The following is a 42,277-nucleotide window of genomic DNA, read 5'->3' on the forward strand; positions in this document are numbered from 1 at the left end:
CCGCCCCGACCGCCGACTGATCCCCTGAAAGCCCCCCGCACGCCGATGACCGACACGACATCCCCCCAATCCGCTCAACCTGCGCCGCCTCCGCCTGCGTCGCCGCCCGAGCCGGACAAACGCGTCCTCTGGGCCGTGATCGCCGCGGTGGTCGCGGTCTTCGCCGTGGGCCTGGTGCTGTACGCCTGGCAGTTGCCGCCCTTCACCGGCCATGTGCAGCGGACCGACAACGCCTATGTGCGCGGCCAGGTGACGATCATCAGCCCCCAGGTCAGCGGCTATGTGGTCCAGGTCCCGGTCCAGGACTTCCAGGCCGTTCAGCAGGGCCAACTGCTGGCCCAGGTCGATGACCGCACCTATCGCCAGAAGCTGGAGCAGGCCGAGGCGGCGCTACATTCCGCCCAGGCGGCCCTGTCCAACTCGACCCAGAGCCAGGCCTCGGCCCGCGGCGCGGTGGCGCAACAGCGCGCCGGCATCGCCGCAGCCCAGGCCGCCCTGACCCGCGCCCAGGCCGACGCCGACCGAGCCCGCACCCTGAAGGCCGGGGGCTGGGTGTCGCAATCCAATGTGGACATCGCCGTCGCCGCCCTGCGCAGCGCCCAGGCCCAGCTGGCCCAGGCCCAGGCCGGCGAAGGCGTGGCCCAGACCGGCGTCACTTCGGCCGTGGTCAACCGCGACAGTCTGGCCGCCGCCGTCGAGAACGCCCAGGCCGCCGTCCGCCTGGCCCAGATCGACCTGGCCAACACCCGGATCACCGCCCCCCGCCCCGGCCGCCTGGGCGAGGTCGGCGTGCGCCAGGGTCAGTATGTCACCGCCGGAACCCAGCTGATGGGCCTGGTGCCCGACGTCGTCTGGGTCACGGCCAATATGAAGGAGACCCAGATGCGCGACATCCGCATCGGCCAGCCGGTCGAGATCGCGGTCGATTCCCTGGGCGGCCGGACCCTGCGCGGGCGCGTCGAACGCATCGCCCCCGCCGCCGGCAGCGAGTTCAGCGTCATCCGCCCCGACAACGCCACCGGCAACTTCACCAAGGTCGCCCAACGCATCCCGGTCCGCATCCGCATCGAGCCGGGGCAGGCGGGCGTGGAGCGTCTCGCGCCGGGGATGTCGGTGGTGGCGAAGGTGGATACGGGCGGCTAATCTAGCGAAACAATGCCCTCAGCTTTAACACCAACGCCCGATCAGCGATAACATTCGTATTGTTGGCGAGAGTAGAAACAATAACGCCCTGCTTCAGCGCAGATCCCCCTACACTTGCGACTCTATCGTTAAGAATTTTTAGAGTAATATGCTTAGCCGAGACAAAATGGATGGCATCAAGCCCCTTAGTGGCTATTCGCTCCCTAACGAACTGCTTTGCCAATCTATAACGCCGCAAGCCGACGCTGCTAATTATCGACTTAATTGCTACCCTTAAAAAGGCACGCAGCTTAGATGGGTCAATTTCCACATACCGACCCTTTTCAGATCGACATACGTCGGTATGCATTATTCGAAATTCATTCCCCCTTAGCTTAAGTCTTCGAGCAACTGCCAAAATGGTAAAATATCCGGCACCATAGGTTCGTACATTTTTCAACACATCGTCCACACCGACTCGTGACGAAGCCTCAGCGCTCGTCAGATGGGGACACACAATATCAGCATACGACGACACTGATTCAGAAGATAATACAAGATTTTCTACCGCATATACGCTTAACCTATGAAGGTTCGGGACCTTCTCGTGACGACCTCGCGCAAGTAGATCTAGATCACCATCTACAATGTAGATCTTTCGTCGTCCATCCGAGCCATTATCGTTAGCGGCAGCTCGTTCAACGTCCGCCCTACAACCTATCGGTATAACAGAAGCGGCACCAGAATATTCAATCATACAAGTGAAACACAGTATTCTTGACGGCCCGAAATGATAGACGGGCTGTGTGTGGCCATTATTAGCTGGGCATGCGGGTTGGCATCCATCAACGACCCAACGAACGACTCTTGCCACTTAATATGAAGAGAAAGCTCCGGCTCATCAATTATAACTAGATCCGCCTGATCGGCGTCGTCGTTAAACATTAACGCAGTTATAAGGACAAATAGTTGCCGCTCACCAGACGATAAGAAATAGACATCGCCAGTTTTTCCAGAAGGCAGATCAAGTTCAATATCAAAATCTTCCGTCAGGCGTAACTTCTTTTTTGAGTCAAAGAAGAACGAATTGAGTATGTCTTCGTATTTTCTAATCGCCATAAATATTATTTTTTCCGATCTATTAAATTCGGAAACTAACTCATCTACCCCATTCACTAAATATAGCTGCTGCTGAAATGACTGCCATTCCATCCACCTATTTCGTAATGTTTGATCATCACTTTGAAATATTTGCTGCACTGACTTGCCACTAAGGACAGACGCAAGCCCAATCAGCTCAGAATAAAATGGATCTATTGCAGCGCTGATACGATCAGCCGGCAATCCCATAAAGCTAAATGCTTCTTTGAGTGACCGCCTAGCGCGATCATGACGCTTCGCTTCACCATGACGAGGCATTCCAGACGATGCTGCCTTAGGGTCTCGAAAGAGAGACAATAGGATATCCTCTCTAAGCTTTGACGCGAGTCTCGCTCGTTGCGATTGAGCTGATCTCTGAGCTTCAAGGGCCAAGGCTTCTGCCTGAGCCACGCTTTCATCTAAAAATGAGCGTATAGTCGGATGCATCCTTCGAGTGGATCTGATACGGCGAGGACGAGACGCATGCGTCCGATCCGGACCAAGTGTAGTTCGATCCAATCCTAAGAATATCGGCGTCGGTAAACGCTTAATCTGATCAAAAACTTCAATTCCATCTGGAATTCTAGAATATGATTCCGATATTGTTATCGGCTCAACATCATCATCGAACTCCCATTCCTCACGATCTCTCACAAGACGGGTGTACGTTTGTGAATTCAGATCAAAAGACGATACAGCCAATCCATTTCTTAAAAACGAAACCCTACAGCCATCACTAGATTTAGACGCATGAACTTCGATAATATCTTGACCTATTTCCACCTCGACGCTGACCTTCTCAAAGGCGGCCGTCATCAACCAATCAACGTCGGGAGTTATCAAAGCCATTATCGCCCTAATCAGGGACGTCTTTCCGCTTCCATTTATGCCAACGAGAAAGGTCAGTTGCGGATCGAAATGCAACTGTCGAAAATTGATGTACCCGTTCAAGTTAACGGCTGAAAATTTGCGAATCTTCATGAAATCCCCTTGCCGCTAAAAACGCTCACAACCAAGAAATGGTCAAGGGCTTCCTGCTAGTTGCCCGTACCAGATACGCATATCTATCTGTCCGTCTCCTCCCTGGCCTGAGGGAACCCTCCCCCTCCCCCCGCGCTCCTCTCCCAGCAAGGGAGATCCTGATGGACCGTGAACAGACCAAGGGCCGGGAGAAGAACGGCGCGGACCCGGCGGGCAAGCCCGACGGCCTGACCTCCGACGCCGATGTGAAGAAGGTCGGTCAGCAGGAGCGCCGCAGCGCGGGACCGGACGGTCCGGACGCGGCGGAGATTGGCGACACCTTCAAGCGCAAGCCCTGAACCGCCGCCGCGCGCGCCCTCACCCTCGGCGGGGCGACAACCGGGCCGCCAGCAGATGCACGTCGTGGGCCCGCATCCGCTCGAAATTGCCCAGGCCCAGGGCGAGAGCGCGCATCACCTCGGTCTGGCGCGTCTGTTCGGGATGTTCCGGCAGGGACGCCTCCGCCCGCGCCAGTTCCGCATCCAGTTCGGCCATCATATCGGCCAGGACTCCGTCGTTCATCTGTTCCTCCGTCACGCCGCCGACCGCCGCCATCGGTTAAAGCACGAATAGAACAAATCACGAACACACTGACGCATCACAGCTGTGGACGACCGCAGTCACGGCCGCCGGGCTCGGCGCCTCATGCTCAGACGAACGCCGGCGACCGTGAGGCCGCCGGCGCTTGTCATCGTCGAAACCGTCCCCCCCGCCCGAGCGGGGGGACGGGGTCGATCAGCTGTCGGCCTGCCAGCCGCCGGCGAGGGCGCGGAACAGGGCGATCTGGTAGGTGGTGACCAGGGCGTCCGACTGGGCCAGGGCGGCGTCGGCGGCGGCCTGGGTCCGTTCGGCGTCCAGCACCACGAGGAAGCTGTCGGCGCCGGCGTTGAAGCGCTGACGCGACAGGTTGGCGGCGCGGGCGGCCTGATCGCGCGCCTCGGTCAGGGCCGCGCGGCGGTCCAGCTCGTTGGCGTAGTTGCTGAGCGCCGTCTCGGTCTCTTGCAGGGCCGTCAGCACCGTCTGGTCGAAGGTGGCGAGGGCCGCGTCGGAGCGGGCGTCGGCGGCCTTGATCTGGGCGCGGGCGGCGAAGACGTTGGGGAAGGACCAGCTGATCAGCGGACCGAAGCTGAACCGGAAGTTCTGGTCGTCGCCCAGTTCGCCCGAGTCCTGGGCCGTCGAGCCGAGAGAACCGCCCAGGCTGATCTGCGGATACAGATTGGCGGTCGCCACGTTCACGCGGGCCGCGGCTGCGGCCAGGTTCGCCTCGGCCTGGCGCACGTCAGGACGTCGCGCCAGGAGGGCCGCGCCGTCGCCGACCGGGATCGGTTGGCTGAGCTGCGGCGGCCGGACGCAGGCCGCGGCGGCCTGGCTGGCCTCGGCCGGGGTGACGCCCGTCAGGGTCGCCAGACGGTACAGGGCTTCGTTGCGCGACGCGCGAAGCGTCGGCAGGGTCGCCGCCGTCTGGGCCAGGGCCGCGCGGGCGCTGGCCACGTCCAGGCCGGTGCCCGCCCCGCCGTCGAGCAGGGTCTGGGTCAGCTGAGCCGTATTGCGTTGCAGCCCCAGCGTCCGTTCGGCCACCGCGATCTGGGCGTTGGCCGAGCAGGCGTCGGCATAGGCGCGGGCGGTCTCGGCCGCGACCGAGACCTGGACCGTGGCCAGGGCGGCCTCGGCCGCGCGGGCGTCGGCGCGGGCGGCGCGGATGGTCGATTCCACCCGGCCGAACAGATCGACCTCGTAGCTGGCCGACAGACCGACGTCATAAGTGTCGATCTCGGGCGCCTTGCCGTCCGCCTCCAGAACCGAGGAGGTGGCCGCCGAGGCGCGGCTGCGCTGGGCCTGGGCGCTGGTGGTCGTGGTCGGGAACCGGCCCACGCGCGCCTCGGACAGCGACGCCCGAACCGCGCGCAGGTTGGCGAAGGCCGCCTCCAGCTCGTTGTTCTCGGCGAAGGCCTGACGGATCAGGCCGTCCAGGGTCGGATCGTCGTACAGCCGCCACCAGTCATCTCGCGCCTGGGCGGTCGAGACCGTGGTCGAGGCGGAGCCGACGAAGGCGCCCGTCCCGGCCACAGGCAGGTCGGCGGCAGGCGCCTGGGGCCCGACCGCGCAGGCGGCCAGCAGGGCGCCGGATGCTGCGACGGTCAGGAAGCTGAGGGTCTTGGTGCGGGTCATCAGAAGCCCCCTCCCCGCCCGGCGGCCGGAGCCGGCGCATCGGGATCGGTCAGGCTGGAAGTTTGATCGTAGCGGACGGCTTCGGTGACGTTCGACTTCGACGTCGGCTTCTTGCCTTGCGGCAGTTTGGACGACAGCCAGCGGGTCACGACATAGAAGACCGGCGTGAAGATCAGGCCGAAGAAGGTCACGCCCAACATGCCGGAGAAGACCGCCGTGCCGAGCGACTGGCGCATTTCGGCGCCCGGCCCGGTCGCCAGCATCAGCGGCACGACGCCGAGGATGAAGGCGAAGGAGGTCATCAGGATCGGACGCAGGCGGGTCCGGGCCGCAGCCACGGCTGCATCGAACCGGTTCATGCCCTCGTCCTCTTCCGCCTGTTTGGCGAACTCGACGATCAGGATGGCGTTCTTGGCCGCAAGGGCGATCAGAACGACCAGGCCGATCTGGACCAGGATGTTGTTGTCCAGGCCCCGCAGATTCACCCCGATCATGGCCGCCAGCAGGCACATGGGCACGATCAGGATGACCGCCAGCGGAAGCGTGAAGGCCTCATACTGGGCCGCCAGGACCAGGAAGACGAAGACCACGGCCATCAGGAAGATCATGGTCGTGCCGGAACCCGCCGCCTTCTGCTGGTAGGCCAGTTCGGTCCACTCGTAGCTGAAGCCTTGCGGCAGGGTGCTGGTCGCCATCTGCTCCATGACGCCCAGCGCCTGGCCGGAAGACACGCCCATGGCCGGGTTGCCCTGAAGCTCGGACGCCGGGAACAGGTTGTAGCGGACGATCCGGGACGGACCCGAGTCATTGACCAGGTTCGCCACCGAACCAATCGGCACCATGGCCCCGCTGGACGAGCGGGTCTTCAGGTTGGCGATGTCGGCGATGTCGTCGCGGTACTGGGGCTCGGCCTGCGCCGTCACCCGATAGGTGCGGCCCAGCATGTTGAAGTCGTTCACATAGGACGAGCCCAGATAGACCCCCAGGGTGTCGAACACCGCGCCGGGCTGGACGCCCATCATCAGCGCCTTGTCACGATCGACGTCGGCCGAGATGCGCGGCGAACCGGTGTTGTAGGTCGAGAAGACCTGGCTCACCTGATCCGGGGCCTGGGCGGCGGCGCCCATCATGGCGAAGGTCGCCCCCTCCAGCGCGCGGTAGCCGGCGCCCGAGGTGTCCTGGATCATCATCTTGAAGCCGTTGCCGTTGCCCAGACCCTGGACCGCCGGCGGAGCGATGACGAAGATCTGCGCGTCCTCGATCTGACCCGTGGCCTGGGTGATGGCCCCAGCCAGGGCGGCGGCGGCCTCTTCCTTGGTCCGGTCCTCGAACGGGCTCAGACGCACGAAGATGGTGGCGGCGTTGGAGCCGAACGAGAAGCTGGCGCCGTCGAGACCCGCGAAGGCCACGGTGCCGTCCACGCCACCCGTATCCTGGATGATCTTGCTGGCGCGCTGCATCACCGCCTCGGTGCGGTCCAGCGAGGCGCCGGCCGGAAGCTGGATGACGCCGATCAGGAAGCCCTGATCCTGCTCGGGGATGAAGCCCGAGGGCGTGTCGACCAGACGCCAGGCGGTCAGGCCCAGCAGACCGGCGTAGATGATCAGAACCAGACCCACGGTGCGCACCAGGCGCGCCGTCAGACGGCCATAGCGATCCGACAGCCAGTCGAAGCCCTCGTTGAACTTACGCCCGGCCCAGCCGCCGTAATAGACGACCGAACCCAGGACGCCCGGCTTGCGGTCGTTCTCGTGGTCCTTCCTGTGCGGCTTCAGCAGCAGGGCGGCCATGGCCGGCGACAGGGTCAGCGACACGAACAGCGAGATCACCGAGGCCGAGGCGATGACCACGGCGAACTGGCGATAGAAGATGCCGGGGATGCCGGGCACGAACATCGTCGGAATGAACACCGAGATCAGCACCAGGCCGATGGCGATAAGGGCGCCGGAGACCTCCTGCATCGAGCGGTAGGCGGCCTCCTTGGGAGTCAGCCCCTCGCCTATGGCCCGCTCCACATTCTCGACCACGACGATGGCGTCATCGACGACGATGCCGACGGCGAGGACGAGCGCGAACAGGGACAGGGAGTTGATCGAATAGCCCAGGGCCAGCTGCACCGCGAAGGTGCCGACCAGGGCGACCGGGATGGCCACGATCGGGATGATCGCCGCCCGCCAGGTCTGAAGGAAGATCATGACCACGATCACGACCAGGATGACGGCCTCGATCAGCGTATGCTGAACCGACTCCACCGAGGCGGCGACGAACTCGGTCGGATTATAGGGGACGGACAGGTCCATGCCGGCGGGCAGTTCGGCCTTGACGGCCTCGACCTCGGCCAGGACGCGTTCGGCGGTGCCCAGGGCGTTGGCCCCCGGTTGCTGGACGACGGCCAGGCCGACGCCGCGCTGGCCGTCGAAGAAGCCGCGGATGCCGTAATCCTGGGCGCCCAGTTCGATCCGAGCCACGTCGCGCAGATAGGTGACGCGGCCCTGGCTGTCGGTTTTCAGGACGACATTGGAGAACTGGTCGGGGTCGGTCAGACGACCTTCAACCTGAATCGGCAGTTGGAAGGCCGAGGCGCTGTTGGGGAACGGCGGCTGGCCGATCGAGCCGGCGGCGGCCTGGACGTTCTGGGCCCGCAGGGCGGCGACGATATCCGGGCCGGTCAGGCCGCGCTCGGCCGCCTTGGCCGGGTCGATCCAGATCCGCATCGAATAGTTGCCGCCGCCGAAGACCTGGACCGCACCCACGCCCTCGAGCCGCAGCAGGCGGTCCCGCAGCGTCGAATTGCCGTAGTTGCCGACATAGTCGTTGCTGAGCGAGCCGTCGGGCGAGGTCAGACCCAGCACCATCAGGAAGCCGCTCTCGGCCTTGTTGACCACGACGCCGGTCTGGCGGACCGCGTCGGGAAGACGGGGTTCAGCCAGGGAGACGCGGTTCTGGACCAGCACCTGCGCGGCGTCGAGATCGGTGCCGGGCTGGAAGGTGACGGTGATGGCCACCGAGCCGTCCGAGGTGGACGAGGAGGTGATGTAGAGCATGTCCTCGACGCCGTTCACCTCCTGCTCGATGGGGGCGGCGACGGTCTCGGCCAGAGTCTCGGCCGAGGCGCCGGGATAGGCGGCGTTGATGGTGATCGTCGGCGGCGCGATCTCCGGATACTGCGACAGGGGCAGCAGCGGATAGGCGAAGACGCCGATGATGGTGATCACCACCGCAATCACGGCCGCGAAGATCGGCCGGTCGATGAAGAAGCGGGATATGTTCATGGCTTAGTCGCCGGTGGAGAGGCTGTTGGCGAACGAGCCGGTCGAGGCCGGAGCCGCCTGGGTGACCGGGGCGTCCGACGCCTGTTCGGCGACGGGGGCGATGCGGCCGTTCTTGGGCGTGACCTTCGAACCCGGCTGGGCGGCGCGTTGGAGACCGGCGATGATCACGCGGTCGGTCGGGGCCAGACCCGACTTGATCACGCGCAGACCCTGGACGATCGGACCCAGCTGGACGGCCTTGGCCGTGACCGAGCCGTCGGCGTTGACGACCGAGACGACGCGGCGCGACTGATCGGTGCCGATGGCGGTGTCCGGCACCAGCAGGGCGTCGTAGGAGCCGGCGCCCGCGACCTGGGCGCGGCCGAACAGGCCGGGACGCAGGAAGCCGTCGCCGTTCGGCACGATGGCGCGCATGCGGATGACGCCTGACGAGGTGTCCAGCGCATTGTCCGAGAAGTCCAGGCGACCGGTGCGAGTGAAGCCGCTCTCGTCCTGCAGGCGGATGCGGACCGGGGCGCCGTTGGCGGCGCCGCCGTCACGCAGATATTTCAGCAGGACCGCTTCCGACCCGTCGAAGACGAAGTGGATCGGGCCGCCCGAAATGATGGTGGTCAGGATGTCGCCCGCCGAGGAGCCGCCGGCGATCAGGTTGCCGGGATCGACGCGGCGATCGGAAACGCGGCCCGAGGTCGGCGCGGTGACCCGCGTATATTCCAGATTCAGCCGCGCCGTACGCACGGCGGCGTTGGCGGCGGCGATATTGGCGGCGGCTGCATCAACGGCGGCCTTGTTGGAATCATATTCGGCCTTGGACACCGCCTGCGAGGCCAGCAGGGTCTCGCTGCGGGCCAGGTTGGCGCGGGCCAGGGTCAGTTGCGACTGCATCTGAGCGACCTGGGCCTGGGCCTGGGCCAGAGCGGCCTGGGCCGGACGCGGGTCCAGGGTAAACAGCAGTTGCCCCTTCTGGACCATCTGGCCGTCGCGGAAGTGGACGGCCTGGACATAGCCGCCGACCCGCGCCCGCACGTCGACGCTCTCGACCGCCTCGAAGCGGCCCGTAAACTCGTCCCAGTCCACCACCTTCTGCTGCAGCGGCGTGGCCACCGTCACCGGCGGGGCGCCGGGCGCCTGGCCTTCGGCCTTGGGGGAACATCCATATAGCGCGCCCGTCACCATGACGGACACGGCCGCAATCTTCAGCCCGCGCATCTGCGCAATCTCCCTGTCGGAGGTAAATCCCTGTCGTGCGGACAGAGGCCGATGGGGAGTCGGCCGTTGTCAACGCGTGGTGACTTAATGATGGGCGTCGTGACGCTTGTCAACACGCGTTGACAAAGCCATATGGTGTCTACGGTTATTGTTCTGTGGAGTGTCATCCCCTTGTTATGTCCCGGCCCACGCCCGAGGAACGCCGCTGCGACGCGCACGGCCATTCTCGACGCAGCACGCGAAAGATTCGCGGCCGAGAGCTATGACGACGTGGGCATGCGCGACATCGCCCGCGACGTCGGCGTCGATGCGGCCCTGATCAGCCGGTATTTCGGATCCAAGGACGATCTGTTCCTGGCGGCGCTGGACAGCTGCGGCGACGGCAGCGCCCTGATGTCGGGCGAGAAATCCGATTTCGGCCGGCGCGTGGCCCATGAGATCGTGTTCGAACCCAAGAAGGCCGAGAAGCTCAAGGGCATGTCGATCATGCTGCGCTCCATCGGCTCGGCCAAGGCGGCGGACATGGTGCAGACCACCTGCACGGCCCGTTTCTTTGGCCCTCTGGAAGACTGGCTCAGCGGCCCGGACGCCACGGTGCGGGCGCGGCTGCTGGCGGGATTCATCATGGGCATGTCGGTCAGCCGCGAACTGGGCGGCGGCAGTTTCAACATCGAGCCGGCCGAATGCGAGGCGATGCGCGACCGGCTGGCGCCGATCCTTCAGTCCCTGATCGACGGCTGATCACGCCCCCGAAATGAAGAAGGGCGCGGAGGTCGCCCTCCGCGCCCTTTGTCTTGTCCGACGACCGGCCCTTAGTGCGAGGCGACCGTGGTCACTTCCGCCTTGGCCTTGGTGCGGGCGCAGGCGATGGCGAAGACGGTCAGGCCGACATAGCCCGCCATCGGCACCAGGAAGGCCGGCTGAAGGGCGCCGGCGGCGTCGGCGATGCGCGCCGCCACCTGCGGCAGCAGGGCGCCGCCGATGATGCCGAAGATCAGCAGGCCCGAGGTCGCCGAGGTCGGCGCCGTGGACCGCTCCAGCGTCAGGGTGAAGATGGTCGGGAACATGATCGAGTTGAACAGGCCGATCGACAGGACCGCATAGGCCGCCGTCGGTCCGCCGATCTGGCTGACCAGCAGGCAGAGCGTGGCCGCAGCGACGGTGCAGCAGGCCAGGACCACGCCGGGCGACACGCGCGACAGCACCCACGAGCCGATGAACCGGCCGACCATGGCGCCGCCCCAGTAGAGGGCGACCATCTTGCCCGCCGTCTCGATCGGGGCGTTCAGGATATCGGGGCTTTCCAGGAAGTTGGTCAGCATGCCGCCGATGGCCACTTCCGAACCGACATAGAGGAAGATCGCCAGGGCGCCGAAGATCGCCCAGGGCGAGGACAGGGCCTTCAGCGGCGAGACCGCCTCGGTCGCGGCCGGGGCCGCCACATTGATCTTCTTGCGGGCCGTGAAGATGAAGAAGGCCACGACGGCGAAGAAGGCGCCCATGCCCAGGAAGGCCATGTCGATGCTGCGCAGCGACTGGGTGCGGGTCGCGGCCGTGACCACGGCGCCGGCGGCGAAGACGCCCCCCGTCAGCAGCACGTGCGACCCCAGCCACGGCCCGACCGTGGTGCCCAGGGAGTTGAAGGCCTGCGACAGGTTCAGACGGCTGGATGCGCCCTTGCGGCTGCCCAGTTCGGCGACCAGCGGATTGGCCGCGACCTGAAGCAGGGTGACGCCCGAGGCGATCACGAACAGGGCGATCAGAACGCCGGGGTACCAGTCGGCGGCCGTGGCGGCCGGCACGATCAGACAGCCCGCCACCATGACCACCAGGGCGCCGATGATCGAACGGCTGTAGCCCAGCCGGCCCAGCACCGCCGCCGCCGGCAGGGACATCAGCCCATAGGCGATGAACCAGGCGAAGGTGGTCAGAAAGGCCTCGGCGTTGTTCAGATCGAACACCCGCTTCACCGCCGCGATCAGCGGATCGATCAGCGAGGTGGCGAAGCCCCAGGCGAAGAAGAGCGTGGTGACATAGGCGAAGGCCAGGGTCGTACCCTGGCGCTTGGCGGCCTCTGGAGCGGACATGAATTCCCCCTGCGGATAGAACTAAGGACGGCCGCGCTTTCCCCGCGCGGTTCTGGTCGCCTTGGTTCGGGCATCGCGGACGCGCCGTCCAGCGGAAAAACACAGGCTGTAACCAAACTTGGGCGGCGCCGACCAGCGGCGGGGGCGATAGGCCAGGGCCAAAAAGAAAGGGCCGCCTCGTTTCCGGGGCGGCCCAAGTTTGCTCAGGGGAGAAATCAGAAGCGGTAGTTCATGCCCACCGCGAAGGTCCGGCCGTAGCTCTGATAATCGATGGTCCGGCGCTCATCGCCGTTCTCGAAGGTCTTGAACGGCTCGTCGGTCAGGTTGTTGACCTGGGCCAGGATGGACAGGCCTTCCAGCGGACCCGACTGGAACTCGTAGCCGACCTGGGCGTCCACGACGGTTTCCGCTGCGACCGAGCGCAGGGTGCGGCCGTTGCCGAAGCCGGCGACCTCGCCCAGATAATCGGACCGGTAGCGCGCCGAGACACGCCCCTGGAAGCCGTAGCGCTCATAATAGAGCGTGCCGTTCATGACGGTTTCCGACAGGCCCGGCATGGTGGTCGGGGCCTGGGTCGGATCCGGCTGAACCTCGCTGTCCGTCTGTGACGCGCTGAACAGGCCGCCGAAGCCTTCCAGGGCCGGATGGATGATGTCGAAGGGCGCGGAGATCGCAAACTCCAGACCCTGGATCCAGCCGCCTTCGCCGTTGTCCGGCGCACCAACCAGACCTTGACGCAGCGCAGGCTCGGGATTGGTCGGCGTGATCAGGCCGATCGGATAGCCGGTGAAGTCGAAGATCTGGTTCCGATTGTAAACATAGGTCTCGAGGTGCTTGTAGAAGGCGGCCAGCGAGACATAGCCCTTGCGGTTGGCGAAATATTTCTCGAACGAAACATCGACCACGTCGGCGATATAGGGCTTGAGCTCCGGATTGCCGCCACCGCCGCTCCACGGCGAACGATTGACGTCCGTCGACTGGTTCAGGCTCGTGTTGTAGCTGTAGTTTCGTGAAGCGCGCATGTCGTCCATGCGCGGGCGCGCCAGGGTGCGGGCGACCGCGAAACGGGCGAACACGTCGTCGCCGACTTCCAGGATGAAGTTCGAGCTGGGCAGGATTTCCAGATATTCGACGCCGCCACTGACGGCGACGGTTTCCGACACGCCGGGACCGACCTGACGCGCCGAGAAGCCGGTCGAGCTCTGATCGGTGTAGACGAACTGCATGCCGACGTTGCCGGTCAGCGGCAGGCCGAACAGATCGTGGTCGATGTTGGCGCGGACATAGGCGGTCGAGACCTTTTCCGTCACTTCCCAGTTGCCGGCGGCGACGTCGGCGTTGGGATTGCGCACCAGATCCAGCAGACCACTGTTGACTACGCCCAGGGCGTCGTAGCTGAGCACCTGCGAGATGCCGAGGTAGCCCAGGTCGGTCGGATCCAGCAGGTATTCCGACGGAACGAACAGGTCGCCGCCGCCGGGGACGCCGATGTAATACTGGTCGTTGACGAAGCTCTTGCTGCGTTCCGAGTAGTTCACGCCGAAGTCGATCGACTTGAACGGGCTCTGGTGCAGGGTGCGGTTTGCGGTGAGACGGGCGGCCTTGATCTCGTCCTCGATGGACGGGGTGTTCATATAGCCGACCTGGCCGCCGGGAATGACGTCCGAGCCCCAGCCCTGGGCCGAGGTAATGCGGATCAGGGTCGAATCGGCGTAGTCTAGCTGGCTGGTGAAGCGGGTGACGCCGTCATCGGTCAGTTCGAAGCCCAGAGTGTCCAGCGCCCCATTGATGTTGCGGCCCGTCCCGGCGTTGGTTTCCAGGATGATGTCGTTCCGCTCGACCTTCGAATAGTTGACGTCCAGACCCAGGGTCCAGTCGTCGTTGGCGACGAACTCGGTGTTCCAGCCCAGGGCCGTGATGTTGCTGTCGCGCTTGTTCAGGTCGTTGCGGACGACGCCCTTGATGTTGTCCCAGGTGCCGGCGACGATCATGCCGTCTTCGACTGTGTATCCGGGGCGCAGCGACGGCGCCGGGCGGCAGAGCGCCGACGGCACGTTCACGGTGCAGTCCCCGGCCGAACCGCCCCAAGCCAGCGGGAACTCGATGCCACGCAGAACCTGGGTGTTCTTGAACTCGGAATAGAAGGCGTCGATCGTCGAGTGGATGCGGTCGTTCGGACGCCATTCCAGCACGCCCATATAACCGTCGCGCTCCAGCTCCGACGACATGACATAGGGTTTGACGCCGCCGGTCAGCAGATTGCCGTCGCTATAGGTCGGATAGCCCCAGCTGTTGAACCGCTCGGACTGATAGGGCGAGCTCATGTGGGCGTAGCCCAGAGCGACGCCCAGGGTCCCGTCCATGAACTGGTCGATGTAGGAGAGGGTGTAGCGGTCGCCGCTGTCGGTCGTGCCCGAGTTCAGGGCGCCGATGTCGTTCCATTCGTGGCGATAGTTCACGGCGATGGCCTGACGGCCATAGGCCAGGGGCCGGACGGTGCGCAGGTCGACGGTGCCGGCCAGGCCCTGGCCGATCAGGGCCGAATCCGGGGTCTTGTAGACCACGACGCTGCCCAGCAGTTCCGAGGGGAACTGGTCGAACTCGACACCGCGGTTGTCGCCGGTCGTGACCAACTCGCGGCCGTTCAGCAGGGCGGTGGTGAAGTCGGGGCCGAGGCCGCGGATCGAGATGGCCTGGCTGCGGCCGTCGAGGCGCTGCGAGGTCACGCCCGGCAGGCGGGCCAGGGATTCGGCGATGGAGACGTCGGGAAGCTTGCCGATGTCCTCGGCCGAAATGACTTCCACGATAGAGGTATTGTTGGCCTTGGCCGAGATCGAGGCTTCGATGGCGCGACGAATGCCGGTGACGACGATTTCGCCGACTTCCGCAGGCTGTTCGTCGGCCTGGGTCGTCGCCGCGGCGGATTGCGCCTGGGCGCTGCTGACGGCCACGAGCGCGGCGGCGCCGAATGCGGCGCCCGACAGCAGGCGCACGCGCCGATTAAGACGTTGAGACATTGTCATCCTCCCTGGGGCTGCCGCGATTCTGAATGTCGCAGCCGAAGCCTTCGCAAAAATATGCAAACATCTGGCATTCTTGCAAGCAGTTAATGCGAGGGGCGTAATTTCGCCGCACCAGAACCACCGCAAACAGCCCGTAAACCTTAGCGTTGCGGGAGAGTCATGCCGACTACTTGCTGCAATGCAGCATTCTAATCCGCGTTGACAGGGGCCGCCTGGACTGCAAAATCTTGCAAATCGATCTGGAAGGCTTTGCACTTTCTGGACAGGGAGAACGACAGGATGACCCTCGCCCGACAATGGAAGACCCCGGCGCGCGCCATGATCGCGGCGGCGGCGCTGTTCGCCTCGACTTCCCCCCTGCCCGTCCAGGCCCAGTCGGCCACGCCGGACGTCCTGACCGCCCTGCGCCAGCGCCCGCCCCAGGATGAGGTCATCTACTTCCTGCTGCCCGACCGGTTCGCCAACGGCGATCCCTCGAACGACCACGGCGGCTATGCGCCCGAGCGGCTCAAGAGCGGCTTCGACCCGTCCGACACCGATTTCTACCACGGCGGCGATCTGGCCGGCGTGACCCAGAGGCTGGACTATATCCAGGGCCTGGGCGCCACCGCCGTGTGGCTGGCGCCCGTCTTCAAGAACAAGCCGGTCCAGACCCACGGGAACTACACGGGCGCGGCGCATCACGGTTACTGGATCACCGACTTCACGGCCGTCGATCCGCATTTCGGCGACGAGGCGGCGATGCGCGCCCTGGTCGATGCGGCCCATGCGCGGGGCATGAAGGTCTATCTGGACATCGTCGCCAACCACACGGCCGACGTGATCCGCTATCGCGAGTGTCCCGACCGGCCGTGCGAATACCGCAGCCGGGCCGACTATCCCTACACCCGTCGCGGCGGGCTGGACGGGGCGGCGATCAACGAGGGCTTCGACGGGCGGGACTTCTCGCGCCTGACCCGGCCCGACTACGCCTACAGCCCCTATGTCCCGACGGGCGAAGAGACAGCCAAGGTTCCGGCCTGGCTGAACGACCCGATCCACTATCATAACCGGGGCGACAGCACGTTTGCGGGCGAAAGCTCGCTGGACGGGGACTTCGCCGGTCTGGACGATCTGCTGACCGAGGATCCGGTGGTGATCCAGGGCATGATCGACATCTTCGGCGGCTGGATCGACAAGTACGGGATCGACGGCTACCGCATCGACACCGCCCGCCACGTGAACCCCGAGTTCTGGCAGGCCTTCATCCCCGCCATGCTGGAGCGGGCGCAAGCCAAGGGCATCCCGAACTTCCACATCTTCGGCGAGGTCTATGACCCTGACCCGGCGGTCACGGCGCGGTTCACGCGGGTGGACGCCTATCCGGCCGTGCTGGATTTCCCGTTCCAGAAGACGGCGGTGGACGTCGCCTCGGGCAAGGCGGGGACCGATGCCCTGGCCAAGTTGTTCGCCGCCGACGCCATCTACGCCAAGGGAGCGGAGACGGCCGCCATCCTGCCGACCTTCCTGGGCAACCACGACATGGGCCGGGTCGGCTTCTTCGTGAAACAGGCGAACCCGAACGCCAGCGAGGCGGAGATCCTGGCCCGGGTGAAACTGGCCCACGCCCTGATGATGTTCAGCCGGGGCGTGCCGACCCTCTATTACGGCGACGAACAGGGCTTCGCCGGCGCCGGCGGTTACGGAAACTCGCGCCAGGACATGTTCGCCAGCCAGACGGCTGTCTATGCGGCGGAGCAGCCCATCGGCGGTCGTCAGCCGGCCTATTCGACCGAAGCCCCTCTCTATACGGCCATCGCCGAGATGGCCCGGATCCGCGCCGCCGAACCGGCGCTGCGCCGCGGGCGTCAGGTCGTTCGCGCGGCCGGCGACGCGCCCCGCCTGTTCGCCATATCCCGCCTCGACGAGGCCGGCGGCGAAACCCTCGTCCTGTTCAACACCTCGACCGCCGAAGTCACGGTCCAGGTCGAGGTGGAGCCCGGCTCGCGGCGGTGGCAAGCTGTTCGCGGCGACTGCGCGGCCGAGGCTTCGGCCCCAGCCAGCTACGCCGTCCGCATCGCCCCTCTCGACTATCTGATCTGCAAGAGCACGCCCCAGTGAACGCCCACACCCTCGATCTCGCGACCGCCGCCCGACCGGCGACCGCCCACACTGAATGGTGGCGGGGTGCGGTGCTGTACCAGATCTATCCGCGCAGTTTCGCCGATGCGAACGACGACGGGGTGGGCGACCTGAAGGGGATCACCCAGCATCTGGACCATGTCGCCTCGCTGGGCGTGGACGGCATCTGGCTGTCGCCCTTCTTCACCTCGCCGATGAAGGACTTCGGCTATGACGTCGCCGACTATTGCGACGTGGATCCGATCTTCGGAACCCTGGCCGATTTCGACGCCCTGGTAGCCCGCGCTCATGCGCTGGGCCTGAAGGTGGTGATCGACCAGGTCTTCTCGCACACCTCCGACGAACACCCCTGGTTCCTGGACAGCCGCGCGTCGCGCAGCGGGCCGCACGCCGACTGGTACGTCTGGGCCGACGCCAAGCCGGACGGATCGCCGCCGTCGAACTGGCAGTCGGTGTTCGGGGGGCCGGCCTGGACCTGGAACGCACGGCGCGGCCAGTATTACATGCACAACTTCCTGGCCTCCCAGCCGCAGCTGAACGTGCGCAATCCGGCGGTTCAGGACGCCCTGATCGAGGCCGCGCGCTTCTGGCTGGACCGGGGGGTGGACGGCTTCCGGCTGGACGCCATCAACTTCTCCATCCACGATCTGAAGCTGACCGACAATCCGCCGATCAACGACGGCAAGAAACGCACCCGGCCGTTCGACTTCCAGGACAAGATCAACAACCAGAGCCAGCCGGAGATCATCGGCTTCCTGAACCGGATCCGCGCCCTGACCGACAGCTACGAGGGCCGGTTCACCGTCGCCGAGGTCGGCGGCGACCACGCCGACCGCGAGATGAAGGAATACACCGCCGGGACCGATCGCCTGCACTCGGCCTATGGCTTCCTGTATCTCTACGCCGACACGCTGAAGAGCGAACTGGTCGCCCAGGGCGAGACCATGTGGCCGGACCAGCAGGGCGAGGGCTGGCCGTCCTGGACCTTCTCGAACCATGACGCGCCGCGCGCCGTGTCGCGCTGGGCCCAGGGGCGGGACCGCAAGGCCTTCGCCGAGATGGCCCTGTTGCTGCTGGTCTGCCTGCGCGGGAACGTCTTCGTCTATCAGGGCGAGGAACTGGGCCTGCCCCAGGCCGAGGTGCCGTTCGAACGCCTGGTCGATCCCGAGGCCATCGCCAACTGGCCCGAGACCCTGGGCCGCGACGGCGCCCGCACCCCCATGCCCTGGCATGCGGATCAGGCCAACGCCGGCTTCTCCACCGTCGAGCCCTGGCTGCCGGTCGATGCGCGCCATCTGCCGCTGGCGGTGGATGCACAGGAGGCCGATCCGGCCTCGACCCTGCAGGTGGCGCGCCGGATGATCCGGCTGCGTCATCAGCATCCGGCCCTCCGCTACGGCGGCATGGCGCCGATCGAGACCTCGCACCTGTTGGTGTTCGAACGGCGGGAGCGCGGCGGGAGTGGGGAACAGCTTCTGTGCGTCTTCAACCTGGGCCACGATCCGGTCGAATGGCGTCCGCCCGTCGAGGCGACGCGGATCGAGGCGATCAACTGGACCGAGGCCGACGGCGCCACCCTGCCCCCGCTCGCCGGCCTGGTCTTCAGACTGGCATGAGCCGGTCAGCCGCCACAGGTCTCGCGCACGATCAGATCGGTAGGAACACGTTCCGACCGACCGGCGGTCGCGCCCCCATGGTCCAGCAGCTTGGACACCATCAGCCGGCCCGCCTTCATCGTGTCCTGGGCGATGGTGGACAGGGCCGGGCGCGAGTAGCGGCTGAAGGGCACATTGTCGAAACCGATCACCGAGACGTCGCCCGGCACGGTCAGTCCGGCATGCTCCAGCGCGCGCACGGCGCCCAGGGCGATCTGGTCGGACGCGGCCACCACGCCGTCAAACCGCACGCCCCGACGCACCAGGGCGTCCACGGCCGCCTCGGCGGATTCGACCTCGAAATGGGCGGGCACGATCAATTCGGCGTCAACCGACAGGCCCGCCGTCTCCAGCGCCTCCAGATAGCCCCGGTGCCGCTGCATGGCTTCGGGCGGATCAAGGTCGCCCAGAAACACGATCCGCGTGCGTCCCAGCCGCGCCAGATGCGCGGTCGCTCGACGACCGCCCGAGAAGTTGTCGGAACCGATGGAGCAATAGTCCTGTTCCGGCAGGTCGGCGCCCCAGACCACGAACCTATGGTCGCCCGCCGCCAGCCGGTTGAAGGCGCCATGCAGGCTGGACTGGCCCAGGAAGATCACGCCGTCGGCGCGACTGGTGTTCATCGCCGCCGCCAGCTCGTCATAGGTGGCGGGCGAGATATGGCTCATCAACAGGTCGCAGCCGCGTTCGCGCGCCGCCTCGCCCACTCCGGCCAGCAGTTCCAGGAAGAAGGGGTCAGAGATCCGGCCCTCCCGTCCCTGGGGTCGCGGCGTCACAAGGGCGATCGTGCCCTGGGCCCCGATCGGGCCCGCAGGCATGTAGCGGCGGAACGGATAGTCGTGCTCCTTCGCCAGCTTCCAGATCAGTTGCTTGGTGCGGTCATTGACGGCGGGGCTATCGTTCAGCGCCCGCGAGGTGGTGGCGACCGACACCCCGGCCAGGCGCGCAATGTCTTCAAGTCGAGTGGTCTTGCGGCTCAAGGTCGCGGGTCCCCAGCACAGCCTGTTCTGACTGCAAATTTTTCTGCAAACATTTCAGCCACCGTTCGCAGCGGTTGGCAAGAGGCGGCGTAACGGAGTTCACATGATGCAGCGCAGATCCTTCCTGGCCCTCGGCGGCGCCTCGATCCTGGCCTTCGGCGCGACGGGCGTTCGCGCGCAGACCACGCCGACCCACGCCCGCGCCAGCTCGCCCGGCGGCGTCCTGACGGTCGAGGCCTTCACCGACAACGACGGCCGGCCGATGTACGCCGTCCTGCGTCAGGGGCGGATGGTGGTCGCGCCGTCGAAGCTGGGCTTCCTGCTGACCGACGCCCCGGCGCTGGAGCGCGGCCTGGCGATCACCGCCGGCCAGCCCGTGACCATGGACGAGACCTGGGAGCAGCCGTGGGGCGAGCGCCGCTTCATCCGCAACCATTACAACGAATGGCGCGTCAGCTACGCCGAGACCGCCGGCCTGCAACGCCGCGTGGACGTGGTGTTCCGCCTGTATGACGACGGCCTGGGCTTCCGCTACGAATTCCCGGACCAGGCCGCGCTGAAGACGGTCCGCATCGGATCGGAGATCACCGAGTTCAACCTGGCCGAGGACGGCGAGGCCATCTGGTGCCCGGCCTGGGAATGGAACCGCGAGGAATACCTCTACAGCCGCACCCCGATCAGCGCGGTCGGCAGCGCCCAGACGCCGATGACCGTCAAGGGCCAGTCGGGGCTGCACGTCTCGATCCACGAGGCCGCCTGCATCGACTACGCCGGGATGAACCTGCGGCGGTCGGAGGAGACGAAGTTCCGGGCCCAGCTGACGCCCGGCCTGACCAACGCCGCCGTGGTGCGCCAGGCGCCCTTCAACACGCCTTGGCGGACGCTGCAGGTGTCAGACAGCGCGGCCGGTCTGATCGAGTCCAGCCTGATCCTGAACCTGAACGAACCCAACAGGCTGGGCGACGTGTCGTGGTTCAAGCCGATGAAGTACGTCGGCGTGTGGTGGGAGATGCACCTGGAGCTGAAGAGCTGGAACTCCGGCCCCAAACACGGCGCCACCACCGAGAACGCGATCAAACACATCGACTTCGCAGCCAAGCACGGCTTCGGCGGGGTTCTGGTCGAAGGCTGGAACAAGGGTTGGGATGGCCAGTGGTTCGCCAATGGTTCGGACTTCAGCTTCACCGAGGCCTATCCGGATTTCGACATCGAGGCGGTCTGCGCCCACGCCCGGTCCAAGGGCGTGCAACTGATTGGCCACCACGAGACGGGCGGCAACGCCTTCCACTATGAGCAGCAGCTCGAACCGGCGATGGCCCTGTATGAACGCCTCGGCGTCCATTCGGTGAAGACGGGCTATGTGGCGGACGCGCAAGGGGCGCGCGTCGCCGGGCCGGACGGCCGGATGGTCATGGCCTGGCACGAGAGCCAGGCGATGGCCCAGCACCATATGAAGGTCGTCGAGGCGGGCGCCCGGCACAAGGTGGCGATCAACGCCCACGAGCCGTTCAAGGACACCGGCCTGCGCCGCACCTATCCGAACATCATCAGCCGCGAGGGCCAGCGCGGCATGGAATATTCGGCCTGGGGCAATCCGGGCAATCCGCCCGAGCACGAGCCGAACCTGGTCTTCACCCGCCTGCTGGCCGGACCGATGGACTATACCCCCGGCATCTTCGGCATGGAGACACGCAGCCCCGGCGGCGTGCAGACGACATGGGCCAAGCAGCTGGCCCTCTATGTCGTCATCTACAGCCCGATCCAGATGGCGGCCGACCTGCTGGTCAATTACGAGGCCAATCCCGGCCCGTTCCAGTTCATCAAGGACGTGCCGGTCGACTGGTCCGAGACCCGGGTGCTGGCGGCCGAGATCGGCGATTACGTCGCCATCGCGAGGAAGGATCGGGCGTCGGACGTCTGGGCCCTGGGCGCCGTCACCGACGAGCATCCGCGCGTCCTGACCGCGCATCTCGACTTCCTGGACGACGGTCGGCGCTATCGCGCTGAGATCTACCGCGACGGGCCGGACGCCGACTATCGCGGCAAACGCGAGTCCATCATCATCGAGCAGCGCGAGGTCACTTCGGCCGACGTCCTGACCCTGGCCCTGGCGCCCGGTGGCGGCCAGGCGATCCGCTTCGTGCCGGTCGGGCGGAGGCGGCGATGATCTACCCCCATACTCCCCCGTCATCCTCGGGCTTGACCCGAGGACCGGATGATCAGCCGCTCATGCGAAGGGGCGACGCACAGCCCGACCGGCGCCCGGTCCTCGGGTCAAGCCCGAGGATGACGGGTTGGGGGAGCGTCGCATGAGCCTTCTTGCCCACCGCCCGCGCCTGTCCGGCCTGGCGATCTGGAACATGTGCGTCGGCTTCTTCGGCATCCAGATCGGCTTCGGCCTGCAGAACGCCAACACCAGTCGGATCTTCCAGACCTTGGGCGCCGAGGTCGACAGTCTGGCGATCCTCTGGATCGCCGCGCCGCTGACAGGTCTGCTGGTTCAGCCGATCATCGGCCATTTCAGCGACCGGACCTGGACCCGGTTCGGGCGTCGCCGCCCCTATTTCCTGGTCGGCGCCATCGCCACCACCCTGGCCCTGATCGCCATGCCCAACAGCCCCGGCCTGTGGTTCGCCGCAGCCATGCTTTGGATCATGGACGCCTCGATCAATATCACCATGGAGCCGTTCCGCGCCTTCGTCGGCGACAATCTGCCGGAGGAACAACGCACCGCCGGCTATGCGATGCAGAGCTTCTTCATCGGCGCCGGGGCCGTGTTCGCCTCGGTTCTGCCGTGGCTGCTGTCGAACGTGTTCGGCGTGGTCTCGACGGCCGAGGCGGGGGTCGTGCCCCTGTCGGTCAAGATCGCCTTCTATGTCGGGGCCGCCGGCCTGTTCTCGGCCGTGCTGTGGACCGTGCTGAGCACCCGAGAATACAGCCCCGAACAGATCGCCGCCTTCGAACGCGCCAAGCAGGACGCGCTGGGTACGCCCGCCGACGACGGACCCGAGGCGCCGGCGCGCAGCGTTCAGGGCTGGATGACGTCGGGCCTGGTCTGCGCCGTGCTGGGGGGTCTGGGCTTCGTGCTGATCGGCGCGCTGAACCTGGAGAAGGAACTACTGGTCCTGGCCGGCTTCTTCGCCGGTTTTGGGCTGCTGCAGATCGCGGTCGGCATGATGCAACGCCGCCAGATCGTCAACGCCGCGACCGAGATCCTGAACGACATCTTCCGCATGCCCGAGACCATGCGCGGCCTGGCGGTCGTCCAGTTCTTCAGCTGGTTCGCCCTGTTCTCCCTGTGGATCTACACCACCGCCGCCGTGACCCGTGTCCACTACGGCACGACCGACACGACCTCGGCCGCCTATGCCGCCGGGGCCGACTGGGTCGGGGTGCTGTTCGGAGTCTATAACGGCGTGGCGGCCCTGGCGGCCTTCACCCTGCCGGTGCTGGCCACGCGCATCGGCCGAAAGGCGACCCACGCCCTGATGCTGCTGCTGGGCGCGGCGGGTCTATTCGGGGTCTTCGTCATCCGCGATCCGGGCCTGCTGTGGCTGCCGATGATCGGCGTCGGCTTCGCCTGGGCCTCGATCGTCTCCATGCCCTACGCCATCCTGTCGGCGGCGGTGCCGGACCGGAAGATGGGCGTCTATATGGGCGTCTTCAACATCTTCATCGTCGTGCCCCAGCTGCTGGCCGCCACCGTCCTGGGCCTGATCCTGAAGACCCTGTTCGACGGCCAGGCCATCTGGGCCCTGGTGCTCGGCGCCGTTTCCTTCGTGCTGGCGGCGGCGAGCGCCCTGCTGGTGCGCGAACATTCCCCCTCCCCCACGCCCAACCCGTGAGGCTTCTCCATGCGTAAGTTCAAAACCCTTTGCCTCGCCGGCGCCGCCGGTCTGGCCGTCGCCTCGGCCGCGTCCGCACAGTCGGTCGCGCCCGGCGCACCCGGCGACCTGCCGACCTGGTCCAGCGCCGCCAAGACCGGCGCCGGCGCGTCCTACGAGGCCTATGTCGACGGCCAATATCGCGACGGCGGCCAGACCGGGGCGGTGTCCAAGGTCTGGTTCTCGATCGCCGACGGCGTTCTGACCGAGACCATGTACGGCCTGATCCACGAGGCCCAGATCAAGGCGCTTCGCTTCGCCGTCGTCACGCCGGATGGTCTGGCGCTGGAAGGCGACGACACCACGGCCAAGACCGAATACCTGCACGTGGACGCCGAGGGGCGCCCGCTGTCCCCCGCCTACAAGGTCACGACGCGCGACAAGGCCGGCCGGTTCGAGATCGAGAAGCGCATCTTCACCGACCCCGACCGCAACGCCCTGGTGCTGCGGGTTCAGATCACCGCCCTGAGCGGCGAGGCGACGCCCTATCTGCTGCTCGAGCCGCACATCGCCAATACCGGCGTCGATGATCGCGGCCAGGTCACACGCGAAGGCTTCCACGCCTGGGAGGGAGACACGCACCTGGTGCTGAAGCCCAGCGAGGCCTTCGCCGCCGCCAGCGTCGGCTTCGTCGGCGCCTCGGATGGCCTGACCGATCTGAAGGACGGCAAGCTGGACTGGACCTACGCCTCGACCGGCCAGACCGCCGGCAACACCATGATGACCGGCGCCCTGCCGACCCTGCGCATGGGCCAGAGCCTCAGCCGCGACTTCGTCATCGGCTTCGGCGACAGCGAGGCGGCGGCCCAGGCGGCGGCGGACGGCGCCTTCGCGACCGGACTGGACGAGGTGCTGGCCCGCTTCAACGGCGAGGGCGAGCGTGCGGGTTGGGAGGATTATGTCGCCTCCCTGACCGAACTGCCCCGCATCGCCGAACAGGCGACCGACGGGGGCAAGCTGGCCTATGCCTCGGCCCTGATGCTGAAGGTGCAGGAGGACCGCACCCACGCCGGCGCCCTGATCGCGTCGCTGTCGAATCCCTGGGGCGACACGGTGGACGCGTCGAAATCCTCGACCGGCTACAAGGCGGTCTGGCCGCGCGACTTCTATCAGGTGGCCATGGCCCTGGCGGCCCTGGGCGACAGGGAGACGCCGCTGGCGGCCTTCAACTATCTGCCCCAGGTCCAGGTCGGGCCGGACACGCCGGGCAACACCGGCGCCGGCGGCTGGTTCCTGCAGAAGACCCATGTCGATGGGGAGCTGGAATGGGTGGCGGTCCAGCTGGACCAGACGGCCATGCCGATCATGCTGGGCTATCGTCTGTGGAAGATGGGCTGGCTGTCAGACGCCGAGATGACCGAGCACTACACCGCCATGCTGAAGCCGGCCGCCGACTTCCTGGTCGATGGCGGCAAGGTCGGGCTGTTGTGGAACGAGGCCGAGATCAAGCCGCCCTTCACCCAGCAGGAACGCTGGGAAGAGCAGCAGGGCTATTCGCCGTCCAGCACCGCCGCCGTGGTCGCCGGCCTGACGGTCGCGGCCGAGATGGCCCGGGCCTCGGGCGACGCGGCGGGCGCGACCCGCTACCAGGCCGCCGCCGACAGCTATGCGTCCAAGATCGAAGACCGGATGTTCACCACCAACGGCGACTTCGGCGACGGTCGCTACTACATCCGCATCACCCAGAACGAGAACCCGAACGACAAGGCCCCGATCGGCGCCGCCAACGGTCAGATCGCCCCGGCCGAGGATCGGGTCGTGGACGGCGGCTTCCTGGAGCTGGTCCGCTACGGCGTGCGCAAGGCGAACGATGCCCACATCGTCTCCACCCTGCCGGTCTATGACGACCAGTCGCTGGAGCCCCTGTACCGTGTCCGCTACGATTTCGGCCCCGAGGGCGACAAGACGCCGGGCTGGCGCCGGTACGGCGTCGACGGTTATGGCGAAGACCATGTCACGGGCGCCAACTATGGCGTCGGCGGCGAGATGAGCCCCGGCCAGCGCGGCCGGGTCTGGCCCTTTTTCACGGGCGAGCGCGGCCATTATGAACTGGCCCGCGTCAGCCTGAACGGCGCGCCCTCGCCCGCCGACATCGACGCCATCCGCCAGACCTATGTGCGCGGCATGGAGCGGTTCGCCAACGACGGCCTGATGCTGGCCGAACAGGTGTGGGACGGGGTCGGCGCCCCCACGGCCCACGACTACACCCTGGGTCAGAATACGGATTCCGCCACCCCCCTGGCCTGGACCCACGCCGAATATCTGAAGCTGCTGCGGTCGCTGGCCGACGGCAAGGTCTGGGACCGGTACGATCCGGTCGAAAGCCGCTACGCCCGCTAAAGAAAAAGGCCCCGGAGATCGCTCTCCGGGGCCCTACTCGATGTGCTAGGATTCAGAAGACCAGCTTGACCGAGCCGACCACGCGGTCCTCGGCGTTAGGCACGCCGTCCACGTCGGTGTCGTAGTAGCGCACGTCGAGAGCCAGATTGTCGGTCAGGGCATAGGCGACGCCGGCGTTCCAAGTCACATAGTCGTCGCTGACGTCCAGCCATTGCTGGCCGACAGCGCCCGAGATCGTCCATTTGTCAGCCGGGCTGAAGGCGCCGTTGATTTCTGCATAGGTCGCCGCTTCGTCGACCCCGAAGAAGTCGGGCGAGTAATAGACGGCGGCGCCGACCGTGGCGGGTCCGACGGCGCGCGAGGCGGCCGCCTTGAACTCTGCGTAGTTGTAGTCGGCTCCGTCGGGCGTGCCAGCATACAGATAGCCGATCACGCCGAAGTCGAGGGCGAAGCCGGCCGCTTCGGTGCGATAGCCCCCGTAGATGTCGAACTCAGCATCGGTGTCGTCGCCGAAGTCCACGTTCGAGGCCCAGGCGCCGGCGTAGAAACTGCCGGCCGTCAGATCGACGCCGCCCTGGATGGCCGGATCTTCGCCCGTCTGGCTGAAGCCACGGAACACATAGTCAGTGACGATACCGGCGTTGAACGCGACGTCGATGTCGCTTTGCGCCGAGGCGGGCGCGGCCAGACCGATCAGGCCGGTGGCGAGAGCGGCCGCAGCGGCGGAACGGAAGAACCCAAACTTCATAGTCATATCCCCTTGATTATATTTGTTTCTATAGAGCCGGGACAGGCCCGGCGGACGGGACGCGGCCGGCGGAGCCGCGTCCCGATTTCGTCAGTGGTCCAGACTCTCGCCATGCAGCGAGGTGTCCAGACCGGCGGCTTCTTCCGCCTCGCTCACGCGCAGGCCCGTGGTGAACTTGCAGATGATGAGGATGACGAAGGTGCCGACCGCGCTGTAGGCGATGGTCCAGGCCAGGCCCAAGGCCTGGGCGCCGACAGTAGCGCCTTCCGACAGGCTGTTGATCGCGGTGGTCGCGAACACGCCGGTCAGCAGGGCGCCGATCAGACCGCCGGCGCCATGGATGCCGAAGGCGTCAAGCGAGTCGTCGTAGCGCAGCAGCTTCTTGATCCAGACCGACGAGATATAGCAGACCGGTCCGGCGATCAGGCCGATGATGACCGCGCCCTTGGGATCGACGAAACCGGCGGCCGGGGTGATGGCCACCAGACCGGCGACCACGCCCGACAGCATGCCGATCAGCGAGACCTTCTTCTTCTCGATCAGTTCGATGATCTTCCAGGTCAGGGCGGCGGCGGCGGCGGCCAGGACGGTGTTCAGCAGGGCCACGCCCATCAGTTCGTTCGCCGCGCCCGCCGAGCCGGCGTTGAAGCCGATCCAGCCGACCAGCAGCAGCGAGGCGCCGATCATGGTCAGCACCGGGTTGTGGGCGATGATCGGCTCGGCGCCATAGCCCTTGCGACGACCCAGGAAGATGGCGCAGACCAGCCCCGCGACGCCCGAGTTGACGTGAACGACCGCGCCGCCTGCGAAGTCCAGCACGCCGGCGGCGCCCAGGAAGCCGCCGCCCCAGACCCAGTGGCAGATGGGCGAATAGACCAGCAGCGACCACAGGGCCGTGAACAGCAGCAGACCCGAATATTTCATCCGTTCAGCGAAGGCGCCGGTGACCAGGGCCGGGGTGATGATGGCGAAGGTCATCTGGAAGGCGATGAACAGATATTCGGGAATGCCGGTCAGCAGGGTATTCGCCGTGCCCAGGGTCACGCCGTTCAGGAACAGCATGTCCAGGCCGCCCACATAGGGCTGAAGCGCGGCGTCAGGGTTGGCGCCGAAGGCGATGCTGTAGCCGGCGATGAACCAGACCAGCGAGACGACGGCGAAGACGCCGACCGACTGGGTGATGGTGGCGATGACGTTCTTGCGGCGCACCATGCCGCCGTAGAACAGGGCCAGACCCGGCAGGGTCATCAACAGGACCAGAGCGGTCGAGGTGCCCAGCCAGGCCGTGCCGGCGCCGTCCAGTTCCAGCACCGACTGGTGCGCCAGCAGGGCCGGCGCCGCCACGGGCGTCTGGGCGAAGGCCCCGCCCGCATAGAAGAGACCAATGGTCAGACACAGGAGCGCGACGGCTCCCGGAAGTCGATTCCAGACACGCGACATGAGCAAAAATCCCCCTTAGCAATCTCGCAGATGCGAAGGTTTTACTGCAATCGCGTCTTACGCAAGGGGCTTGACCGTAAACGGTGCAACTTTCTTGCAACGGTCATTGAACAAAAGTTAAGCCCCGCATGATCGATGCGTCATGCGGGGCTAAAATATCAAAATCGTGTTCTCGGTAACGATGTTCGCGGTACGAATTTCGCAGCCCGATCAGGTCAGGCCCAGTGCATCTGCACCCGATGCGCCGCCGCCCAGTGGATGGCGCGGATGGCGTCGATCACGGCCTCGGTCGCCGCGCGCGTGCCCAGGGCGCCGCCTAGGTCGGCGGTGACGGCGCCGGCCGCCAGAACCGCGGCGACGGCGGCCTCGATGGAATCGGCCTCGTCCTCCAGCTTCAGGCTGTGGCGCAGCAGAAGGGCCGCCGACAGGATCGTCCCCACCGGATTGGCCAGATCCTGTCCGGCGATGTCCGGCGCCGAGCCGTGGATCGGCTCGAACAGGCCCGGTCCTTCCGTACCCAGCGAGGCCGAGGGCAGCAGGCCGATCGAACCGCCCAGCACCGAGATCTCGTCCGACAGGATGTCGCCGAACATGTTCTCGGTCAGGATGACGTCATATTCGCGCGGTTTGCGGATCAGGTGCATGGCCATGGAATCGACCAGGGCGTGCTCCAGCGCGATCTCGGGGAATTCCTCGGCGTGGATGCGGGTCACGACCTCGCGCCACAGGCGGCTGGTCTCCATGACATTGGCCTTGTCGACCGAGGTCACCTTGCCGCGCCGCTGGCGAGCGGTCTGGAAGGCGGCGCGGGTGACGCGCTCGATCTCCGGCACCGTATATTCGCACAGGTCGGTGGCGCGGTCGGCGGTGCGGGTCTTCTCGCCGAAATAGACGCCGCCGGTCAGTTCGCGGAAGACGATCAGATCGACGCCTTCGACGATCTCCTTCTTCAGCGGCGAACGGTGCGCCATCACTGGCGAGACCTGCAGCGGCCGCAGATTGGCGAACAGGCCCATGGCCTTGCGGATCGCCAACAGGCCTTCCTCGGGCCGGCGCTTGCCGCCGTCCCATTTGGGACCGCCGACGGCGCCCAGCAGAACCGCGTCGGCGGCGACGCAGGCGGCGCGGGTCGCCTCTGGCAGGGGCTCGCCCGTCTCGTCGATGGCGGCGCCGCCGATCAGATGTTCGGAGAAGTTGAAGCTGTGGCCATAGAAGTCGCCGATCACCGCCAGGACGTCGCGCGCGGCGCGCGTCACCTCCGGTCCGACGCCGTCGCCGGGCAACAGGACGATATTATAGGTCTTGGGGGCGGTGTTGGGCATCAGACGGTCTCTCTCGAACGCTCGTAGGCTTCGATCTCAGGCAGGTTTGATTGCAGCCAGCCCAGGGTGTCCACCCCGTTCAGCAGGCATTCGCGCGCGAAGGATTCGACCGTAAACGACACGGGCTGAGCATTGCCGCGCCGGATCTGGCTGGCCTGGAGGTCGATCGTGACCGGCTGGTCCGGTTGCGACGCCAGATCGTCCCAGACGTCCTGGCTGACGACGATGGGCAGCAGGCCGTTTTTCAACGCGTTAGATGTAAAAATGTCAGCGATTTCGGTCGAGATCACCGCCCGGAACCCATAGTCGTACAGGGCCCAGGGGGCGTGTTCGCGCGAGGAGCCGCAGGCGAAATTCTTGCCCGCTAGCAGGATACGATGCTCGGCCGGATCGATGCGGTTAAGGATGGCCTCGGGCTTCTCCGATCCGTCCGTCTCATAGCGCCAGTCATAAAAGGCCGCCTTGCCCAGCCCCTCGCGCGACGTCGTCGTCAGGAAGCGCGCGGGGATGATCTGGTCGGTGTCGATATTGGCCTGACTCAAGGTCACGGTCTTGGAGGTCAAAACCTGAAAGGGCTCAGACATTTTGCGCTCCTACCGTCTCGCGCGCGGCGCTCGACTGCTTGAGGGCGGTCGCCTCCCGCAGATAGACGCGGGGATCGGTCAGCACCCCGGCCACAGCCGTCGCCGCCGCCGTCGCCGGACTGGCCAGGATGGTACGGGCGTCCTTGCCCTGGCGCCCTTCGAAATTCCTGTTCGAGGTCGAGACGGCCAACTGACCCGGCGCCACGAAATCCCCGTTCATGGCGATACACATGGAACAGCCCGGAATACGCCATTCGGCCCCGGCGGCGATGAAGACCTCGTGCAGGCCCTCCGCCTCGGCGTCGCGCCGCACGGCCTCGGAACCCGGCACCACCAGCATCCGCAGACCGGGCTTGACCTTGCGGCCGCGCAGCACCTCGGCGGCGGCGCGCAGATCGGGCAGACGGCCGTTGGTGCAGGAGCCGATGAAGACCACGTCCACCGGCTGGCTGGTCGTCGCCTCGCCGGGGGTGAAGCCCATATAGGCGATGGCCTTGCGGTCGCTGTCTGACTGGGGCTGGGGCACGGGCGCGCCTATGGGGGCTCCGGCGTCCGGCGTCGTGCCCCAGGTCGCCATGGGACGGATGGCGGCGCCGTCGATGACGACTTCCTTGTCGAAGCTCGAGCCCGGATCCGTGGCCAGCTTCAGCCATTCGGCCGTCGCAGCCTCGTAGTCGGCGGGGACATGCTTGCGGCCGCGCAGCCAGTCGATGGTGGTCTGGTCCGGGGCGATCATGCCCGCGCGGGCGCCGGCCTCAATGGACATGTTGCACAGGGTCATTCGCCCTTCCATGTCCAGCGCCCGCACCGCCTCGCCCGCGTATTCAATGACATAGCCGGTGCCCCCGCCGAAGCCGATGGCGGCGATGACGGCCAGGGCGACGTCCTTGCCCGAGACGCCGGGCTGCAGCCGGCCATCCACCGTCACCCGCATGGCCTTGGCCTTGCGCTGCAACAGGCACTGGGTCGCCAGCACATGACCGACTTCGGACGTGCCGATGCCGAAGGCCAAAGCCCCGAAGGCGCCGTGTGTGGCGGTATGGCTGTCACCGCAGACCACGGTCATGCCCGGCTGGGTCAGGCCCAGCTCCGGCCCCATGACATGGACCACGCCCCGGTCTTCGGAGCCCCAGCCCGCCAGCGGCACCCCATGAGCGGCGCAGTTCTTCTCCAGCCGATGCACCTGGGCCTCGGCCTGGGCGGTGACATAGGGTTTCAGCCCGTTCAGCCCCGCCGGCAGGGTCGGGGTCGAATGGTCCAGGGTCGCGTAGGTCCGGTCGGGGCGGCGCACCTTCAGGCCGCGCGCCTCGATCTCGCTGAAGGCCTGCGGGCTGGTGACCTCATGGACCAGGTGCAGGTCGATATACAGAACCCCGGGCGTGTCGACCGTCTCGTTCCGCACGACGTGGGCGTCCCAGACCTTGTCGAACAGGGTTTTTGGATCAGGCATACTGGGCCACCGTCTCCGACACGCCGTCCACGGCGTCGATGATGGCGATCAGCTCCGCGTCGTTGATCTCGCCGATCTGGTCGGCGCGCTGCTTGAAGCCGGCGACCACCGCGACCAGACGCTCGCCCTCAATGGGACGGCCGATGGTCTCGGCGCGTTTGGCGATGGCGTGACGGCCCGAATGCTTGCCCAGCACGAACCAGCTGCTCTCGAAGCCCACGTCCTGGGGCCGCATGATCTCATAGGTGCGGCTGTCGGCCAGCATGCCGTGCTGGTGGATGCCGGCCTCGTGGGCGAAAGCGTTGATGCCGACCACCGACTTGTTGCGGGCGATGACCGTCTCGGTGATCTCGCACAGGATCTTGGAGGCGCGCACCAGATGGCGGCTGTCGGAGCCGGTCGTGACGCCGTAACGGTCCTCGCGGACCTTCAGGGCCATGACGACCTCTTCGATCGAGGCGTTGCCGGCCCGTTCACCGATGCCGTTGATCGCGCCCTCGACCTGACGCGCACCGCCCTCGACGGCGGCCAGGGAGTTGGCGACCGCCATGCCCAGGTCGTCGTGGCAGTGGGCCGAGAAGATCACATGGGGATGGCGCTTGTGAATCCGCGCCGCCAGGGCGCGGAAGGTCTCGCGCACCTCTTCCGGGGTGGCGTAGCCGACGGTGTCGGGCACGTTCAGGGTCCGGGCGCCGGCGTCGGCGGCGGCCTCCAGCACATCGGCCAGGAATTCGGGCTCCGTACGGAAGGCGTCCTCGGCCGAGAACTCGACGTCATCGAACAGGCTGGCGGCGTATTCGACCGAGCGCACGGCCGTCGACAGCACCTCGTTGGTCGACATCTTCAGCTTGGCGGTGCGGTGGATCGGGCTGGTGCCGATGAAGGTGTGGCAGCGGCGATGCGACTTGGGCGCCGGCTGCAGAGCCCGGAAGCTGGCGTCGATGTCCTTTTCATTGGCGCGCGACAGGGAACAGAAGACCGGCCCCTCGACCTCGCTCGCCACGCGGCGGATGCAGTCTTCGTCGCCCGGCGAGGCGGCGGCGAAGCCGGCCTCGATAACGTCGACGCCCAGGTCCTTCAGGACCTGGGCCATCTTCACCTTGGCTTGGGCGCTCATGGAGAAGCCGGGCGCCTGTTCCCCGTCCCGCATCGTCGTGTCGAAGACGATGACCCGGTTGGGGTCGGCGGCGATCTCCTCAGTTCGGGATACGCCGGATACTCGTACTTTTTCGGCGGTCATTACGCGGCCTCGGATTGAATAATGTCGTTGCCGATGCGGCGCACGCCGAACAGGCGGTCGATCTGGCGGCCCAGATTCTCCATGCACCGGCCGGCGTCGCGGCCGCGCACGGTCAGGGAGATGCGGCGGAACGCCCCTTCGTCGGCCATGTTCATGCCGTCGATGTGGAAGCCGCGGCGCTCCACAAGGCCGATGAGACGCTGAAGCGAACCGTCCGCACGGTCGATCTGGATGTGGATCGTGTCGCTCATCTCAGGAGCCCTCCATCATTTCGGCGTTGCTCTTGCCCGGCGGAACCAGCGGCCAGACATTGTCTCGGGGATCAATGACCACATGGGCCAGGCAGGGGCCGTCGGCGGCCAGCAGGCGCTGGATGCCGTCCGACACCTGATCGCGGCGATCGATACGGAAGGCCTCGATGCCAAAGGCCTCGGCCACCTTCACGAAGTCCGGATTGTCGGACAGGTCGATCTCGGAATAGTTCTCGGCGAAGAACAGTTCCTGCCACTGGCGCACCAGGCCCAGCGAGGAATTGTCGATCAGCACGATCTTCAGCGGGATGCCGTAACGCTTCAGCGTCGCCAGCTCCTGGATGTTCATCATGAAGCCGCCGTCGCCGGCGATGGTGACGACGGTCGCGGACGGATCGGCCAGCTTGGCGCCGATGCCCGCAGGCAGGCCGAAACCCATGGCGCCCAGGCCGCCCGAGGTGATGTGGGCCTCGGGCTTGGAGAAGCGGCAGTGCATGGCCGCCCACATCTGGTGCTGGCCCACGTCGCAAGCGGCGACGAAGGCGTCGCCCGCCGCTTCGGACACTTCTTTCAGCAGGGCCGGGGCGTAGACCCCCTCGCCCGGCGCGTCATAGCGATAGGCGCTGGTCCGGGCGGCGTCGACGCACTCGTCGACCCAGGGCTGGATGTCCAGGGCCGGGCCGCCGGCCATGCGCGCCGTCAGGGCTTCGATCCCGTCCTTCAGCTCGCCGACGACCGCGACATTGGCCGCCCGCAGCTTGCCGACTTCGGAGGCGTCGATGTCGAAATGGACGATCCGGGCGTTAGGCGCGAACTCGGCCAGCTTGCCGGTGGCGCGGTCGTCGAACCGGGCGCCGACGACGATCAGCAGGTCGCTGTCCTGCACCGCATGATTGGCGGCGCGCGTCCCGTGCATGCCCAGCATGCCCAGCATGCCAGGCGCATCGGTCGGGATGGTGCCCAGGGCGTTCAGGGTCGAGACCTGGGGGATGCCGGTCGCGGCGACGAAGGCGCGCAGGGCCTCGGTCGCGCGGCCGATCTTCACGCCGCCGCCGATATAGACCAACGGCTTCTTCGCGGCCCGGATCGCAGCCTCGGCGGCGGCCACGGCGTCGTGGTCGATGCGCGGCGTGTCGTTCGGAATGTGGAAGCCATAGTCGTCGCTGGTCGTGGCGAACTGCACGTCCTTGGGCAGATCGACCAGGACCGGACCGGGACGGCCCGAGGCGGCGATATGGAAGGCTTCTTCGATGGCGGCCGGAACATCGGCGGCGGACCGGACCAGGATCGAATGTTTCACGATCGGCAGGGTGACGCCCAGGATGTCGATCTCCTGGAAGGCGTCGGTCCCCATCAAGCCCTGGGCGACATTGCCGGTGATGCAGACCATCGGCACGGAATCCATCAGCGCATTGGCGATGCCGGTGATCAGATTGGTGGCGCCGGGGCCGGAGGTGGCCATGCACACCCCGACCTTGCCGCTCTTCCTCGCATAGGCGTCGGCGGCGAAGGCCGCGCCCTGCTCGTGGCGGACCAGGATGTGTTTCAGCTTCGATCCGGCCAGGGCGTCATAGACCGGCATGATGGCGCCGCCCGGATAACCGAACACCACCTCCACGCCCAGCCGCTCCAGGGTGGAGACCAGCAGGCGCGCCCCCGATTGGGGGACGGCCTCGGCTGAGGATTTGAAGGCGGCGGCGGTCATCAGGGTCATCCGGTCTATCGCTTACGGCTCAGGCCGCTTCGGACTTGGGGGTGTTCAGCCAGGCCATGCGCTCGCGCAGACGGGCGCCGACCTGTTCGATCTGGCTTTCGCGGTCCGCCTTCAGCCAGGCTTCGTACTGCGGCTTGCCGGCCTCGTTCTCGGCGATCCAGTTGCGCGCAAAGGTGCCGTCCTGGATCTCGTCCAGGATGGTCTTCATGCGGGCCTTGGTCTCTTCATTGACGACGCGCGGGCCGCTGGCGACGGCGCCGTATTTGGCGGTTTCCGAGATGAAGTGGTGCATCTTGGAGATGCCGCCTTCGTAGAACAGGTCCACGATCAGCTTCAGCTCGTGCAGGCATTCGAAATAGGCGATCTCGGGCTGGTAGCCGGCCTCGACCAGGGTGTTGAAGCCCTGCATCACCAGCTCCTTGGCGCCGCCGCACAGGACGGCCTGTTCGCCGAACAGATCGGTTTCGGTCTCTTCGCGGAAGGTGGTTTCCAGCAGGCCGCCGGTCGCGCCGCCGTTGCCCTTGGCGTAGCCCATGGCCCGGTCGCGGGCCTTGCCGGTGACGTCCTTCTCAATGGCGAACAGCGAAGGCACGCCGCGACCGCGCTGGAACTCGCGACGGACCAGATCGCCCGGTCCCTTGGGCGCGACCAGGATCACGTCCATGTCGGGACGCGGGGTGATGCGCTCGTAGATGATCGAGAAGCCGTGGGCGAACAGCAGGGCCGAGCCTTCCTTGGCGTTCGGCTCGATGATGTCGCGATAGACGTCGCCCTGGACCATGTCCGGGGTCAGGATGGCGATGATGTCGGCGCCCTTGACGGCCTCGGCCGGTTCGGCGGTCGGCACGCCGTCGGCGGTGGCGTGTTTCCAGCCCGTGCCGCCGTGACGGACGCCGGCGACGACGTCATGGCCGCTGTCCTTCAGGTTCTGCGCATGGGCGCGGCCTTGCGAGCCATAGCCGATTATGGCGATGCGCTGGCCGGCGATGGCGCCCGGCTTGATGTCTTCGTTGGTGTAGATGGTGATGGCCATGAGAATTCAGGCGTCCTGAGCAGCAGCGGATTTGTGAGACGCCGGAACTTGAGCCGGCGGCGGGTTGGGAATGGTGACTGCGCCCTGGGCCGCCGAGGCGACCGAGGCGCGGTATTTGGCGAAGACACCTCGCGCCGGGCGGACCACGTGGGGCGTAAAGCCCGCCCGGCGCGTCGCCAGATCGACGTTGACGTCGATGCGGCGGTTGGTGACGTCGATGGTGATGCGGTCACCATCGCGAATGAGAGCGATCGGGCCGCCCACGGCGGCTTCCGGTGAGATGTGGCCGGCGACGAAGCCGTAGCTGGCGCCCGAGAAGCGGCCGTCGGTCAGCAGGGCGACATTGTCGATCTTGCGGCCCTTCAGAGCGGCGGTGACCTGCAGCATCTCGCGCATGCCCGGACCGCCCTTGGGCCCTTCGTAGCGGATGATGATGACGTCGCCCTCGCCGACCGAGCCGTCCTGAACGGCGTGGAAGGCGTCTTCCTCGCTGTCGAAGACGCAGGCCGGACCTTCGAATCTGTCGACCTTGTGGCCCGTCAGCTTGATGACCGCGCCTTCCGGGGCGACGTCGCCATAGATGACGGCGAAGCTGCCGCGCTCCATGACCGGCGCGTCGAAGGTCGTCACCACCACCTGGCCGGGGGTCTCCTCGGCCTCTGCGGCTTCGGCGAACAGGCTGCGGCCGCTGACGGTGGGGGTGTTCACGATCTTGCCGGCCTCGGCCATGCGCTGCGTGACCAGACGGGTGCCGCCGGCGGCGAACAGGTGCGAGGCCAGGAAGCGGCCGCCCGGCTTCAGGTCGCAGATGACCGGCGCCTCGACACAGGCCTGGTGGCAGTCCTCGACGCCGAAATCGACCCCGGCCTCCGCCGCGATGGCCGTCAGGTGCATGACGGCGTTGGTCGAACCGCCCGAGGCGGAAACGGCGACGGCGGCGTTCTTCAGACTGGCGCGGGTGATGTATTTGCGGGCGGTGTCGCCGGCGAACACCCGCTCGACGATCAGGCGACCGCAGCGCTCGCCCTGGGCCGCCTTGCCCGGATCGACCGCCGGCACGTCATTGGCGCCCATGGGCGAGATGCCCATGACCGACAGGGCCATGGCCATGGTGTTGGCCGTGAACTGGCCGCCGCAGGCGCCGGCGCCGGGGCAGACTGCGCTCTCGACCGCCTTCAGCCCCGCGTCGTCCAGCGTCCCGGCCGAATGGGCGCCGATGGCCTCGAACACCTCCTGGACCGAGACCTCCCTGGACCCGATCACGCCGGGCATGATGGTGCCGCCGTAATAGACCAGGCCGGGGATATCCATCCGGGCCAGGGCCATGGCCGCCGCGGGAATGGTCTTGTCGCAGCCGACGATGCAGACCACGCCGTCCAGTTGATGGCCCTCGATGGCCAGTTCGATGGAGTCGGCGACGACCTCGCGGCTGATCAGCGAGGCCTTCATGCCCGCCGTGCCCATCGAGATGCCGTCGGTGACGACGATGGTGTTGAAATCGACCGGATAGCCGCCCGCTGCGACGATGCCGGCGCGCACATCCTTGGCCAGGCGGTCCAGGTGCATGTTGCACGGCGTGACCGTCGACCAGGTGTTGACGATGCCGATCATCGGCTTGTCGAAGTCGGCGTCCTGCATGCCGGCGGCGCGCAGATACGAGCGGGCGGCGGCCCGGTTCGGGCCATGCGTCACCGCCGCGCTGCGCGCATTGGGCTTGTTGGGTTCTGAGGTAGAATCTTGCGTCATCGGTCCGGTTCTTTTTGAACCGCCAAGCACGAAAAACCCCGCTTCCTTTCGGGAGCGGGGTGGTGCGAGGCGATCCTGAGTGTGTCTAGGTCAGGTCGCGTGCATCCACGCCGCTTGCGTAAGCAGGCCGAGAAGTACGAGGAGAATGAGGAATACAGGGCTTTCCAGACCGATCGGCGCGCGAACGGTCGCTGCCGCCTGAGCGGTGCATCCCTTCATCATGTCGCGCGTCATCGTGGCCACGGGGGCTCCCTGTTCTGACGCCAAGAAACCATACCGGCCGGAGTCGCACAACCCCTGTCGCAAAAATTTTGCTCAACAAGGACGAAACCGCCCCGACAGGGGTGTTTCTTGCCCGAGACGGTCCCGCCAACCCAAACCGTAACGCTTGCTCACGCCATGTTAGGGCTAAGGCGCGGCGGCGGGGTTGAAACCGGGGCGCGACAGTTCCATTGAGACGCCAACAACATAATCGTTCAGAGGAGCCTCCCCATGACCGTTCGCGTCGCCATCAATGGTTTCGGCCGCATCGGCCGTCTCGTCCTTCGCTCGATCATTGAGCACGGCCGCACGGACATCGAAGTGGTGGCGATCAACGATCTGGGTCCGGTCGAGACCAACGCCCACCTGTTCCGCTATGACTCGGTGCACGGTCGCTTCCCCGGCACGGTGACTTCGGGCGAAGACTGGCTCGACGTCGGCACGGGCAAGATCAAGGTCACGGCCGAGCGCGATCCGGCCAACCTGCCGCATGCCGAGCTGAAGGTGGACATCGCCTTCGAATGCACCGGCATCTTCACCTCCAAGGACAAGGCCAGCGCCCACCTGAAGGCCGGCGCCAAGCGCGTCCTGGTCTCGGCCCCCGCCGAGGGCGCCGACAAGACCATCGTCTTCAAGGTCAACCACGACACCCTGACCGCCGACGACATCGTCGTCTCGAACGGCTCCTGCACCACCAACGCCCTGGCCCCCGTCGCCAAGGTGCTGAACGACCTGTTCGGCATCGAGCGCGGCTACATGACCACCATCCACTCCTACACCGGCGACCAGCCGACGCTGGATACGATGCACAAGGATCTGTACCGCGCCCGCGCCGCCGCCCTGTCGATGATCCCGACTTCGACCGGCGCCGCCAAGGCCCTGGGTCTGGTCCTGCCGGAACTGAAGGGCAAGCTGGACGGCTCGTCGATCCGCGTCCCCACCCCGAACGTCTCGGTCGTCGACCTGAAGGTCGTCTCCGGTCGCGACACCTCGGCCGACGAGATCAACGCCGCGCTTCAGGCCGCCGCCGACGGCCCGATGAAGGGCGTCCTGTTCACGACGACCGATCCGCTGGTCTCCAGCGACCTGAACCACATCGCCGCCTCGTCCACCGCCGCCCTGCCCCAAACCCAGGTCGTCGACGGCAAGCTGGCCCGCGTGCTCAGCTGGTACGACAACGAATGGGGCTTCGCGACCCGCATGGCCGACACGGCGCTGGTGATGGCGAAGTTCCTGTAAGATCGCACCGAGAACCCCGGCATGCTTCTATTCTTAGGACTGCCGGGGTTTTTACTTTTCGCATGGCTTTCACTGCCTTGGTCGCTGCTCGCCATCGCCTTTTGGGGCGCTATGGTCTGGTTAGGACTGCGCAAGATTGAGCTTGGGCCGTTGACGGATGGAGCGTTCGTCATTCGAGGCTGCGCCGTCGCAGCATTGCTCTTCTTCGGAACAGCCATCCCTTTTTTGACTGGAAACTGGCCTGATCCAGTCGCCCCTTTTGCTTGGTTCGCCGTTCCTGTCCTTCTCACGGGACTCGCTATTTCGGCCTATCGCGATCATGCGAAAAGCGGCCGACATTTCATCGCAGTCGCCGCTCCGGTCGTCGCACTGCAAGTTCAACTGATGATCCACGGCGCTCTGCTCTGGATCGGACACATCTTTTCTGGGGGCAGCCCGATATGACCTTCCGCACTCTCGACGACGCCAAGGATCTCGCCGGCAAGACGGCCCTGGTCCGCGTGGACTTCAACGTCCCGATGGAGGACGGCAAGGTCACGGACGACACCCGTCTGCGGGTCGCCCTGCCGACGATCCAGCGGCTGCGTGACGCCGGCGCCAAGGTCGCCCTGCTGGCCCACTTCGACCGCCCCAAGGGCCAGCGCGTCCCGTCGATGAGCCTGAAGCCTGTCGTGGATGATTTGGAGAACCTGCTCGGCGCTCCCGTCCGCTTCGCCGACGACTGCATCGGTCCGGACGCCGTGGACGCCATCCGAGACCTGGACGCCGGCGGCGTGGTCCTGCTGGAGAACGTCCGCTTCCACGCGGCGGAAGAGGCCAATGACCCGGTCTTCGCCCAGAAGCTGGCCGATCTGGGCGACCTCTATGTCAACGACGCCTTCTCGGCCGCCCACCGCGCCCACGCCTCGACGGAAGGGATCGCGCACCACCTGCCCGCCTATGCCGGCGAATCCATGCGCCGCGAGTTGGACGCCCTGGACGCCGCCCTGGGCAATCCGCAGAAGCCGGTTCTGGGCATCGTCGGCGGCGCCAAGGTCTCGACCAAGCTGGACCTGCTGAAGAACCTGGTCGGCAAGCTGGACCGGCTGGCCATCGGCGGCGGCATGGCCAACACCTTCCTGTTCGCCCAGGGGATCGACATCGGCGGCTCGCTGGCTGAACGCGACATGGCCGACACGGCCCGCGAGATCATGGCCGAGGCCGAGGCGAAGGGCTGCAAACTGCTGCTGCCGGTCGATTTCGTGGTCGCGACCGAGGTCAAGCCCGGCGCCGCATCCCGCCCCGTCATCGCCGGCGCCGCCCTGTCGGCCGACGACAAGATCCTCGACGCCGGCCCCGCCACGGTCGCGCGGCTGCTGGACGCCCTGACGGCTTCGAAGACCCTGATCTGGAACGGCCCCCTGGGCGTGTTCGAGGTGCCGCCCTTCGACGCCGCCACCGTGACCGTCGCCCGCCATGCGGCCGCGCTGGCCAAGGCCGGTGTTCTGGTCGCCGTAGGCGGCGGCGGCGACACGGTCTCGGCCCTGAACCACGCCGGCGTATCGGACGACATGACCTTCGTCTCCACCGCCGGCGGCGCCTTCCTGGAATGGATGGAGGGCAAGCCCCTGCCCGGCGTCGAAGCCCTGCGCGTCTGATCGGCGGCGGTGCAGGCGGATCACGCCTGCACTGCGGCTTTCTGAATTCGCGCTGAAACGGCTGTAACGCGGCGTGACTTCGTCACGCCTCGCCGCTAGTCTCTTGCCCAATCAAAAAAGACTATTCGGCTCAGGAGACTATCCATGGCGCGCATCACGCTGCGACAGCTGCTCGACCACGCGGCAGAGAACGACTACGGCCTGCCGGCCTACAACATCAACAATATGGAACAGGGTCTGGCGATCATGGAGGCGGCCCACGAGGTCAACGCCCCCGTCATCATCCAGGCCTCGCGCGGCGCCCGGAACTACGCCAACGACGTGGTTCTGGCCAAGCTGATCGACGCCCTGGCCGAACTCTATCCCGACATCCCGGTCTGCATGCACCAGGACCACGGCAACGGCCCCGCCACCTGCGCCACCGCCATCCAGTACGGCTTCACCTCGGTGATGATGGACGGATCGCTGGAGGAGGACGCCAAGACCCCCGCCTCCTACGAATACAATGTCGAGGTCACGCGCCGCGTCACCGAAATGGCCCATGCCTGCGGCGTCTCGGTCGAGGGCGAACTGGGCGTGCTGGGCTCGCTGGAGACCGGCATGGGCGAGGCCGAGGACGGCCACGGCTTCGAGGGCAAGCTGGACCATTCGCAACTGCTGACCGATCCCGACCAGGCCGTCGATTTCGTCGCCGCCACCAAGGTCGACGCCCTGGCCATCGCCATGGGCACCAGCCACGGCGCCTACAAGTTCAGCAAGAAGCCGGACGGCGACATCCTGGCCATGAATGTGATCGAGGACATCCACCGCCGCCTGCCCAACACCCACCTGGTGATGCACGGCAGCTCGTCGGTGCCGCAGGACCTGCAGGACATTATCAACCAGTACGGCGGCGAAATGCCCCAGACTTGGGGCGTGCCGGTCGAGGAAATCCAGCGCGGCATCAAGCACGGCGTCCGCAAGGTCAATATCGACACCGACAACCGTATGGCCATCACCGGCGCCATCCGTAAGGCGCTGATGGAAAACCCGCGGGAGTTCGATCCGCGCGCCTATCTGAAGCCCGCCAAGGCCGCGATGAAGAAGCTCTGCATGGAGCGGTATCAGCAGTTCGGCTGCGAAGGTCAGGCGTCGCGCATCCGCCCCCTGTCCACCGCCCAGATGGCTCACCGCTACGCCTCGGGCGACCTGGACCCGTCCTTCCGCGGCGCCGCCGTCAAGGCCGCCTGATCAATCAGAAGACCGGGTAGCGGCCGCTCAGTTCGCCGCGCACCTGGCGCAGGTCCCACTCTGCGCGGTCCAGCGCGTCGCGCGCCTCACGGGCGTTGCGGCGCGCGCTGCGGATTTCCCCGCGCACCTCGTCGATCCGGTCGCGAATTCGCTGTTTCTCGTCATCCGTCAGGCCGTCCGACCGGAGTTCGCGCTGCTTGGCGTCCAGCTTGTCCTCCCGGTCCTCGATGCGAGCCTCGGCGCTGCTCAGCGCGCTTTCGGCGCTTGCAACCGCCGCCTCGACCTCGTGCAGCCTGCGCCCGTCATTGTAGGCAGGCAGAAACTCCGCCTCCTCCTCGGGTCGGCAGACGCCGTAATAGG

Annotated in this window: 32 protein-coding genes and 1 pseudogene; 12 read left to right on the forward strand and 21 right to left on the reverse strand. The window is 66.3% G+C overall.

Going from position 1 to position 42,277, the window contains the following annotated elements; all coding sequences use genetic code 11:
• A partial coding sequence (locus ER13_RS03390; protein ID WP_368664384.1) for an HlyD family secretion protein occupies window positions 1-1,143 on the forward strand: 1,143 nt, incomplete at its 5' end.
• Window position 1,144: 1 nt separating this feature from the next.
• Here ER13_RS03390 and ER13_RS19275 read toward each other — a convergent pair.
• Entirely contained in the window at window positions 1,145-1,879 is a 735-nt protein-coding gene (locus ER13_RS19275; RefSeq protein ID WP_155988066.1) for a DUF4435 domain-containing protein, read from the reverse strand.
• Entirely contained in the window at window positions 1,876-3,243 is a 1,368-nt protein-coding gene (locus ER13_RS17895; protein WP_081836111.1) for an AAA family ATPase, read from the reverse strand. The genes ER13_RS19275 and ER13_RS17895 overlap by 4 nt, the downstream gene beginning before the upstream one ends.
• A 161-nt stretch (window positions 3,244-3,404) precedes the next feature.
• On the opposite strand from ER13_RS17895, the gene ER13_RS18585 reads away from it, so the two are divergent.
• Window positions 3,405-3,581 (forward strand): hypothetical protein, encoded by a 177-nt coding sequence (locus ER13_RS18585; protein WP_183196064.1) that lies wholly within the window; start codon window positions 3,405-3,407, stop codon window positions 3,579-3,581.
• 19 nt (window positions 3,582-3,600) lie between these two features.
• Here the strand turns inward: ER13_RS18585 and ER13_RS03395 are convergent, their stop codons facing one another.
• From ER13_RS03395 to ER13_RS03410, 4 genes are all read right to left on the reverse strand, one after another.
• Window positions 3,601-3,804 carry a hypothetical protein gene (locus ER13_RS03395; protein WP_231492465.1) on the reverse strand — a complete coding sequence of 68 codons (204 nt, stop codon included), beginning with the start codon at window positions 3,802-3,804 and terminating at the stop codon, window positions 3,601-3,603.
• A gap of 213 nt (window positions 3,805-4,017) precedes the next feature.
• A complete protein-coding gene (locus ER13_RS03400; protein WP_035306533.1) occupies window positions 4,018-5,451 on the reverse strand; it encodes an efflux transporter outer membrane subunit in 1,434 nt (477 codons plus the stop codon).
• A complete protein-coding gene (locus tag ER13_RS03405; protein WP_035306536.1) occupies window positions 5,451-8,723 on the reverse strand; it encodes an efflux RND transporter permease subunit in 3,273 nt (1,090 codons plus the stop codon). Before ER13_RS03405 ends, ER13_RS03400 begins: the two co-directional genes overlap by 1 nt.
• Before the next feature lie 3 nt (window positions 8,724-8,726).
• A complete protein-coding gene (locus ER13_RS03410; RefSeq protein WP_008260475.1) occupies window positions 8,727-9,932 on the reverse strand; it encodes an efflux RND transporter periplasmic adaptor subunit in 1,206 nt (401 codons plus the stop codon).
• A gap of 132 nt (window positions 9,933-10,064) precedes the next feature.
• On the opposite strand from ER13_RS03410, the gene ER13_RS03415 reads away from it, so the two are divergent.
• Entirely contained in the window at window positions 10,065-10,673 is a 609-nt protein-coding gene (locus tag ER13_RS03415; RefSeq protein ID WP_164952606.1) for a TetR/AcrR family transcriptional regulator, read from the forward strand.
• A gap of 71 nt (window positions 10,674-10,744) precedes the next feature.
• Here ER13_RS03415 and ER13_RS03420 read toward each other — a convergent pair whose 3' ends face one another.
• Both ER13_RS03420 and ER13_RS03425 read right to left on the reverse strand, forming a co-directional pair.
• Window positions 10,745-12,019, reverse strand: a complete 1,275-nt coding sequence (locus tag ER13_RS03420) for a sugar MFS transporter (RefSeq protein ID WP_035306543.1) — start codon at window positions 12,017-12,019, stop codon at window positions 10,745-10,747.
• Window positions 12,020-12,234: 215 nt separating this feature from the next.
• On the reverse strand, window positions 12,235-15,036 hold the full coding sequence (locus tag ER13_RS03425) for a TonB-dependent receptor (RefSeq protein WP_197019711.1): 2,802 nt from the start codon (window positions 15,034-15,036) through the stop codon (window positions 12,235-12,237).
• A gap of 285 nt (window positions 15,037-15,321) precedes the next feature.
• Here ER13_RS03425 and ER13_RS03430 point away from each other — a divergent pair, with 285 nt between their 5' ends.
• Together ER13_RS03430 and ER13_RS03435 are read left to right on the forward strand one after the other, a co-directional pair.
• Window positions 15,322-17,142: an alpha-amylase family glycosyl hydrolase gene (locus ER13_RS03430; RefSeq protein WP_035306548.1), complete on the forward strand. Its 1,821-nt coding sequence runs from the start codon at window positions 15,322-15,324 to the stop codon at window positions 17,140-17,142.
• Entirely contained in the window at window positions 17,139-18,779 is a 1,641-nt protein-coding gene (locus ER13_RS03435; protein WP_052004815.1) for an alpha-amylase family glycosyl hydrolase, read from the forward strand. Before ER13_RS03430 ends, ER13_RS03435 begins: the two co-directional genes overlap by 4 nt.
• Before the next feature lie 5 nt (window positions 18,780-18,784).
• On the opposite strand, the gene ER13_RS03440 is transcribed toward ER13_RS03435, so the two are convergent.
• The gene (locus tag ER13_RS03440; protein ID WP_008264064.1) at window positions 18,785-19,798 is read right to left on the reverse strand and encodes a LacI family DNA-binding transcriptional regulator; all 1,014 of its coding nucleotides are present in this window, start codon (window positions 19,796-19,798) and stop codon (window positions 18,785-18,787) included.
• Between the two features lie 103 nt (window positions 19,799-19,901).
• Here ER13_RS03440 and ER13_RS03445 point away from each other — a divergent pair, with 103 nt between their 5' ends.
• From ER13_RS03445 to ER13_RS03455, 3 genes are all read left to right on the forward strand, one after another.
• Window positions 19,902-21,965 carry a glycoside hydrolase family 97 protein gene (locus ER13_RS03445; protein WP_008260821.1) on the forward strand — a complete coding sequence of 688 codons (2,064 nt, stop codon included), beginning with the start codon at window positions 19,902-19,904 and terminating at the stop codon, window positions 21,963-21,965.
• Between the two features lie 142 nt (window positions 21,966-22,107).
• Window positions 22,108-23,643 carry an MFS transporter gene (locus tag ER13_RS03450; protein WP_035306550.1) on the forward strand — a complete coding sequence of 512 codons (1,536 nt, stop codon included), beginning with the start codon at window positions 22,108-22,110 and terminating at the stop codon, window positions 23,641-23,643.
• Between the two features lie 9 nt (window positions 23,644-23,652).
• Entirely contained in the window at window positions 23,653-26,022 is a 2,370-nt protein-coding gene (locus ER13_RS03455) for a glucan 1,4-alpha-glucosidase (protein ID WP_035306553.1), read from the forward strand.
• A gap of 52 nt (window positions 26,023-26,074) precedes the next feature.
• Here the strand turns inward: ER13_RS03455 and ER13_RS03460 are convergent, their stop codons facing one another.
• The 11 genes from ER13_RS03460 to ER13_RS18255 form a co-directional block, all read right to left on the reverse strand.
• The gene (locus ER13_RS03460; protein ID WP_008259480.1) at window positions 26,075-26,770 is read right to left on the reverse strand and encodes a TorF family putative porin; all 696 of its coding nucleotides are present in this window, start codon (window positions 26,768-26,770) and stop codon (window positions 26,075-26,077) included.
• Between the two features lie 90 nt (window positions 26,771-26,860).
• Window positions 26,861-28,210 carry an ammonium transporter gene (locus tag ER13_RS03465; protein WP_035306555.1) on the reverse strand — a complete coding sequence of 450 codons (1,350 nt, stop codon included), beginning with the start codon at window positions 28,208-28,210 and terminating at the stop codon, window positions 26,861-26,863.
• Between the two features lie 215 nt (window positions 28,211-28,425).
• On the reverse strand, window positions 28,426-29,532 hold the full coding sequence (gene leuB / locus ER13_RS03470) for a 3-isopropylmalate dehydrogenase (protein ID WP_008264195.1): 1,107 nt from the start codon (window positions 29,530-29,532) through the stop codon (window positions 28,426-28,428).
• The gene (gene leuD / locus ER13_RS03475; protein WP_035306557.1) at window positions 29,532-30,116 is read right to left on the reverse strand and encodes a 3-isopropylmalate dehydratase small subunit; all 585 of its coding nucleotides are present in this window, start codon (window positions 30,114-30,116) and stop codon (window positions 29,532-29,534) included. The genes leuB and leuD overlap by 1 nt, the downstream gene beginning before the upstream one ends.
• Complete coding sequence (gene leuC / locus ER13_RS03480; protein ID WP_035306559.1) at window positions 30,109-31,566, reverse strand: 3-isopropylmalate dehydratase large subunit; 1,458 nt, start codon at window positions 31,564-31,566, stop codon at window positions 30,109-30,111. Before leuC ends, leuD begins: the two co-directional genes overlap by 8 nt.
• The gene (locus ER13_RS03485) at window positions 31,559-32,806 is read right to left on the reverse strand and encodes a 2-isopropylmalate synthase (protein WP_035306561.1); all 1,248 of its coding nucleotides are present in this window, start codon (window positions 32,804-32,806) and stop codon (window positions 31,559-31,561) included. Before ER13_RS03485 ends, leuC begins: the two co-directional genes overlap by 8 nt.
• Complete coding sequence (locus ER13_RS03490; protein ID WP_008261070.1) at window positions 32,806-33,057, reverse strand: ACT domain-containing protein; 252 nt, start codon at window positions 33,055-33,057, stop codon at window positions 32,806-32,808. The genes ER13_RS03485 and ER13_RS03490 overlap by 1 nt, the downstream gene beginning before the upstream one ends.
• A 1-nt stretch (window position 33,058) precedes the next feature.
• On the reverse strand, window positions 33,059-34,771 hold the full coding sequence (gene ilvG / locus ER13_RS03495; protein WP_035306563.1) for an acetolactate synthase 2 catalytic subunit: 1,713 nt from the start codon (window positions 34,769-34,771) through the stop codon (window positions 33,059-33,061).
• A 19-nt stretch (window positions 34,772-34,790) separates the two neighbouring features.
• On the reverse strand, window positions 34,791-35,804 hold the full coding sequence (ilvC, locus tag ER13_RS03500; protein ID WP_008260071.1) for a ketol-acid reductoisomerase: 1,014 nt from the start codon (window positions 35,802-35,804) through the stop codon (window positions 34,791-34,793).
• A 6-nt stretch (window positions 35,805-35,810) separates the two neighbouring features.
• Complete coding sequence (locus ER13_RS03505) at window positions 35,811-37,550, reverse strand: dihydroxy-acid dehydratase (protein WP_008263855.1); 1,740 nt, start codon at window positions 37,548-37,550, stop codon at window positions 35,811-35,813.
• A gap of 90 nt (window positions 37,551-37,640) precedes the next feature.
• Window positions 37,641-37,793 (reverse strand): hypothetical protein, encoded by a 153-nt coding sequence (locus ER13_RS18255; protein ID WP_154725852.1) that lies wholly within the window; start codon window positions 37,791-37,793, stop codon window positions 37,641-37,643.
• Between the two features lie 249 nt (window positions 37,794-38,042).
• Between ER13_RS18255 and gap the strand changes: the two genes are divergently transcribed.
• The 4 genes from gap to fba all read left to right on the forward strand — a co-directional run bounded on the left by gap (window position 38,043) and on the right by fba (window position 41,917).
• Window positions 38,043-39,050 (forward strand): type I glyceraldehyde-3-phosphate dehydrogenase, encoded by a 1,008-nt coding sequence (gene gap, locus ER13_RS03510; protein WP_035306566.1) that lies wholly within the window; start codon window positions 38,043-38,045, stop codon window positions 39,048-39,050.
• 21 nt (window positions 39,051-39,071) lie between these two features.
• Window positions 39,072-39,494, forward strand: coding sequence for a hypothetical protein (locus ER13_RS18260; protein ID WP_154725853.1), 423 nt, complete (start codon window positions 39,072-39,074; stop codon window positions 39,492-39,494).
• Window positions 39,491-40,687: a phosphoglycerate kinase gene (gene pgk, locus ER13_RS03515; protein WP_008260654.1), complete on the forward strand. Its 1,197-nt coding sequence runs from the start codon at window positions 39,491-39,493 to the stop codon at window positions 40,685-40,687. Before ER13_RS18260 ends, pgk begins: the two co-directional genes overlap by 4 nt.
• A 144-nt stretch (window positions 40,688-40,831) precedes the next feature.
• Window positions 40,832-41,917: a class II fructose-bisphosphate aldolase gene (gene fba / locus ER13_RS03520; RefSeq protein ID WP_035306568.1), complete on the forward strand. Its 1,086-nt coding sequence runs from the start codon at window positions 40,832-40,834 to the stop codon at window positions 41,915-41,917.
• A gap of 4 nt (window positions 41,918-41,921) precedes the next feature.
• Here fba and ER13_RS18590 read toward each other — a convergent pair.
• Window positions 41,922-42,277, reverse strand: a pseudogene (locus tag ER13_RS18590) (hypothetical protein); the annotation flags it as partial.

Origin of the sequence: Brevundimonas sp. EAKA, from assembly GCF_000698025.1 — a bacterium.
Classification (GTDB): domain Bacteria; phylum Pseudomonadota; class Alphaproteobacteria; order Caulobacterales; family Caulobacteraceae; genus Brevundimonas; species Brevundimonas mediterranea_A.

Excerpts from the sequence above, each read along its gene's own strand:
- ER13_RS03405 (WP_035306536.1), bottom strand. The coding sequence starts at position 8,723 with ATGAACATATCCCGCTTCTTCATCGACCGGCCGATCTTCGCGGCCGTG.
- ER13_RS03455 (WP_035306553.1), top strand. The coding sequence starts at position 23,653 with ATGCGTAAGTTCAAAACCCTTTGCCTCGCCGGCGCCGCCGGTCTGGCC.
- ER13_RS03410 (WP_008260475.1), bottom strand. The coding sequence starts at position 9,932 with ATGCGCGGGCTGAAGATTGCGGCCGTGTCCGTCATGGTGACGGGCGCG.
- ER13_RS03485 (WP_035306561.1), bottom strand. The coding sequence starts at position 32,806 with ATGACCGCCGAAAAAGTACGAGTATCCGGCGTATCCCGAACTGAGGAG.
- ER13_RS03425 (WP_197019711.1), bottom strand. The coding sequence starts at position 15,036 with ATGTCTCAACGTCTTAATCGGCGCGTGCGCCTGCTGTCGGGCGCCGCA.
- ER13_RS03445 (WP_008260821.1), top strand. The coding sequence starts at position 19,902 with ATGATGCAGCGCAGATCCTTCCTGGCCCTCGGCGGCGCCTCGATCCTG.
- ilvC (WP_008260071.1), bottom strand. The coding sequence starts at position 35,804 with ATGGCCATCACCATCTACACCAACGAAGACATCAAGCCGGGCGCCATC.
- gap (WP_035306566.1), top strand. The coding sequence starts at position 38,043 with ATGACCGTTCGCGTCGCCATCAATGGTTTCGGCCGCATCGGCCGTCTC.
- ER13_RS03490 (WP_008261070.1), bottom strand. The coding sequence starts at position 33,057 with ATGAGCGACACGATCCACATCCAGATCGACCGTGCGGACGGTTCGCTT.
- ER13_RS19275 (WP_155988066.1), bottom strand. The coding sequence starts at position 1,879 with ATGATTGAATATTCTGGTGCCGCTTCTGTTATACCGATAGGTTGTAGG.
- ER13_RS17895 (WP_081836111.1), bottom strand. The coding sequence starts at position 3,243 with ATGAAGATTCGCAAATTTTCAGCCGTTAACTTGAACGGGTACATCAAT.
- ER13_RS18260 (WP_154725853.1), top strand. The coding sequence starts at position 39,072 with ATGCTTCTATTCTTAGGACTGCCGGGGTTTTTACTTTTCGCATGGCTT.
- ER13_RS18585 (WP_183196064.1), top strand. The coding sequence starts at position 3,405 with ATGGACCGTGAACAGACCAAGGGCCGGGAGAAGAACGGCGCGGACCCG.
- ER13_RS03420 (WP_035306543.1), bottom strand. The coding sequence starts at position 12,019 with ATGTCCGCTCCAGAGGCCGCCAAGCGCCAGGGTACGACCCTGGCCTTC.
- ER13_RS03465 (WP_035306555.1), bottom strand. The coding sequence starts at position 28,210 with ATGTCGCGTGTCTGGAATCGACTTCCGGGAGCCGTCGCGCTCCTGTGT.
- ER13_RS03430 (WP_035306548.1), top strand. The coding sequence starts at position 15,322 with ATGACCCTCGCCCGACAATGGAAGACCCCGGCGCGCGCCATGATCGCG.
- ER13_RS03505 (WP_008263855.1), bottom strand. The coding sequence starts at position 37,550 with ATGACGCAAGATTCTACCTCAGAACCCAACAAGCCCAATGCGCGCAGC.
- leuC (WP_035306559.1), bottom strand. The coding sequence starts at position 31,566 with ATGCCTGATCCAAAAACCCTGTTCGACAAGGTCTGGGACGCCCACGTC.
- ER13_RS03415 (WP_164952606.1), top strand. The coding sequence starts at position 10,065 with ATGGTGTCTACGGTTATTGTTCTGTGGAGTGTCATCCCCTTGTTATGT.
- ER13_RS03400 (WP_035306533.1), bottom strand. The coding sequence starts at position 5,451 with ATGACCCGCACCAAGACCCTCAGCTTCCTGACCGTCGCAGCATCCGGC.
- ER13_RS03395 (WP_231492465.1), bottom strand. The coding sequence starts at position 3,804 with ATGAACGACGGAGTCCTGGCCGATATGATGGCCGAACTGGATGCGGAA.
- ilvG (WP_035306563.1), bottom strand. The coding sequence starts at position 34,771 with ATGACCCTGATGACCGCCGCCGCCTTCAAATCCTCAGCCGAGGCCGTC.
- pgk (WP_008260654.1), top strand. The coding sequence starts at position 39,491 with ATGACCTTCCGCACTCTCGACGACGCCAAGGATCTCGCCGGCAAGACG.
- leuB (WP_008264195.1), bottom strand. The coding sequence starts at position 29,532 with ATGCCCAACACCGCCCCCAAGACCTATAATATCGTCCTGTTGCCCGGC.
- ER13_RS03460 (WP_008259480.1), bottom strand. The coding sequence starts at position 26,770 with ATGAAGTTTGGGTTCTTCCGTTCCGCCGCTGCGGCCGCTCTCGCCACC.
- ER13_RS03450 (WP_035306550.1), top strand. The coding sequence starts at position 22,108 with ATGAGCCTTCTTGCCCACCGCCCGCGCCTGTCCGGCCTGGCGATCTGG.
- fba (WP_035306568.1), top strand. The coding sequence starts at position 40,832 with ATGGCGCGCATCACGCTGCGACAGCTGCTCGACCACGCGGCAGAGAAC.
- leuD (WP_035306557.1), bottom strand. The coding sequence starts at position 30,116 with ATGTCTGAGCCCTTTCAGGTTTTGACCTCCAAGACCGTGACCTTGAGT.